The sequence below is a fragment of the Brucella pecoris genome (genome assembly GCF_006376675.1).
Classification (GTDB): Bacteria; Pseudomonadota; Alphaproteobacteria; order Rhizobiales; family Rhizobiaceae; genus Brucella; species Brucella pecoris.
On record NZ_VEWK01000006.1, the window covers coordinates 114,778 to 171,855 of the forward strand.

Genomic DNA, 57,078 nt, shown 5'->3' on the forward strand with positions numbered 1-57,078 from the left:
TCGCCGCGAAGCGGGCTTTCGTGATTGAACAGGATACCGTTGGAGGCATGGAAACCATAGGCGTCCCGGTAATTCACCGTCGTCCAGTATGCATAGAGCTTTGCCGTCGCGTAAGGACTGCGCGGAGCGAACGGCGTCTGTTCGTTCTGCGCTTGGGGTGAGCTGTTGCCAAAGAGTTCCGATGTGGAAGCCTGGTAGAAACGGCATGTCTTGCCGAGCCCCAGAATACGCATGGATTCGAGCAGCCGCAGCGTGCCGAGCGCGTCGGCGTTGGCTGTATATTCCGGCGTTTCGAAACTCACCTGCACATGGCTTTGGGCGCCGAGATTGTAAATCTCGTCGGGCCGCACTTCCTGAATGACACGACACAGATTGGTTGCATCCGTCAGGTCGCCGAAATGCAGGCGAAAACGAATGTCCTCCTCATGGGGGTCCTGATAGAGGTGATCGATGCGAGCCGTGTTGAACGAGGAAGACCGCCGTTTCAGACCATGCACGCGATAGCCTTTATTGAGCAGAAGCTCGCTTAGATAAGCGCCGTCCTGTCCGGTTACGCCGACGATGAGAGCCGTTTTCTCCTGCAAGGGTTTGCCTCCAACCAGAGTTCTGATGAAACCATGTTAGCGATTTCCTGCGCAGGCAGAACGGCTCCAAAACGGCAATCGCGGGCCGCAGCACCCCTCTTCGGATGAGGCTTGGAGTGCGTGCGGTATGGCCGGTTTCACCCAAAGAGGTAGGCGGTTCGCCCGCTGTCGGTGCAAGCCATGCCTTTGTGTTCCTTGCGCTATCTGTCGCGCAGTTGCGATGCTCGTTTCAACGGGATCAAGCAATAGGAAGCGAAATCATGCGTGTGGTGCTTGCCAATCGTTACTTCTACCCGGACCAGTCGGCCACCAGTCGGATGGTGACGAGCCTTGCCCATACGCTTGCGCGCGAGGGCATCGAAACGACAGTGCTCGCAAGCCGCAGCTATCACGACAAGCGAAAGGACGTCTTGCCTGCACGCGAGACTATCGACGGCATCGACGTGCATCGCATATGGACCTCGGGCTTCGGTCGCGGCAAGCTTGTTGGGCGCGCGGTCGACTATGCGACCTTCCATCTGTCGGCCGCGGCCTGGTTTGCTTCCAATGCCCGCAAGGATGATGTCTGTGTGGTCTGTACCGATCCACCGCTTCTGTCTGTTTCGGCGGCGCTGCCGATCCGCCTGCGCGGGGCGAAGCTGGTCAACTGGGTGATGGACCTTTTCCCTGAAACGGCGATTGAACTTGGACTCATCAAGTCCGACACCGTTTCCGGCAAGCTCGCCATGATCCTGCGCAACTGGTCGATGCGCCAGTCCGCGCTGACCATTTGTCCGATAGAACGCATGGCCCATTATCTTTCGACAAGGGACATACCGGCGGAAAGCATGAGCGTGGTTCACCACTGGGCTGACCGCAACGAAATCGTTCCGGTGGAACCGGGGCAAAATCCTCTGCGCCGTGCCTGGGGGCTCGGTCGGAAATTCGTCATCGGTTATTCGGGCAATTTCGGGCGTGCACATGAGTTCAAGACGGTTCTCGATGCTGCCGAACGGCTACGGCATATGAAAAGCATCGTCTTTCTGATGATAGGCGAGGGGCAGCAGCGGGGCTTCGTCGAAAGCGAAGTTAAACGACGGCGACTGACCAATGTGATGATGAAACCGTTCCAGCCCGTGGAAAAGCTTTCCGAAAGTCTTGGTGCGGCCAACGTTCACCTGGTTTCCCTGAAGCCGGAGCTGGAACATTGCATCGTGCCCAGCAAGTTCTATGGCGTGCTTGCCGCAGCCCGGCCGACCATCTTCATTGGCGATACACAGGGTGAAATCGGCACGATTGTCCGCGATTTTCAATGTGGCGTGGCGCTGAGGCCGGGCGATGTCGACGCGCTGGTCAATGCGATCCTTCATCTGCGTCATTCACCCGTGGGGCGCATGTCGATGGGCAATAATGCGCGCTACCTGATGGAAACGGCCTATTCGCGCGAATATGGTGCAGCCGTGTGGCAATCCGCCGTTTCGCGGCTTGAGGAAAAGGCCGCACCCGCAGCCATGCCGGTTCTCGATCGGCAATTCCAGCCGAGGGAACTGTGATGGACGGGTCGGTTGTCGTCAGCCAGTTGGGTGCGCGGCGGCACTATGCAGTCCCGCGTATTTTTGCGAGCAATCAAAAACTGGCGCATTTCTATACGGATATATGCGCTTTTCAGGGATGGCCGCGTTTTCTCAGCAATTTGCCTCCTACGGCACTGCCATCTTCTGTGCGGAGACTGGTTGGACGCAAGCCCCAGGGCATCCCGCTGGAACAGATGACGAGTTTCCCAGGGTTCGGATTGCATTCAGCAGTGCGCAGGCTAGCCAACCAGACCGGCCCGAAATCCACCGCCAATGCAATATGGGCGGGGGAGACATTTGGGCGGTTGGTGGCCGGAGGCGGATTTCATGGGGCAGGCGGGGTATATGCTTTCAGTGGTGAGGCTATGGAAGTGCTGTCGGCGGCACGAAAAATGGGTCTCTGGACGGCCGTCGATCAGGTGATTGCGCCGCGCACTATCGTCGAACAGCTTGGGTATGAAGAGGAATTGTTGAATCCGGGCTGGCAGTTGCCGGCGGAGAACGACGGGTATGCAGAGGCTTTTGCCGAGCGTGAACGATCCGAATGGCAGTTGGCCGATGTGGTCGTGTGCCCTTCGCCCTTTGTTGCCCATCACGTGATTGAAGAAGGTTGTGCACTGGAAAAGGTCGTCATGGTTCCGACGGGGGTCGACACGCGCTTTCAAATCGAGCGGAAAGCACGGGCTCCGGGTAAATTACGCGTGCTGACCGTGGGGGCAGTCGGATTGCGCAAAGGCTCGCCATATGTCGGCGAGGTTTCCCGCCAGTTGGCCGGGAAGGTAGAGTTCCGGATGGTCGGCCCGCTGGACTTGTTGCCAGAAGCACGGGCCAGACTTGCGGCGTCCGTCGAATTGACAGGCCCCATTCCGCGCAGTGAGATGCGCCAGCAATTTGAATGGGCCGATGTTTTTCTGCTGCCATCTTTGTGCGAGGGGTCGGCGATCTCCGTTTATGAAGCGCTGGCCGCAGGGCTACCGGTCATTTGCACCGAAAATACAGGCAGTGTCGTTCGCAACGGTGTCGATGGCTACATCGTGCCCATCCGTGATGTCAGGGAGACAACCGAAATCCTGCAGGAACTGGCAGGCAACCCGTTGATGTTGGAACGGATGGGGGAAAATGCGCGCGAACGCGCGGCTGACTTTACTTTAGCGCGTTATGGCGAACGGCTGGTATCAGCAATCTTTCAGGAAAAGCCGGTATGAACATCATCCACGTCATCGGTTCTTATGATCCGGCCAAAGGCGGCCCGCAGGCCGTGGTTGTGCGGTTGGCGGCGGCGCAGGCCTCGCTTGGTCATGACGTGACGATCGTCAGTTACAGCAATGACGAAATCAATCGGCGAGCCATAACCGCGACGGCGTCAATTCCCGGTTTCGAGATGGTGCGGACACTGCTTCTGCCCATGCCCGATACGGCTGAGATGCTGCTCGGCTATCGTGCTGCGCAGGCGATGCCCGGTCTGATCCGTAATGCGGATTTTGTGCATCTGCATGGCGTATGGGAGACGAACCTCCTGCGTGCATCCGTGTTATGCCGTAGCTATAGCGTGCCTTACTGCATATGCTGTTGCGGCATGCTCGATGTCTGGAGCATGCAGCAGAGCGCCTGGAAGAAAAAGTTTGCCCTGAAGCTCGGTTTCCGACGAATGCTTGACGGCGCGGTCTTTATTCATGCGCTGAACGGAGACGAGATCGACTTGATGCGGCCTCTTGGTCTGAAGCCGCCGTCGATGATTATCCCGAACGGTATTTTTCTCAGTGAAGTCGAGGGTGACGGGAAGATCGTCGTTCACGGTTTGCCGAAGCGGCGATATGTGCTGTTTCTGTCGCGGCTTCATTACAAGAAAGGGCTCGACATCCTTGCCGATGCCTTTCGTCGGGTTGCACCTTTGTTTCCGGACGTGGATCTGGTGGTCGCGGGCCCCGACGGTGGGGCCGAGGAAGAATTCCGCCAGCGTATTCGTCAATACGGACTTGATGCGCGGGTGCACATGACAGGCGGGCTCTACGGTCCGGCCAAGATCGCCGCTCTGAAGCAATCGGCATGCTTCTGCCTGCCGAGCCGTCAGGAAGGCTTCAGCGTTGCCATAACCGAGGCACTCGCCTGTGGTGTGCCGGTGGCTATTACCGATGCATGCCATTTCCCGGAAGTTGCCGAAGCCGGTGCGGGTGTGGTCTGTTCGCTCGATCCGATGGCCGTGGCTTCAGCGCTTGAACGGATTCTCGAAGACCCGGATCGTGCGAAACGAATGGGTATGGCCGGTGCCAAACTCGTACGGGATAATTATACCTGGCAGCGTATCGCACTTCAGACGATTGCAGCCTATCAGAGCTTTCAGCCACAAGAAACCGGCGCCGTTGCGAGCCGCAAGGCGCTCCGGTCCGTTCCCACTTCCTGATTGTTAGGGCTTTCGTCTTGGCCGCACCGGCTTTGCCGGATTGCCGGCATAGACCATCCATGGGTCCATATCGCGAAAACTGACCCCGCGGGCGCCGAGAACGGCGCCTTCGCCAATGCTTACTCCCGGTCCCACGAAGGCTTCAGCCGCAACCCAGCCATATGGCCCGATGTGAATAGGAGCCGCGGTAAGCGGAAAATCGGCCTGATCGATATTGTGCCCCGCTGTGCAAAGATGCGCGCGCTGCGAGACAATGGCGAAGGGCGCAAGCGTCACATGGGCAACGTTGTAGCAAAGCGCGCCCGGTCCGAGTGACGAATGCGCACCCATGGTCAGATTGCCCGGCCACCAGATGCGTGCGCTGCCGCGCACGATAGCTGTTCTGTGAACATTCGCGCCGAAGATGCGCAGCACCGCGCCGCGCCAGCGCCATAGGAAGGATGGCGTCCACGCCGCCAGCACGAGCCAGCTCGCCTGCCAGCACAGACGCTGGATGCGGTGTCCCAATGTGAAGGTCGCGCCGCCCTCAAGGGGGCGTGACGCGCTCATTCTGCCGGCAATGCCTTCTTGTTGGCAAGAATGGCCATTTTCTCTGGCGAGCGGCATCTCGCTGTCCGACGTCACGGTCATGATGGCCATCCTTTCTGAAGACTGGGGCCCCGGATCATCATGGAACCACTTTGTGACGGCGGAAGCGGGAGCTGGATTGATCGATTGCGGATGACGCAGAACGACAGAATGGGAATGAGGAATAATGACATGTGAATCCAGACCGGCACCACCCAATCCGTGTGGTGTGAAATGGAATGCATGGCCGGAACGATGGACAGCATGTAGACCAGTTGTCCCAGCATCTCGCCCGCCATCGCGGTTTCCCAAAGCCTGCGCATGGCCCAGGCAAGCAGCAGAAATTTCAGGGCGCCGAAATACCAGAATGACGAGAATGCATCGACCAGTCCCGTTTCTGTCGTGCCCGTCAGCGGATTATAATCCCGGCCGGGTTCGGGGACATCGAGATAGAGCGCTTCCTTGATATCACCACCCACGAGTTGCGCGGGAATAAATGTGAAGATGATACGGTTCCAGTGATACTTGCCGTAGTCGAACTCCAGCCGACGATCAATTTCATCAATACGTTGCACGGCATTGCGCATTTCCGGGCCGCCGCGCTCCAGGGTGCTGCGAAAATTGGCTGCATAGTCGATCTCCAGAATCTCATCGAGAACGAAGCTCGCATCCGTGCGCGTTACCTGACGATAATCTCCCATGCTGGTCATCAGAAAAGTGCCAGCCAGAATGCCGATTGCCATGACTGTCCGAGGTATGACAATGCGTCGGTAGAACCAGAGGGGCAGAAGGAACATGAGGACAAGCTGGATGGCCTCTGCGCGCTTTCCGGTAACGAGAATACGGTCGAAATAGAAGACCAGGTCGAACAGGATGACTGCCAGCGCAAACCATGAGGGCCGACGCACAAAGCAAAGCACTGCAATGGCCAGACCATAGGGCATGAGCTGCGCGAAGAAGAGATAGACGACTGGCATACCGGTCATCTGCATGCCGATGGAAACATCACCGGGCAGGCGGCTCAAGAGAAAATAGAACACGGCACCGAAAGCCGACAGGCCGGCTGCGGCCCATATCAGCCTGCGCTCGCTGAAGCTCACGCTGAGAAATCCGATCGGCCTTTTCGCCATGCGCCAACCGAGCGCCAGCATTGCAAACGACAGAATGCCCATGATCATCGTCTTGGCATAGGCGCCGGAAGGCAGAAACTGATCGTATACGAGGGCGGGCAATTGCGGCAGCAGGAAACCGAAGGTCATCACGCCAGCAAGGAACGGAAACTGATACATTCGTTCTGGACGAAAGAAGAGGCCGCCAGCCAGAAAGCAGAGGACGAAGCCTGTGAAAATCCAGGTGAGCGAAAGATTCATTGGGTAATTCCCGCTGCGGCGCATACATCTGAAAGATCGGGCGCCGGTTCGCTCGTGGATAGATCGTGCGGGAAGATGCGGCCTGAAAGCAGATACCAGCCGAGCTTTACATATTCTTTGGCGACCAGCTCCATATCTGCCTGTGTCGCCGGAAAACCGGGACGACCGTCATCGCCGCCGATGGGAGACGAGATGAAGCGCATCTGCGGGCAGGCGGCGCGGAAGCTCGCTATGGCGCGGCGCGAATGATACCAGTTGGTCACAATCAGGGCGCTTCTGGCCTTTATTTCGCGCAGGACGGGTGCTGAAAATCGGGCATTCTGCCATGTGCTGCCTGACTGACACTCCACGAAAATCGCCGACGGCTTCACGCCTTTACGTATCATGATCCGCTTGTTGAAGAGGCAATCACCGTCGCCGGTGACGAGGATCACGGGCGAGCGGCCTTCCTTCCAGAGGCGGGCAGCTTGTGCGGCGCGGGGTGGGCCGTCCCCACCGGGGACGACGATCACATCCGCTCTGCCGCCATCATCCTGCAAGGTCAAAACCGGCTCCGAGAAGAACATAGCGGCAATCCCGAACAGAACGGCACACGGCAGAATGATGAACATCATCATGTCAAACGCCGTTCTGGTGCTTCGGCTTCCAGAGAACGCCTGGCGGACGGGGAGTTTCCGTGGAGCGCGGACTGACGCTGGCGTTGTTCTTCCGTCTTGACGATAATCATAAATTCGTAAGCCGAAAGCAGACGGCAATAGAGATAACCCGGCTTGCCGTCGAGAAAGCCGCCGCGCAGCAGATACATATAGAGGAAGCGCAAGCCCGGCCTGAACGGCATGTGATAGGAGAGCGATTTCAATGCGCGCCGCCGCCGTTCCGGAACCGTCGAGAGAATGCCGCCCCAGTCGATCTTGCGTTCGAGCAGGCGCGAGGCGGATAGGTCAGCCTCTGCGGAAGAATAGCGGTTGTGCTTGTCGTACCAGGCCTCGAGGCCCTTGTTGAAGCTGTAATGGATGAAATGGGCCTGCAAGGCGCCTTCCGGCCCGCCGCTGGCGCGTGAATGCACGGAGCGTTCAAACCGTACCCGGTCGGGTCTTACCAGTCGGGTAATCCAGGTTGGGTAGAGGCTTGCATGGCGGATCCACCGCCCCATGAACATGTTCTTGTAACGCGCCTTGAAGAAGACTTCAGGCCGTTTGGGGTCGGAGGCGATTGCCAGCATCTCATCGCGCAGGTCCGGCGGTGTGATCTCGTCGGCATCCGGGGTGTAAACCCAGTCATGCTTGAACTTGATTTCCGTGATGCCATACATGCGCTGACGGTCTTCTGTGTCGTAGGCACGCTGGAAAACGCGAGCGCCTGCCGCCTTTGCGATTTCGACCGTGCGGTCGCTGCTGTAGGAATCGAGGATGACGATATCGTCGCACCAATCCAGCGAAGCCAGGCAGGCAGGCAGGTTGACCTCTTCGTTCAGCGTCATGATGAGTACGGAAACGTTCATGAAGTTGCCCCGGGATAAGTGATGTTCGGTTTGGTGTTCGAATTGCCCTCAGCCATCGAAGCCGCAACGGCCTGACGCGGACCTCTGGTCATGCGCAGTACGAAAAACGTGTGCATTGCGGCCGGGATCGCCAGCGCGAGAAGCATCGGCCAGACCGGTATGTCGAGCCGGATGGCGATATAGGCGATGGCCCCGGCCATGAGGTTGAGCGCCATAATCGCTACGGCTGTTTGTCCGCAGGAAAGTCCCGCATCCATAAGCAGATGATGCAGATGCTGTCTGTCCGGTGAAAACGGGCTTCTGCGTACAGACATACGACGCACGATCAGGCTCAGCGTATCGATGACGGGAACGATGACGATCCAGATCAGGATGGGGAAGGCGACAGCGGCGTGTCCGCTCGCAAGAATGAGGATAAAACCCGCAAGGGCCGCACCGAGAAATGTGCTGCCGCCGTCACCAAGGAAGAGGCTTGCCTTTGCACGCCATCGATGCCGCATGTTGAAGACGAGAAAGCCGAGACATGCGGCTGCAAGGGCAAGCGCCTGCAACCCGATGCGATGCTCGCCAACACCGAAACCGATGACGGCCAGCCAGAAGAAGGCGGCAGCACTTGCCGAGCCCGCCAGTCCATCAACGCCGTCACTCATATTGACCGCGTTGACGAGGCCGACAATGAAGGCAAGCGCGATAATCAGGAAAAGCGGCCCGGTCAGAACCTGCATCAACATTTCCGGGGCGGGCATCACAGACGGCTCGATGCCTTCGGGTGCAAGTCCGAGATAAATCTGCCGGACGCCAGCAATGCCTATTATCAGGAGGGCTGCAAGCAACTGGATTGCGAGGCGCGGTGCGACGGGCAGGTTGAAACGGTCGTCGAGAACGCCGGTGACGAGGATAAGCACAAGGCCCGGTACGAGGGTCATGGCATTCGCATGGCCTGAAATGCCGAGCGTTAGAAACGCGGCTACGGAAAACGAGAGAAAAATGGCGATGCCGCCGCAAAGGGGCACGTTTCCATCGTGTCTCTTGCGGGCATCCGGGATGTCGATGAGATACCATTCGCGTGCCAGCCCGCGAAAACCGAGGCAGAAAGCAACGGAAAGAGCGAAGGCCAGAAGCGTTATCCAGGAAAGACTCGTCATGTCTCCTCCAAGGCGCGTTCACAAAGATCAAACTCTGGAAATTTTTACGCACTGACGCTGCTGTCCACGACTTGGCTTTAGAGCGTGCCGCATACTCCTTTCAGGTCAGGTGCTAACACCAAGGGCGACATTTCGTGCCGGTGACAAAGGACTATTCTGTACGCGGTCTGGAAAATTGCGCCTGCGGACGCTTTTGCCCGTGCTGCTGTAATTGGGGGACGAAATGGTGATGCGGAAGACGCTGACCGTGCCAGAGAATACGCGTTGGAGCGGATCATGAATGGCAGTCGCAGAGGGTTTCTCATGGCGGCGCTTGAGCAGTATGCAGGACTGCTCTTCAACTTTGTGACTGTCGCTGCTGTATCTCGTATTCTGGGGCCAGCCGAAACCGGAATGGGCGTAATCGGCTTGAGCCTTACGGCAATAGTGTTCTCGCTGCGCGAATTCGCCAGTCCCGAGTTCCTGATAAAGATCGACAAGGTGCGCGATCAGGACGTCCAGACTTCCCTTACGTTTCTGATGGGTGTGACGGTTCTGCTATCGTTGATCCTCTATTGTACACTGGGGTATTTCGCCGAGTCTTATAATGATCCGAAACTGAAGCTGTTTCTTAGCATCACGATTGTCGCAGCATTGGTCGAAAGCCTCTCCTTGCCGGTGGTCGCGTTGCTGCGGCGTGAAATGGCCTTTGGAACATTGGCGCGCATCCGCACTGCAGGATCCGGTTTGGGTGCACTGGTAACCATTGCCATGGCCTTCTTTGGTTTCGGGCATATGTGTTTTGCCTTCGGGCTGCTGGCAAGCGCGCTGATGACAACGGGGCTGGCTGTCGCGATCCATCCTTTAGGAAGTCTGTTGCGTCCATCACTGGCCAGTTTCGACACGGCCTGGAGGTTCGGGATTTATCTTGGCGGCAATGCCGGGCTGAACAAGATCTGCATGACGCTTCCGCAACTGCTGCTCGGGCGCTTCATGCCCATATCGGCAGTCGGAATCTACAACCGGGCCGATACGCTGAGCGGTTTGCCCGATCGCATCATCCTCTCTGCTGTTTTTACTGTCGCATTCCCGATGCTGTCGGCGCAGGTTCGCTCCGGCGCGGACATCAGCCAGTCCTATATCCGCGCTTTGTCCTATATTACAGTCGCTTACTGGCCAGCACAGGCACTGCTCGCGCTGCTTGCATATCCGGCGGTGCACATCATTCTTGGTCCGGGCTGGTCCGAAGCGGCACCGATCGTAGCGATCCTGAGCCTTGCTTGTCTTTTCTGGTTCCCGGCAATCCTGACCTATCCCTTGCTGATGGCATTGGGTGCCAACCGTGAGGCTTTCCTGTCCAATTTGATCTCGCGATTGATTGCGCTCACCGTTATCAGTACCGCTGCATTTTATGGTCTGCTTGCCGTTGCACTTGGTCAGTTCATCAGCCTGCCGATACAGATGGTCATAGCCATCGTATTCGTGCGCAGGCATGTAGCCTTCTCCTACGCCGTGCTTGGACGGGCGTTGCTGAAGAGCGGACTGGTTACCCTGTTTACGCTGGCCATACCGCTGGCAATGGTTGCGGTTAATGGTTTCTCGCTGGAAATTCCTTGGACCACGGGCGTTTCGATGGGCTTCATCGCGGCGTTCAGTTGGCTGGGCGCGGTGTTCCTGGTGCGGCATCCCTTCGCCGCTGAGCTCACACCGGTGCTGGGCTGGATTTTCGGAAAGCTCTGGGTGCGGCGTGTGCACTCGTCGGCCTCGACCCCCGCAGAATAGGATGGCTTGTCATGGACAAATGCAAACTGGAACAGCCGACCATCGACGTTGTCATTCCCAATTTCAATTACGGTCGCTATCTTTCCGCCTGTACCAACAGCGTATTGCTGCAATCGGGTGTCAATATCCGTCTACTCATCATCGACAATGCCTCTACCGACAACAGTGTTGAGGTAGCAAAGGGGCTTGCGGCCAGCGATAGCCGTGTCGAGTTGCTGCTCCGTCCGAAAAATCTGGGGCCACATGCTTCGTTCAACGAGGGCATAGACTGGGCTGCATCCGAATATTTCCTGATCCTGTGTTCGGATGATTTATTGGCGCACGGTGCTTTGGAGAGGGCAACAGGCGTGCTGTCGCAATATGCGGACGTTCATCTCGCGCATGGTGCGACGGGCCGGATAAAAGCCGAAGACAGCGAGCCAAGCCCAAACCTGACCGCTGCCGCGCCCGCATCGGGCGATTGGAGGAGATGGTCTGGGGAGGAGTTCATAGAATTTGCCTGCCGACATGCGTTCAACCCCATTACGGGCCCGACAGCAGTCGTAAGAACCGCGATCCAGAAAGAGGTGGGTTATTACCGCACGTCGCTTTCTCATACGGACGATCTGGAAATGTGGCTGCGCATTGCCACGCGCGGTTCTATTGCCTCAACCAGCCAGACCCAGGCTTTTGCGCGTTCGCACTCCCAGAACCAATCGGCGACGGTGAATGGTATTCTGTCCTGGAATCGGGAATTCGAAGCTGGCTTTCGGTCTTTTTTCGATCATGAGGGCGCTTGCCTGCCGCAGCAGCATCGGTTGTTTGCAATGGTTCAGGACTGCCTGACGAAGCGCGCCTATTGGTCTGCGATCTCCAATCTGGCACGGCGGCCGAAGGTGGCCGGTTCGCTGATGGCGTTCGCGCTGAAGCGGGAGCCATTGCTGGCAGTCATGCCGCCCTTCGATTATCTGTTGAAACGATCCGTCTGGCGAACCGCACGCGGTGGCTGAATTGCGGGTTCAGCCGCTCTCCGGCCAGTTTCGAGAAAAGTGGCGAGGAGAATTTCTTCCTGCCTCGCCAGCCGGTTGTGATAACGTTCCACTCCGGCCTCCACTTTTCCGATCAATGTTGCGCGTTGCTCGAAAGCAAGGTCGACCTGGGAGAGGATGGTTGCGGGATCGAAGCTTTCGATCTGGTGGCAGAATGCTTCAAGCCCGGTATCGAGCAACAATGCATCGTTCTTGCTTGCATAAGCCAACGAGATTGTTGGGCGTTTCATAGCCAGAGCGCAGACGACGTTATGGTAGCGACTGGCGATAACGACATCCGTCCTGGCGATCTGCTGCATGAGCTCATGCAGGGATGCGATCGGTTCAAACACGACATTATCCGCTTCCGCCGGGGAAAGCCGCTCCAGTATATCGCGTGCCGCCTCTATATCGCCCTTACCACCGATCAGCAGACGGACTTGGCGGCCATCAGCCGACAGTCTTTTTACCAGCGTCGTCATCTTGGCGCGGTATTCACCGTAGATGGCATCACCGTCCTTCTCATCCTTTCTCCATCCGCGATAGATCATCACGCCGATACCCACGCATTGATCCGAGCTGACCCGGTGTTCATCCGGAACCGTTGGTAGAGCAAAGGCGATGTCTGCGCTGACGAAATCCTGAGCAGGGTTTACGTCCAGATGTTTCATAAAATCATGGGAAACCTGATCTCGATAGGAACGGAAAGCCGCCAGCACGGAAGCCCAACGAATGAAGACCCGGCTCAATGGATGTGCGACTGGTCCGGCACCGATCGACACAAAAATCAGACGCGTGCTGGCAATTTTTGCCGCCAGGGACCATCGTAACATTGCGAAGGGCCAGCCGAATGGGTTCTCGTTGAAATCATCCAGTATACCGGTGCCCGGCACAACAATGAGATCCAGTTGAGACGCAAGCAGAAGCGCACAGAAAAAGCCGACTATTCGGCGGGGAAAATGCAACAGCGCCTTGTTGATTATCCTGAGTAGCCAGTTTGACGGATCAGGCTGGGCGACGGGCTGGGCCGGAACATCGAAGGTCTGTGTGACGACGTCTGGCTTGGAGCAGATGCAAACGAGTTCAGCATCGGGACATCTGCGCTGCAAGAGTTGCAGCATAGCTTCCAGCGAACCGTCATTACCGGTGTTGCCGGAACCAAACTGCCCGAGAAGACCTATTCTCATATACGTTCCTCCCATTAGAGCGACAGGCTAATGCCCGACGCCTCGTCAGGAAAACTGGCAGAAGGGTGAACACCATCCTCTATTGTAGGAGGGGGTGTACCCCTCATAGCCGAAATGCGCGTCATCGCAATTTCGATACACTGGCCAGCGGTATATCCATTGCCCCCCGATATACCGGAGTAAGGCTTCGAGGGAGTTGTTCCCTCGAAGTCTTGTCTCCCTTGAAACGTCCCTGTGGTAACAAGGTTCTGGCGATGAAATGTGCTTACTTTGTCCGTCCCCACATCGGCGGGACTTATTCGGTTTTCACACGCCTGCGCTCTTCGCTCGGCCAGTCGGGTATAGAGCTTCGCTGGCTTGCCGCGGGCGCAGCCGGCGATACCATCAGCGTGCCGACGGGGCAGGGGCTCGAGGATGCGCTTCGCAAGGGCGATGCCATCGACCGCATGGGCGTGTTGGATGAAGAAACGCGCGCCAGGCATATGATCAGCTTTCTGCGGGAAAACCGTTTCGATGCCGTTTTTGTCAACGTACTCTCGAACCGTTTTGAAACCAATCTGGTACGCTATCTGCCAGCCGATATTCTACGCGTCATGATCGTGCATAACATCACGCCCGGCACCTATGCGGCGGCAAGAGCGATCCGCGATCATGTGCATGCGACCGTCGGTGTTTCGAAACGCTGCCGCGACGATCTGGTGCGTCAGCACGGTTTCGATGCGGCGCGCACGCTGGTCATTCCGCATGGGCTGAACCGGGACATTCATCTGTCGCGCAATGTTGCACGGCAGGATGAGCGCAGCCCGCTAAGGCTGCTTTACCTGGGACGGATGGAAGATAATTCGAAGGGCATTTTCTGGTTGCCGAACATCCTGCACGGGCTCGATTGCAATTATCACCTGACCGTTGCCGGAAATGGTCCCGATCTGGAAGCGTTGCGCCATCGCCTTGCGCCCTTCGGCGACAAAGTCAGTTTTACCGGCTGGGTAGCTCCTTCCGATGTGCCCTGGCTGGTGAGCCAGCATGACGTCATGGTCATGCCGTCGCGCTTTGAAGGGTTCGGCCTGACGCTCATCGAGGCGATGAGCCAGGGGTGCCCGGCCGTTGTGTCGAAGATCGCCGGTGTGACTGATACTATCGTCACCGATGGCGAAGATGGGCTTCTGTTCCCCGTGGGTGATTTCCGTCAGGCGGCCCGCCACATCAACAGGCTTGCCCATGACCGCGAACTGCTGGCGGGCATGGCAGGCGCCGCTCAGCGGAAAGTTGAAACGGCTTTTGATAATGATATTGCCGGGCGCGCTTATGCGGGCCTTCTCGAACATCTGGCCGAGGATCGCCCCGTCATTGCAGCGCCGCTGGCGCTTTCGCAATGGGCGATGCCGAACGCACTTCATTCCAGTCTGCGCAGCCGCCTGCCGAAGCCGGTGAAGAACTGGCTGCGCCAAGTGCGCGAGCGTCTGCATACAAAATGGTCGGCAGCATGAACCGTGAATAACAAAGGAGAAGGGGCATGAACCTTTTCACATCGCAGTTCCGCAATTCTCAATTGCTTGCCAGCAAGGCACACGCGCTTATTCCGGGCGGCTGTCACACCTATGCCAAGGGCGACGACCAGTATCCGGTTCTGGCGCCAGGTTTCATCCAGCGCGGTTCCGGCTCGCATGTCTTCGACGTCGATGGCCATGAATATATCGAATACGGTATGGGCAATCGTGCCGTCGGACTTGGCCACGCCTATCCGCCCGTTGTGCGTGCCGTGCGCGACGCCTTGCAGGACGGATGCAATTTCACGCGGCCGAGCGCCATCGAAGTCGAATGCGCGGAAAGCTTTCTGGAGCTGATCGACGGCGCGGAAATGGTGAAATTCTGCAAGGACGGATCCGATGCGACCTCTGGTGCGGTACGGGTCGCACGCGCCTATACGGGACGCGACATGGTTGCCTGCTGCGCCGATCACCCGTTCTTTTCCACCGATGACTGGTTCATCGGAACGACGAAGATGAATGCGGGCATTCCGGCATCGGTTTCGGCTCTGACGGCGACGTTCCGCTATAACGATATTGCGAGCGTGCAAGCCTTGTTCGAGGATTATCCGGGGCGCATCGCGGCCATCATCCTCGAACCGGCACGTGCTGATGAACCGCAGAATAATTTCTTGCAGGAAGCAAAGCGCATCGCCCATGAAAACGGCGCGTTGTTCATTCTGGACGAGATGATTACCGGCTTTCGATGGCACATGCGCGGGGCGCAGAAGCTTTATGATGTCGAGCCTGATCTTTCCTGCTTCGGCAAGGCGCTGGGTAACGGTTTTGCGGTTTCCGCACTGGCAGGCAAGGCGGAATATATGCAGCTTGGTGGTCTGACCCAGACTGACCATCCACGCGTATTCCTGCTTTCGACCACACACGGCGCGGAAACCCATGCCTTAGCTGCGGCGATTGCCACCATGACGATCTATCGCGACGAACCTGTGATCGAAAGGCTCCATGAGCAAGGCTCCAAGCTGGCAGAGAGTGTGAATGCGGCGATTGCCAGTCATGGGCTGCAAAACCATGTCCGGCTCTTCGGACGTCCATGTTGTCTCGCCTATGGAACGCTTGATGAGAAAGGCCAGCCGTCGCAGGCATTTCGTACATTGTTCCTGCAGGAAACGATCCGGCGCGGCGTGCTCATGCCGTCGCTGGTCGTGAGCTATACCCACAGCGATACCGATATTGCGCGCACGGTGGATGCGATCGACGGCGCGCTCGGCATTTATGTCCGGGCATTGAACGACGGCGTGAATTCCTATCTGACAGGCCGTCCTTCGCAGGTGGTCTATCGCCGCTTCAACGAAGCGCCGACCTACCCGCCAACGATGCGATGAAGCCCTTCGCAGCGGTCCTGATCGCCGCAACCCTGCTGTCGTCGGCAGCGAAGCCGACATATGCCGCCGATCTGTTTCCAATCACGGTTGGTCAGGAACGGCGCATATTCGAGGATGCAACGGGCAGGCCGCTTCTGTTGCAGGGTGATACTGCATGGTCGCTGATTGCGGAATTGAAGCGTGAAGATGTCGAAACCTATCTGCAAGATCGCAGGAAACGCGGCTTCAACGCCATTCTGGTCAGTCTGGTTGAACACTACTTCTCCAGTCACCCACCCGCCAATGCCTATGGCGAAAAGCCGTTCAAGAACGATGCCTTCGGTGAAGTCAATCCGAAATATTTCGATCACGCCGCCTGGGTGATCGGGAGGGCGGAAGAACTCGGCTTCGTCGTTTTTCTTGCGCCCGCCTACCTTGGGGTGAACGGCGGCAACCAGGGTTGGTTCTCCAAGGCGCAAGCTGCCGGTCCGGAGAAAATGCGCGTCTATGGCCAGACGATAGCTCAGCGATTTGCGGAATTTCAGAATGTTGTCTGGGTCTTGGGCGGGGATTTTGATGATCCTGATAGACGGCTGGTTTCCAATCTGGCTGAGGGAATCTCAAGTATTGTTCCCGGCGCTCTTCTGACGGTACATTCGGGTCGCAATAGCAATACGGCTGAACTCTGGGGCGACCGGCCCTGGTTGAGTTTCGATACGGTTTATACATATGACGATGTTCATGCAGCGGTTTTTCAACGGCGAAAAGCGGCTGAAATGCCTGTCATTTTGCTGGAAGCGGGCTATGAGTTCGAGCGGGGGACGACTGCGCGAATGATCCGCCGTAATGCCTATGGCGCGCTGTTGGCGGGTGCTGCCGGACAGTTCTTTGGTAACAACCCGATTTGGCATTTCACCGGGCCGGGGATATCCACCGCTGATCGAAGCTGGCAGGAAGCCCTCGACAGTGCCGGCGCGCGGTCAATGACGGTATTAAAGAAACTCTTCGACAAACTGCCATGGTCGCAGCTCCGACCTGATAGCGAAGGAGCCATTTCGGCAGGCGCGGAAAACTATGCCGCATCACTACCTGACGGCACCTTGTCGGTTATCTATGGCGATGCCGGTGGTTTTGCGGTGCAGAAAGCTGTTGTCAAACAAGGCTGGCAGGCTGTCTGGTACGACCCGGTTTCCGGCACGTTCGCGGATGCGGGCCAGCCAAAGCTTGAGGGACCGGTTGCGACCTACACGCCCAAGCAGGCGCAAAATGCCGGTGGCGGTACTGACCGGCTTCTGCTGATCGGCAGCGCGACACGCCTGAAGGACATCCAAAAGAGGTAGGCGATACGCCGTTTCACGCTTTTTTATAAACGGTTGTCCTAACCGGACATGCCTTCGGTCAAGTCGTCGCTCCTGCCCCCTCTGGCTAACATGCATTTATGGAAGCTTGAGGAGTCGGACATGAAAGTACTTGTTACAGGCAATCAGGGCTATATCGGGTCGGTCATGGTGCCGGTCCTCATGAATGCGGGACATGAAGTGTCCGGCTATGACATTGGCCTTTACGAACATTGTCTATTTGAAGAAGGCGGCGCCGTCATGAACGTGCCGACCATCCGAAAGGACGTGCGCGATGTGTCGCCACGCGATCTGGAGGGGTTTGATGCGGTTATTCATCTTGCCGCACTCTCCAATGATCCGCTGGGCAATCTCAACGAGGAACTGACCTACGACATCAATCATCGGGCGAGCGTCGCGATGGCGAAGGCCGCGAAGCGGGCCGGTGTCGGGCGTTTTCTGTTTGCTTCATCCTGCAGCAATTACGGTATCAGCGATGCCGATCTGATCGATGAGACCGGCGAACTGAAACCGGTGACGGCCTATGGCCGGTCCAAGGTGCGGGCGGAGCAGGAAATTCGGGAATTGGCGGATGCAGGCTTCTGTCCGGTCTATCTGCGTCCAGCAACGGCTTACGGTGTTTCACCCTTCCTGCGCTTCGATATCGTACTCAACAATCTCGTGGCATGGGCGGTGACGAAAGGGCTGATTTATCTCAAGTCCGACGGTACGCCCTGGCGACCCATCGTGCACATCCGCGATATTTCCCGTGCCTTCATGGCTGCCATGGAAGCGCCGCGCGAAAAAGTCTGGAACGAAGCCTTCAATGTCGGATCGACGGCGCACAATTACCGCATTCGGGACATTGCGGGCATTGTTGCCGACAATGTTCCCGATTGCCGCATCGAATATGCAGACGATGCTGGACCGGATACGCGCTCCTACCGCGTCAGCTTCGAGAAGCTGGCGCGGGTGCTGCCGGAGGCAAAGCCGGAATGGGATGCCGTTGCCGGCACGCGCGAACTGCTTGCCGCCTATAGCCGCTCGACGCTGACACTTGAGGAATTCGAAGGGCCGCGCTTCCAGCGTATCGCTCATATCCGCAGGTTGATAGCCGAAGGCGTGCTGGATGCCGATCTGCGGCGTGCCGACGAGGAACCGCAACCGCTTCGGGCAACGGCGTGATGGATACGGGGGCAGGCCGCAAAGGCGTTGAAACGGCCATTCCGCCGTCATCGAACGGGATGGCCATCTACGATCTTGCTGCCCGCCTTTATCCGGTCTGCCGCAGTCTCGCCGGTGATGGCGTGCGCGAAACGCTTGTCATCATCGGGGAACACCTGCCGCTCACCATTCATCGGGTTCCGACGGGTACGCCGCTTTATGACTGGAAAGCGCCCCAGGAGTGGATCATCCGCGAAGCCTATATTGCGGATATGAACGGCAATCGTGTCGTCGATTTTGCCCGGCACAATCTGCATGTGGTGAATTTCAGCGTGCCGGTGCGGGAACGAATGCCGCTCAGTGCGCTGAGGGAGCATATTCATACGCTGCCCGATCAGCCGGACCTCATTCCCTATCGCACCTGCTATCACGCGGAAGCGTGGGGCTTCTGCATGACGCATAACGAGTTTCAGTCGATGCAGGACGGTGATTATGACGTCGTGATCGATGCGGAGCGCCGCGACGGTTTTCTGACCTTCGGCGAGTTTATTCACGAGGGGGAAACCGACGAGACATTCATCCTGTCGGCACATCTCTGCCATCCGTCGCTGGCCAACGACAATTGCTCGGGGCTGGCGCTGCTGACCCGTCTTGGCGAAGTACTGCACTCGCGGCGCACACGCCTCACCTATCGCCTGCTTTTCGGCCCGGCGACTTTCGGCGCTCTCGCGTGGCTGCAACAGAACGAGGCGCATCTGGGGCTGGTCCGGTATGGGCTGGTCCTTTCCTGCGTCGGTGATGCGGGCGGGTCGAACTACAAGCGCAGCCGTCGCGGCGATGCGGAGATCGATCGTATCATGGGACACGTGCTCGCCGGGACCGCCAATGCGACGATGCACGATTTCTGGCCCTATGGCTATGATGAGCGCCAGTTTTGTTCACCGGGATTCAATCTGCCGGTCGGCATGTTCCAGCGCAGCCTTTATGGCACGTTTCCAGAGTATCACACATCGGCTGACAATCTCGATTTCGTCAAACCGGACTATCTCGAACAGTCTTTCAACATGGTCTTGCAGGCTATTGAAATTGCTGAACGAAACTGGCGTCCGCTGAATACCTCACCCAAGGGAGAGCCGCAGCTTGGGCGGCGCGGGCTCTATGGAAGCATGGGCGGCGACAGCCGTGCTGCGCAGAACGCCATGGCACTGCTATGGGTGCTTAATTTGGCGGATGGCGAGCATTCCATTCTCGATATGGCCGAGCGGGCGAAACTGCCGTTCGCAGCCCTTGCCGATGCCGCAGACCGGCTCCGCGATGCGGGATTGTTGGTACAGGGCTAAAGTAGCGGCCAGGCCAGATCCTTGTCGGAAATGGCGCTGGGCCTGTTCGGCCACGGTATGCCGAGTGATGGGTCGTCATAGCGCAAACCCGTTGCATAATCAGGCGCGTAGGGCTTCGAGATCATGTAGCGCACGAGCACATCAGGCGTCAGGGTCTGAAAGCCGTGCGCGCATCCTTCGGGGATATAGAGATGGACGCCGTTTTCTTCGGAAAGCTCCACGCCGGTCCAGCGCCGATAGCTTGGTGAATGCGGGCGAAGATCGACAAGAACGTCCCAGATCACGCCTTGCAGGCAGGTGACGAGCTTGGTCTCCGAATGCGGCTCGTTCTGGTAATGAAGGCCGCGCAAAGTTCCTTCCTCGCGCGAGAAAGACAGGCTGTGCTGCGGAAAATGCGTTTCCATCTGCCGCTCGGCGAAGGCCGCCTCGCAATAGACCCGCGCGAACCAGCCGCGCTCGTCATCAAGCCTTTCCGGCTCGATCGACCAGGCGCCATCGATATTGAGCGAAGTAAACCGCATGTTTTTGCCCCGATTGCCGTACATGCGCATTCTGACAGCAGGGCGCCCCGGCGAAAGAACCTTCTTCGATGCAGCCGAAGAGCCATCCGGATGAGGCCAACCTGTCCGAATGAGGTAGGTCTCTACGCCCCCGCCGCCATAGGGTGAAGATTGGGTATCTACTCCTCATAGTCCGTCCGGTGAATGTCGCGCCCGATCGTATGTACGGCTCGCCCCTGATGACAGTCTCGGCAATTTTTAGGCCACTTAGTAGTTTGGGTCATCCGACGCGGATCGGAATTCAACCCCATCAAGGACCGGCCATATAGGTTCAAAGGCGAGGAATGACATATGACCATCCAGACGCCGGATATTTCGCGGAGCACGAGCATGGCGCAAGAGCAGACCGGCTGTCGCCTGTGCGGTAAACTACTCAAACATACCTTCGTTGATCTTGGGATGTCACCGCCTTGCGAGAGTTTCATCACGGCGGATCGCCTCGACCGCATGGAGCCTTATTATCCGCTTTATGCGCTCGTCTGCGATCATTGTTATCTGGTGCAATTGAAGGAGTATTTCTCACCTGCCGAGATTTTCACTGAATATGCCTATTTCTCGTCCTTCGCCACGAGCTGGGTCAGCCACGCGAAGACCTATTGTGACGAGATCACCGAGAGGCTGGAGCTGAATGAAAACAGCTTCGTGGTCGAAATCGCCAGCAATGACGGTTATCTGCTGCAGCATTTTCTACCGAAGGGCATTCCGATTCTCGGCATCGAACCGGCCGCCAATGTGGCGGAGGCGGCAATTGCCAAGGGTGTGCCGACACGCGTGGATTTCTTTGGTTCGACGCTTGCAGCCGAACTGATCGGCGCGGGGCGAAAGGCCGACCTCCTGATCGGTAACAACGTTCTGGCGCAAGTCCCTGATCTCAATGACTTTGTGCGTGGCCTGCAACTGCTGTTGAAGCCGGAAGGCGTGATCACGCTCGAGTTTCCGCATCTCGCCAATCTGATCGAGCAGAACCAGTTCGACACGATCTATCACGAGCATTTCTCGTATTTCTCGTTGCTGACGATCCGGTACATGGCGCACCGCCATCACCTGAAGATCATCGATGTGGAGGAATTGCCAACCCATGGCGGGTCACTGCGTGTGTATCTTGCGCATAACAGCAGCAAGCGGAAGGCGGGGCCGCGTGTCGCTGCACTTCTGAAGCGCGAAGAGAGTTTCGGCCTCAACGAGATTTCGACCTACGAGCAGTTCGCCGAAAAGACCCGGCGGACCAAGCGCGATCTTCTGTCCTTCCTCATCGCGGCCAAGAATGCCGGCAAACGTATCTGCGGTTACGGCGCGCCGGGCAAGGGCAATACGCTTCTGAACTATTGCGGCATCGGCACAGATTTCCTGGACTTCACGGTCGACCGCAATCCCTACAAGCACGGGCGTTTCACGCCGGGTATGCACATTCCGATCTACGATGTGTCGGCAATCGACAAATACCGGCCCGATTACATCCTCATTCTGCCGTGGAACTTCAAGGACGAGATCATCCGGCAGATGCAGCATGTGGTCGAATGGGGCGCGAAGTTCATCATTCCCATCCCGCACGTCACGTTGATTGACCCGGCACTACTCACAGAGGAGCGGTAAATCATGAAAGTCGTTTTGTTCTGCGGCGGTCTTGGAACCAGAATCCGCGAATATTCGGAGAATATACCGAAACCGATGATCCCGCTCGGCCACCAGCCGATCCTGCATCACGTCATGGAATATTACAGCGATTATGGGCACAACGACTTTGTTCTGTGCCTTGGCTACAAGGCCAATGTCGTGAAGGATTTTTTCCTGACGATCCGCCCGCAGACCTTCGCGGACTGTGTGGTTTCGGATGGCGGGCGCAATGTGCAACTGCTTGAGGAAGTGGATCGCGACTGGAGCGTTACGCTGCTTGACACGGGGATCTGGCGCAATATTGGCGAGAGGCTCTGGAGTGCACGATCGCACGTGGCGAATGAGGATATTTTCCTCGCCAATTACAGCGACGGCCTCAGCGATGTCGATCTCGACGACATGACCGAACGTTTCCGAGCCAGCGGCAAGATTGCCTGCTTTCTCGCGGTCCGCCCGCCGCTGACCTATCACCTTGCCGACATTGCCGAAGGCGGTGATGTGCGCGCATTCCGGACGTCGAACACATCGGACATCTGGATCAATGGCGGCTATTTCCTCTTCCGCAAGGAAATCTTCGACTATATGCGCGAAGGCGAAGAACTGGTGCTGGAACCCTTCGGTCGCCTGATCGCCGAGAACCAGTTGATGGCCTATAAATATGAGGGATTCTGGCGGTCCATGGATACGCTGCGCGACTGGCAGACGCTTGAGGATATGGTCGAAAAAGGCGATATGCCCTGGAAGAGACATAAGGCCGAGGAGGCCGAACGCCGGGCCACCAATGTTGCGATAGCGCTATGATCGATCTGCGTTCGCTCGCAAATCACAGCCGTTCGCTTCAGGTGCTTTGTCTGGGCGCGCATTCCGACGATATCGAGATCGGTTGCGGCGGCACGCTTCTGAGCCTGATCGAGAGTGGTACGCCACTGCATGTCGAGTGGTGCGTCCTGTCTGGAAATGAGGAAAGGCGTGTGGAGGCGGAGGCTTCCGCGCGCGATTTTCTACGTGGGGTGGACAGTTTCAATATTCATCTTGCCTCTTTCGAGGATAGCTATTTTCCGGCACAGGGCCGCGAAATCAAGCAATGGCTGATCGAACAACGCGGGCGAGGGCTGCCGGACATGGTCTTTACTCATCGTCATGGCGATGCCCATCAGGACCATCGCACAATCAACGAACTGACATGGAACCTGTTTCGCGATCAGGTGATCCTTGAATATGAAATTCCGAAATGGGATGGCGATCTGGGTCAGCCGAACGCCTATTCAGCTCTGCCCGCTCTAATCATGGATCGCAAGATCGATCTGTTGATGAAACACTTCGGCACGCAACGCTCGAAGGACTGGTTCGACCCGGAAACCTTTCGCGGTCTTGCCCGATTACGCGGCATGGAATGCCGCGCGCCGGAGACTTACGCCGAGGCTTTCCATGCCCGCAAGCTGCGGCTTTTCTAATTTTTAATCGGTTCCGCATTGGTGTCGACACGGACGACGACCGACATGCCGGGCGCCAGACGTGCCGCATCCGGCTGATCCTCATCGATGGCGATGCGAACGGAAAGACGTTGCGTGATCTTGGTGAAGTTGCCGGTCGCATTGTCGGACTTGATGACGCTGAATTCGGAGCCCGCAGCCGGTGCGAAGGCTTCTATGCGGCCTGTTAGCTGTGCATGACGCAGCGCATCAACGGTGAAAGTGACCGGCTGGCCGACCTTCATGCCGTAGAGCTGTGTTTCCTTGAAATTCGCCATTACCCATTTGGTCTTCGGTACGACGGAAACGAGCTGCGTTCCTGCCGTCACATATTGGCCGAGCCGCACGCCCACTTCGCCGAGCGTACCGTCGCGTGGGGCAACGATGTGGGTGTTCTGCAGGTCGATCCGCGCCAGTTCGACGGCCGCCTCCGCATTGGCGATGTCGGCATTGAGGCTGTCCCGATTGACGATGATGGATTGCAGGTCCTGTTGGGCAACGGCTAGCGCGGCTTGGGCTTCGTCAACAGAAGCTTGTGCCTGAAGCAGGGTGCCGTGTGCTGTATCGGCAGAGCTTTGCGTCGTCACGCCGCGTGGCAGCAAGGCTTCGACGCGCTTCGCATTGGCCTCGGCCACTTCGAGCGCCGCCTTGGCGCCGGAAATCTGAGCCTGCCGCGACTGGATCGTCGCTTCAGCCGAGCGCTGGCTCTGTTCAGAATTGGCAAGCGCTGCCTTCTTGCTGTTGAGAGCGGCCAACGCCTGATCCAGCTTCTGCTGATAGCTGCGGTTGTCGATCTCGAACAGGAGGTCGCCCTGCTTCACCGTTTGATAGTCGATAACATTGACCTTGGTGACATAGCCAGCGACCTGCGGACTGATAACCGTCACCTGGCCACGGACATAGGCGTTATCGGTGGTCTCGACGCTGTGTTTGAAAGGTGGAAGCTGCCACGCCCACAGCACCATCAGAACGCCTGCAAGGCCGATGATGAGGGCAAGACCGCCGCGAATATACTGTTTTCCAACTGACATTTTCAAAGACTCGTCGATTTAACCAGCCATCGTCGCACTATGGCGGCGGGCGTACATGTTTTCATAGAGGCGATAGGCGATCAGGCAGGCGAGTGAGAGCACCGCAATGACGGAGATCGCGAGAAAAGCATCGTTATAGGACAGCACCGTCGCTTCCTTGGTTACCTGTTGCCCGAGAAGCGCCAGCCCTTCGGCCTTCGTCAGTCCCTGATCAGCCAGAACCTTCGCATAGGTGCCGGATAGTGCCTGAACGCGCTGGGCGACCACGGGATTGGACATGACCAGTTGTTCCACCAGATAGGCGGAATGGTACTTTTCGCGGATCGCGATGAATGTGCTGAACACGGCAGAGCCGATAAGACCGCCAATGTTCTGCGTGAACAGGAAGATGACGATGAAACTCGTCATATAGGTCGGCCCCTGTTTCAATGCCTTGGTGATGCCCGCCAACATGGCCGGGGGCAGGAACAGAGCGCCGCCGAAGGCGATCAGAGCCTGGCTGAGATAGGCGTCATGCGGACGGGTCAGGTTCGTTGCGTGGCTGTCCAGAAAGGCCCCGACCGCGATGAAGACCAGTGCCAGCCCGAAAATGATCGATACACGTTCCAGCTTCATCCACATGCCGCAGGCAATGCCGCCCGCCAGCGACGCGGCGAGGATGACGAGATAGAGGCCACGACTTTGACCATCCTGCAGACCGAATGCCTGAAAGAGGCCAACCGCGCCCGTCGTCTGTTCGGCAAGCACGATGCGGAAGACGAACAGGATCAGCGTGAAGCGCAGAATTTCCGGCGAGAACAACCAGTGCAGATTCATCAGCGGCTGTTCGCGATTGAGTTCGATTGCGGCGGCGCAGGCGAGGGCGGCGATTGAAATTGCAAGGCACACGCCGATCCACGGGGCTTCGAACCACCAGTAATTTTTTCCCTGAACCAGAATAACCGCAAGAAGGCCGAAACCGATGGCAATCAGTCCGTAAGCGACGAAATCCAGCCAGTGCAGCACTTTTGCGCGGGGCGCCTGCGTCATCGGCAGAATATAGACCACGGCGAAGGCTGCGAGCGACAGGCCGATCTCGACCATATAGAGCTGTTGCCATTGCCCAATGTCGAACAGCATCGGTGAGATGACGCGGGCGAGCGGGCCTGCTGCAGCCGAACAGGTCAGCGCGAGGCTGAGGCCCCATGTCATCTTCCTGGCGGGCGGGAAGGCTTCAAGCATATACAGGAAGCCGATGGTCGATACCGGAGCTGCGGCGGCACCCGCTATGAAGCGGATCGGGATCGCCGACCAGATGTCATAGACAAGCAGATGCAGCAGAGAGGAAATCAGGAAGACGGCGATCGCGATTTCCGCAAAGCGGCGTAGACCGAACTGCGTGCGGATCTTGACGAGAAGGATCGTCAGGCTGGCATAAGGGGCCATGTAGGCTGCGATCAGCCACGAGGTTTCCGTCAACGTTGCGCCAAGCGATCCCTGTATCTGCTGGGTATTGGCCGAGATGAAATACATGCTGAGACCGCGCGTCGACCACATGAGGACAGACGCGGCGATATAGATGGCCGACATGTAAACCGGCATATGCGGAACCGAAGGCGTTGCAGCCTGCGTCGGCGCAGCCTCTTGTCCCTGCCGATCTTTGCCTTCTTCCGACATGGTTCTAGCGGTCTTTGTCCGCGAGGGTCGCTTCTACTGTCTGGCTGACTTCCTGAAGCACCGATAGCGCCGTTTCCAGCGACTGTCTGTCTACGCGCTGCAGCAGTTCGGATCGCATGTGGCGGGTGATTTCCTGCAGCTCGCGCACTTGCGCCTGTGCTTCATCCGTCAGTTCAATGCGTTTCGCACGGCGGTCGCTTTCAACCGCGCTGCGATAGATCAATCCCTGCTTTTCAAGGCCATCCAGAAGACGCACCACCGAAGGATGCTCGATCTCCAGTGCATCTGCCAGCTCGCGCTGGTTCCAGTCACGCTGCTGGGTGAGAAGCACGAGTACACGGGCGCGTGCCAGCGTCAGCCCGCGCTCACGGACGCGGGAATCGAACAGGTTGCGCATTTTGCGCGCGGCTGTGGAAAGTTCCATCGTGAAGGCCGCTTCGAGATCGTGTTTTGACTGGGACATTGTATAGCTATCTATTATATGTGTAGCTATACATATAATGCTTAGGGCCTGCTAATCAATGGTCACGACGGTCGTCAGAAGCAGGAATTGAAAAATAATTACGGAGTGGGGAATAAATCGCGGCCTCCGATTGTCTTATCTCCATATCGCATGTCGCGATTGGAACCCCGTGAGGCAGATCATGAAAACGTTTGGTTTTATGTCCGTACTGGCAATCGCAACAGTGGCGGCGTCAGCCGTTCTGGCAGCGCCATCCGTCAAGACGATGGAAAGCTCGAAAGGGCAGGTTCTGGCGGGCACCAAGGATATGACGCTCTATACTTTCGACAAGGATAGCAAGGACGAATCCAACTGCTATGATACTTGCGCCAAGAACTGGCCGCCCTTCATGGCGATGAAAGGCGCGAAAGCTTCTGGCGCATATACGCTGGTCAAGCGCAAGGATGGCAGCGAGCAATGGGCAAAAGACGGAATGCCGCTCTATTACTGGGCGAAGGACAAGAAGCCCGGCGATGTGACCGGAGATGGCGTTAATGGAGTCTGGCACGCCGCAAAGCCATGAGGCTGATGTGAGCCATCCCGCTCCTGAAAGTTTCGAGGGCCAGCTTCTGGCCCTCCTGCCGGTCATGCGGCGTTACTCGCGCAGCCTTGCAAAGTCCGACGCCGAAGGCGAGGACCTCCTGCAGGACTGTGTGGCGAAGGCATTGGCACGGCGTGGCCAGTGGCGTGGGCTCAATCTGCGTGGGTGGATACTCACGATGATGACCAACCTTTATCGCAATGGCTATAAAAGTCGGGCTCGTAGCCGGCATGAAACGCTCGACGCTGCTGAAAATGTCAGTGTCGCGGCGACGGAAACCGATCCGTTTCAACTGCAACAGCTAGAAGCGGCGATCAATACGCTGCCGGAAGATAACCGCGCAGTACTGATGCTCATCGTCGTCGAAGGCTACAGCTATGGCGAAGCGGCAGACATGCTGGGCATACCTGTGGGGACGGTCATGTCGAGACTGTCGCGGGCAAGACACCGCCTCGCCGAATATATGAGCGGTTCGAATATCGTAACGCTTCGGAGAAACCGATGACTGAACACAATTCTCCACTAACCGAAGCGGAACTGCACGCCTATGTCGATGGGCAGTTGTCCGAAGAAGAGCATGCGCGCATCGTCGGGCTTCTTGAGAGCGATCCCGAACAGGCGGCGCTGGCCGAAGAATGGCGCAGGCAGAATGAGGGTATCAGGCAACTCTTTTCCGGTTACGCGCAGGCAAAGAGCGACGATCCTGGAATGATCTGGTCAGCGGAAGGATACCGAACGAAAAGGTATCGGGGAGCCGTTGCAGCAGCGGTTCTCGCGGCCTTGGTGATTGGCGGGGCGGGTGGCTTTGCAGGTTCGCGCCTGCTTGCGGAAGCCGAGCCGCAAATGGCGATTGCGCAAACCCTGCCACAGCAGGCTCAGGCAGCTTATCTCATCTATGCCAGCGAAGTACGGCATCCGGTCGAGGTCTTCTCCAACGAGGAGGCCCATCTGGCGACATGGCTTGGCAAGCGGCTTGATATACCCGATCTCCGCGTTCCCGATCTCCGCTCGCTTGGCTTCCAGCTCGTCGGCGGTCGCCTGTTGCCAGTTGACGGCAAGGCGGGTGCTTTCTTCATGTATGAGGACGAATCAGGAAAGCGACTTTCGGTGATCGTGGGGCGCAATCCGGATAATCGTGACACGAGCTTCCGGTTTGCCTCAAGCGACGGTGTCGAAACCTTCTACTGGATCGACAACGATCTTGGTTATGCAGTGAGCGGTGAGATATCGCGCGAGCGGCTGCGGCAGGTGGCGGAAGAATGCTATCGCCAATTTCCGAGCTGAGCCGACTTATCGATAGTCGCTGAAAGCGCGGACTGTCGCATCCCTAGGGCTCCCGCTGGCAATCAGTGCGGCAAGCAGGATGCGAGCCTGACCGGGACGAAGCGTATGCGCGTGAACGGCTCCGGCCTCGCCAAGATCATGTCCACCGCCGCCGCCGCCATAACCAGGCGTCAGCAGGCCTTCCGGTACGCGGCTTGAAACGACAACAGGAATATTGCGGCGTGAGCATTCGCGGACAGCTTCGACAACGCACGGCGTGGTGTTGCCCGAACCGAGCGCTGCGAGGACAATGCCGCTGGCACCGGCTGCAATGCTCGCTTTGATATGAACTGCGTCGCAACCCGGATAAATGGCAATCGTGTCGATGCGGTGATCGCCGACCGGCGTCGGGAGTGCCGGGCTTTGGGTCTGGATTGGCCGTGCGGAACGGAACGCATCAGCACTGTCGCTGCTGAACTTATAGGCACCCCAGGCAGGAACAATCCGTCCGCCGAAGGCAATAAGGACGCCTTTGTCGGCATTGGTCGGATCGCAGGCAAGCCGAATGGCGGTAGCGAGGTTTTCCGGTCCGTCCGCTTGTGGGTGGTCGGCGGTAAATTGCGCGCCGGTGAAAAGCACCGGCTTGCCGATGCGGTGTTGCAGATGCACCAGCAACGCCGTTTCTTCCATCGCATCTGTTCCGTGCAGGACGACGATGCCGTCCACTTCGCCATCCTTCAGGCCGGAGCCAACCGCATCGCTGATGCGCTGCATGTCGCAGAGGGTGAGGCTCGCGGAATCCTTCGCCATCAGGTCGAGTGGACGAAGCTCCGCTTCAAGACCCGGTACAAATTCCAGCAGTTCCTCACCGGTCAGGACCGGTGTGCTTGCTCCGTCTTCCCCACGCTTGCTGGCGATGGTGCCGCCAGTGGCGATCAGCACTATGGAAGGCTTTGCAAGCGACATATTTCCGAATCCTCTCACTTACCAGAAATGCTGGCGTCTACAGCACGTTCGGCAGCAAGTCGATGGATGCGTTCGCGCATCAGATACCAGCCGAGGATGAGGGCAGGGCCGATAATCGCCAGTGAAGCAATCGTCCAGGTGCCAACCGGATAGTCGAGTGCCATCAGAACAAGCACGCCAAGCAGGAATGCGAGTGTGAGGATACCGGTATAGGGTGCACCGAACATGCGGAAATCTGGACGCACGATTTCGCCGCGACGTGCAAGATGCCACAGTTTCAACTGGCAAAGGACGATGACGCCCCATGCCGTGATGATGCCGAGTGCGGAGAGATTGAGCGCAATTTCGAACGCTGCCGCTGGCACGACGGCATTGAGGATGACGCCAATAACGGTGACGACGGCGGTCACCGCGATGCCCATATAGGGAACGCCGTTCTTGTTCATCTTGGCCAGAGATGCAGGGGCAGAACCGGATACAGCCATGGAATGCAGGATGCGCCCGGTGGAATAAAGCCCGGCATTCAGCGAAGACAGAACGGCTGTCAGAACAACGAGGTTCATGATGATATCCGCCCCCTCGACGCCGATTTTGCCGAAGAAGGTTACAAAGGGGCTCTCGCCTGCGGAATAGGCCGTGTAGGGGAGAAGCAGAGAGAGCAGCAGGACCGAACCCACATAAAAGACAAGCAAGCGGAAGACCACCGTGCGGATTGCGCGGGGCATGACCTTGTGCGGATCTTCGGTCTCTCCAGCCGTAGTGCCCAGCAACTCGATGGATGCATAGGCGAAAACCACACCCTGTATGATGATGAAGGCAGGCAATATGCCGTTCGGAAACAAGCCACCACTATCTGTAATGATGCTGAATCCCGCCGGGTGACCGTCAATCGGCGTGCCTGAAACGACAAAGTAAATGCCGACGACCAGAAACGTGACGAGCGCGATGACCTTGACGAGGCTGAACCAGAATTCCAGTTCGCCGAACACTTTCACCGACATGAGGTTCATCGCCAGCACGATGACAAGCGCGGTCAGGGCAAACACCCATTGGTCGATGCCCTGCAGCCACGGCACATAGTGCTTGAAGAAATTCATATAGAGCGCAACTGCTGTCACGTCGGCTACCGACGTCATGGCCCAGTTGAGCCAGTACATCCAGCCTGCCGCGAAAGCCAGCTTTTCGCCGTAGAACTCGCGGGCATAGGAGACGAAGGAGCCGGAGCTGGGGCGATGCATGATCAGCTCGCCCAAGGCGCGCAGAACCAGAAACGCAAAGAAGCCGCACAAGGCATAGACAAAAACCAGAGCCGGACCCGCCAAAGCCAGACGTCCGCCAGCGCCGAGGAATAGCCCGGTTCCGATCGCCCCACCGATTGCGATCATCTGGATCTGCCTCGGTTTCAGCGCTTTGTGATAGCCGCGATCTTCTTCAATGAACACTTCGCGTTCGGCCGGGGTGGCCTTCATGGTTTCGATCGGCATTACTCCTCCCTGAGAGCGCGGTTTCTACAAACAACCATTCGGCGTGAAAGGCCAATTAGGGCGCGCCGCTGGCCATTCAATGAGGGTATGGAATTCATCCCTACTTGATGGGTATTCTGTAAGGCTGTATGACAGATTTCGGAGGCGGTTTTAACGCATATCGAAGAACGTGCGTCAAGTATTCGGCTTCAAATGAGAAGCTTGGCATGTGTTTCAGGGATATGGTTGCAGGAAAAAAATCAGCAGTAAGAAAGCGTTACCGGCTTGTGCTTATCTGATATGAAAATGCCGCGCCAAGTCGAAATGGCATGTATAGCCTGCCCGAATCCTGCTGGGGAGGCACAGGAAGCAGCAGCCTGGTGTCAGACCTCATCCTTGCCGATGATCGTCGCCACGGCTGTCTTGACCTTGCTCAGATGTGCTTCCATTGCCGCGCGGGCTTCGGCTTCCGACCCCGTCTGAATGGCTTCGACGATGCGGCGATGTTCGACATTCGACGCTTCGCGACGACCGGACATCAGATTGACGAGTTCAGATTGCTGGATCAGTGCCTCGCGGGCATCAGCCACGATCTTGGTAAAGACCGTATTTCCAGAGGCCTCGGCAATGGCGCAGTGAAATTCTGAATCGAGCAGTTCCCATTTCTCGGGATCCATCTGCCGGTCCATCTTGTCGCAAAGTTCGATCATATGGGCGAGTTGCCCGTTGCTGCGACGAAGGGCAGCCCAGCCTGCTGCCGGTACTTCGATGAAGGGACGCGCCTCGATGAGATCGCGCGCCGAGTAGCCGCCATAACTCAATTCGCTCGCAGGGGAAACATTCAGGACATACGTGCCGCTGCCTGTACGGGTCTGGGTGAGCCCCAGCGTCTGTAGCGACCGCAGCGCCTCGCGCACGACCGGACGGCTGACGCCGAACCTGCCAGCGAGTTGAGCTTCCGACGGCAGCCGGGTGCCAACTGCAAGGCGACCGGATGTGATGGCCGAGCGAATATCGTCGAATACGACTTCCGCCGCATTCTTTCGTGTGATCGGATGTGTGTCCGATAGCCAATCGGCCAATTCGCTCATGTCCGAACCTCCGTCAATTGCCTCGCCCCTGTCAAGCAGCTAAAGCACATCCCGAAAATTGCGAAGCGGTTTTCGGACAAGATGCGCATCAAAACAGAGGGTTAGAGCGCTGATCTGATTTAATCTGATCAAGACGCGCTCTAGGCAATTTTCAGGGGGATATCAATCCCCAAACCGGCTCTTGGCGGGTGAATTGATAGATGCAAAACGCTCTCCGGTCCGGCTCGACAGCCGGGCTGCTCCCAATGATGCTGCGAAAGCAATGGCGAGCATGACGAAGGTGAATTCGGCAACCGCTGACCATCCATCAGCAACCCAGAAATAGCCGCCCGCCGCACCGGCAACGCTGGAACCCAGATAGTAGGCGAGCAGATAGAGCGACGATGCATGTCCCTTGCTGTGGAGCGCCAGTCGTCCGACCAGAGCGCTGGCGACCGAATGGCTGACGAAGAAGCCGACAGTCACGAGGATGATACCCAGGACGATGACAGGCAGTGGCGCAAACAGGGTCAGAAGACAGCCCGCAGCCTGTATGGCAAGGCCGATGGGAAGGACGGTGAAATAGCCGAGCCTGTCGCCCATCCTTCCAGCGAGCCAGGAAGCGGCGATGCCGAACAGGTAAACCGTGAAAATGGCTCCGAGTGCCGTTTGGCTGAGGCTATAAGGCGCCGCTATGAGGCGGAAACCGATATAGTTATAGATGGTGACGAACGAACCCATCACGAGAAAGCCAATGGCAAAGAGCAGTGGCAGGGCCGGATTGCGGATGTGGCCGATCCATGCGCCGAGGTGAAACCGTGCATTGAATCCGGGGCGCGGGACGAAATTCTGCGAGGCGGGCAGCAGAAAAAGGAAACCGATGGATGCCGCCAGCCCAAGCAGGCCCATGCCGGCGAGGCCGACGCGCCAGGAGAAATATTCTGCGAGTGTTCCGGCAATGACACGACCTGCCATGCCCCCGAAGGCGTTGCCTGCAATGTAAAGCCCCATCGATGCGCCAAGGCCGCGCGGGTCGATTTCTTCCGCCAGATAGGTCATGGCGACTGCCGGAACTCCGCCCAGCAACAAACCTTGCAAGGCGCGAATGGCGAGTAGCATATGCCAGTCAGGCACCAATGCGCTGGCTATTGTGCACAGTGCAGAGCCGAGAAGCGAAACGAACATCAATGTCCGGCGTCCAAAACGCTCCGATACGGCGGCGGCGCAGAAGATTGCAAAGGCAAGAAAACCAGTTGAAACGGAGAGCGACAGGGAACTGGCCGCAGGCGTTATGTTAAAATCATGGGCAAAAAGCGGCATCAGCGGCTGGACGCAGTAAAGCAGCGAGAAGGTCGCGAAGCCGGACAGGAACAGTGCAATGCTCGCATTGCGAAATGCTGATGTGCCCTTGACGAGATAGTGTTGTTGTTCGGGTGCCGTGGGAGCTGAAACGAGCTTGAGCTGGCTTTCCGGTGTTCTGACGCTGTCGAGACTGCGTTCCGCGAGGCGTGACATGACTTTGCCTTTTCAAATCCTCCCGCTTTTTGATCTAGTCAAAGGCGCTCCATTTGTCCAATATATGGAAGTGACGATTGCAATAGCTTTTGGGTATAGCGATGGAACTGCGTCATCTGCGTTATTTTCTGGCGGTAGCCGAAGAGGGCAATTTTACCCGCGCGGCTGCGAAGCTCGGGATCGGCCAGCCGCCGCTCAGCCAGCAGATACGCGATCTCGAAAACGAGATTGGTGTAGCGCTGTTTCATCGCGTGCCGCATGGCGCAGAGCTGACCACAGCAGGCACGGCTTTTCTTGGTGAGGCGAAGGCTTCGCTTGCTGCCGCTGAGAAGGCGAGGCTGGCGGCGCAAGGCGCCGCGCGGGGAGAAACCGGCAGGCTCGCTCTGGGTTTTACCGCATCGTCTGCATTCAATCCCACCGTTAGCGGTACGATCCGTAAGTTTCGGGCCAAATGGCCCGATGTCCGGCTGACCCTGACTGAGATGAACAGTCATCTTCTCATGGAAAAGCTGGTCAGGGGAGAAGTGGATGCTGCCTTTATTCGGCCCGGTCTGGAGAATCCCAAGGATGTGCGCATGAAGCGGCTGGCTGATGAGCCGATGCTGATCGCCCTGCCGAGCCATCATCCGCTTGCGGTTCACCCGAAGCTGCCGATTGCGGCCTTGGCAAACGAGGCATTTGTGCTTTTCCCGCGCATTGTGGGGCTCAGCCTTTATGACGATGTGGTTGAGGCTTGCCGGAATGCGGGCTTTGAAATGATCGTGGCGCAGGAAGCACCGCAGATGCCGTTCGTCGTCAATCTTGTGGCCGCTGATCTGGGGGTCTCGATTGTTCCCGCTGCAATTGCGCAGATCAAACTGGCCGGAGTGACTTACCGTCCTATCGAAGGCGAACCTCTCCTGGCGCGACTGGGGCTGGTTTCGATGAAAAGCAATCGGTCCCCGCTTATCGATAACCTGATAAGCTTGTTGCCGGATCCGTAATCGTAGTCGCGAAAAGTGTGGCGTCGGCGAGCACAGCCGCCCTTGTCCAGAAGGATGTGTAAAAGAAGACACTCACCATCAAGAATATTGCGGATAGGGACACGTCATACGTTGCAGTTCTTTTGGATGTAACTATGGTGACGGCAGAACCTATATGAGTACACTGACCGTTTCATGGTAGAATACCCGCGATGCGGGGCGGGTTTCTCGTCCCTTAAGATCAGCCGTCGGAAGGCCCTGGGCCTTCTGGCGGCTTTGGCTTTCACCCAAAGGGCCCGTGCCAATCCGGCGCTGCGCATAGCAGCCATCGACTGGGCGATGCTCGAAACGGCGATGGCGCTTGGCGTCACGCCGATTGCCGCAACGGAACTGATCCAGTTTCGCAAAGATGCTGTCGAACCCGCCATCCCGGAATCTGTCACTGATTTAGGTCTTCGAGGCTCGCCGAATTTCGAACTCCTCTATCTTTTGAAGCCCGATCTCATTTTGAGTTCGCCGTTCTACACCCGGCATGAGCCCGCGCTGACGGCCATCGCGCCGGTTTTGTCCCTGCCGTTTTATGTGCAGGGAGAACCGCCTTACCAGAAGGCGCTTGCGGCGGTATCGGAACTGGGCCGCAAACTGGGGCTTGAAGCGAAAGCCGAAGCCGTTTTGCGCGAGCAGGAGTTCTTTCTCGCCCAAACCGCGGATGCATTAATGCCTTTTGCCGATCGTCCGACATATCTGGTCAATATCGGCGATGCGCGCCATTTTCGTGCCTTCGGCGATGACAGCATGTTCGGCGATATTGTGTCGAGGCTAGGACTTCCCAATGCGTGGACGGACCATTCGCGCTTTACGTTTGCAGCTCCGGTGCCGCTGGAAACGCTTGCAGAAAAGCCGGAGGCGCGGATCGTCATTATTTCCGATATTCCGGTCGAAGCGCGCAACAGCCTTCGCAATAGCCTGATCTGGCGCTCGCTCCAGCCCGTCCGTGACGGGCGCGTTCATCTGTTGGGTAACGTCAATCCTTATGGCGGCATCACTGCCGGGTTGCGCTTCGCACGCCTTTTGAAAAATGCCCTGCTGGAACAGCCGGAGGGTAGCCGGTGACGCAAAGGAAATTTGCCGTTGCGGCTGTGATAGGAATCGTGGTCGCATTTGCGCTCTGTCTCTGGAATGCAAGCGCTTTTCTGCCATTCGCACAATGGCCGTCGGTTCCGTTCAATCCAGATGGCATGAATACGCAGCAGGTTATTTTTGCCTATGCAGTGCTGCCGCGTGCCGCTGTCGCAATCTTTGCCGGTGCTGCCCTGGGGCTCGCCGGTGCGCTTCTGCAGAGACTCTTGAGCAATCCGATTGCCGATCCATCGACGCTTGGCGTTTCGTCCGGCGCGCAGCTTGCCATCGTCACGGCGACATTGTTTTTCCCGGCGATGCTCGATGAGTTTCGCTGGGCTGTGGCGCTTGCGGGGGCCGGGCTGGCGACCGCTATCGTCTTTCTGCTCGGATGGCGAAGCCGTCTCGAGCCGGTGACGATAGTAATCTCTGGCCTGCTTGTCGGCGTAACTTGCAGTGCTGTTTCCGCCGCCTTGACGCTCTCGCAAGGCGAGTATCTGATGTCGCTGGTGACATGGAATGGCGGTTCGCTCAGCCAGCAGGATTGGTCCGCAGCAAAAGTGCTGGCGGTGCAGTTTTTGTTAGGTCTGGTTGCGGCGATCATGTTGAGCCGCCCGCTAACGCTGGTGGGGCTTGGTGATAGCAGCGCGCGGGCGCTCGGCGTGCCGCTGGCATGGCTACGTGTTGCGGTCGTGGTGGTTGTTGTGGCGTTGACCGCAGGTGTTGCTGCGAATGTCGGGCTTGTCAGTTTCATCGGCCTTGCCGCACCCGCAATCGTGCGGGGGCTTGGCGTTCGCAAGCCCGGTACGGTGTTGGTTGCGGCACCCCTCGCTGGCGCAATTCTGCTCTGGCTATGCGACGGCGGTGTGCAATTGCTCGGTTCCAGTCTCGGTGAGACATTCCCGACCGGTGCGGTGACGGCTTTGATCGGTGGACCGCTCCTTTTGTGGCTGATCCCCCGTGTTCGCTCTTCCGCGTCGGCTGGAGGCAGCTCAGCCATATTCGCGCGTGCTTCGGTCACCAAAGCAATACTGTTGCCGGCATTGCTCGCGGTTGCAGCTTTCCTAACGCTTTCTCTCGTGCAGACTCCCGATGGCTGGTCATTGTTGACGGGCCCGGATTTTGCCGAACTTCTGCCTCTGCGCTGGCCGCGTCTGCTGGCAGCAGCGGCTGCCGGAAGTCTGCTGGCTATGGCAGGGGCCATTCTCCAGCGCCTGACCGGCAATCCGCTGGCAAGCCCGGAAGTCGTCGGCGTCAGCGGTGGCGCGGGTATCGGTTTCGCGATTGCTCTGACAATCTTTGCCGCACCGAACAATTTTCAATTATTGCTGTGTGCTGCGATCGGCGCATTTACGGCGATGGTCGTCGTCCTCAGTTTTGCAAGCCAGAGGCATCTTTCGCCCAATCGTCTTCTGCTGGTGGGCATTTCCGTTAGCTCATTCGCGTCTGCCGTACTGAGTGTTTTTCTCGCCATTGGCGATCAACGCTCATGGCAAATTCTCGCTTGGCTCGGTGGTTCGTCGGCGTCCGCAACGCCTGATACGGCCATTTTTCTAGCAGTTTTGAGTGTCTGTATTACGCTCGTGGCACTGCTCTTGTCGCGCTGGCTGACGATTCTGCCACTTGGTCAGACGATCCCGGTGGCGTTGGGGCTTCCGGTTGGCGTGGCCCGTGTGTCGACCATCGTGGTCGCATGTATTGCAAGCGCTGCCGCCTCGCTGCTCGTCGGCCCGTTGAGTTTCGTTGGCCTGATGGCGCCACATATGACGCGGCGCATGGGGTTCGACCGTGCAGCAAGCCACGTGCTGGCATCAGCAGTCCTCGGTGCGTTGTTGATGACCATAGCTGACCTTGGCGCGCGCAATGCGACATTCCCCTATGAACTGCCTCTTGGTCTTTTCGCGGCGCTTGTGGGGGCGCCGTATCTCGCCTGGGCCTTGGGGCGCAAAGGATAGGCTGAGCGTCGTGCCAGCGTTGACCGTCACCTTCGGACATGTATGATGCCTGTTGCGGCGACATACCTGGGAGGGGACGCTGCTTTCCATCCATAGGATAACCGTTGACAAGGGCTGACGCCTGCAAGCTGAACGGTCGAATTTTGCCCTATCCCGTCCGAATGGAGATTTTTCGTGAAACGACTTCTGATTACCGGTGCTGCGGGTGGACTGGGGCGCGTGATGCGCGAAAAACTGGTCGGGCAGGCCGAGCTACTGCGCCTTTCCGACGTTGCCGATCTGGGCAAAGCCAAACCCAATGAAGAGCTTGTTCAATGCGACCTCGGCGATCTGGACGCGGTCATGGGTCTCGTCGAGGGCTGTGACGGTATTCTGCATCTCGGCGGCATTTCAACCGAGGCGTCTTTCAGCAAGATACTCAACGCGAATATCGTCGGGATGTATAATCTCTACGAGGCTGCGCGAGCGCACGGCCATCCGCGCATTATTTTCGCCAGCTCAAATCACACGATCGGCTTTTATCGGCAGGACGAGCATATCGACGCAACGGTGCCCACGCGACCCGACGGTCTTTACGGCGTTTCTAAATGCTTCGGTGAGTCCATCGCCAGCCTGTATCACGACAAGTTCGGGCAGGAGACGGCAATCGTCCGCATAGGCTCCTGTTTCGAAGAGCCGCGCAATCATCGCATGCTCTCGACCTGGATGTCGTATGACGATTTTGCCAGCCTAATTGAGTGTGTTTTCCGGGCGCCGATGCTGGGATGCCCGGTGATCTGGGGTGTTTCGAACAATGATTCGATGTGGTGGGACAACAGTTCGGCCCGTTTTCTCGGCTGGCATCCAAAGGACAATGCCGAGCGTTTCCGGGCCGGGCTCGAGAAGACAACACCGCGACCAGCGCCGGATTCCGCACTCGCTGTTTATCAGGGCGGAACATTTGTCGATGAACCGATCCATTAGGACGATTGATCGAGAGCTGCCTGTCAATAGAGGGAAGCCTTGCATGAACGGGGCTTCTCCGGTTTGATGATGGGATAGAATGCATATTTTGCTTTACGTACCTCAAAACGAAAGCTAAGCTTTTATTGTGACGCTTTGGGAGGAGTTCACGTGCAGCCAGAACTATCGGTGACAGCATCGGGAAAGAGCACATTTAAGAAACGCCAGACGCGGCAGTTCGCTGTTGGCGGTTGCCTATGAGTGCGCCCGAAAAAGATGACAGGCCTGCACTGCTGGAGGCTGTGTCGCTTTCCAAATCATTCGGTCCCGTCCAGGTTCTGAAGAATATTGATCTGCGCATTTTCGGCGGCGAAGTTCATGCGATCATCGGCGAGAACGGCGCTGGAAAATCGACGCTGATGAAGCTGCTCGCAGGCAATGAGCGCCCTACGAGTGGGGAAATCCGCATCGACGGCAGGCCTGTGTCCTTCTCGGGACCGGTGGAGGCCGAAGCGCAGGGCATCGTGCTGGTGCATCAGGAAATTCTCCTCGCACCCGATCTGACTGTCGCACAGAATATTTATCTCGGTCGCGAGCTCAACCGTGGACTGGTCGTCGACGACAAGTCGATGCGCGAAGGTGCACGCAAGGCTATACGCGATCTCGGTGCCGATATCGACCCCGATGCGGTCGTAGGCACCCTGTCGATTGCGCAGCGCCAACTGGTCCAGATTGCCCGCGTGCTGCTGGTGCCGCATCGTGTGGTGATTTTCGACGAGCCGACCGCTTCGCTGACACCGTTCGAGACGGAAGCGCTGCTGAAAGTCATTCGCGATATTCGCGCGAAGGGTGTCGCTGTTCTCTACATCTCGCACCGCCTGCCGGAAGTGAAGGAAATATCCGATCGTGTGACTGTGCTTCGCGACGGCAAGCTTGTTTCAGCGCATCTGTCTTCGGAATTGCAGCCTTCCGACATGGCCCGCCTGATGGTCGGTCGCGATGTTGCAAAGCTTTATCCTGACCGCGCAAGCAGGCATGACAACGCTGCCATTCTTGAAATCGATAACTTCAGCGTCCCCGGCTATGTGCAGAATGCGAGCTTCCATCTGAACCGGGGCGAGATACTCGGCTTTGCCGGTCTGGTCGGCGCGGGACGCACGGAACTGATGGAAGGCATTGTCGGGCTGCGCCCCGGCAAGGGGAACGCGCGCCACAATGGCAGGCCGGTTCATTTCCGCAATGCGCATGAAAGCCAGAAGGCGGGGATTGTTTATCTCAGCGAAGACCGGAAGGGCAAAGGGCTGCTTCTGTCCAAGGATCTGGGCGTCAATCTGACGCTCGCTTCGCTGAAGAAATTCGTCAGTGGCCTGCAGATCGACCGTAACCGGGAGCGCACCGCGCTCGATGATGCAATTCGCGAGTTCGATATCCGCACCGGTCGCAAGGATATTCTGGCGGGCCAGCTTTCGGGAGGCAACCAGCAAAAGCTTCTGCTTGCCAAGATGATGATGCTCGATCCGTCCATCGTCATCATCGATGAACCGACACGTGGCATCGATGTCGGCACGAAGGAGCAAATCTACCAGTTCATCGCCAATCTGGCGGATGAGGGAAAGTCGATCATTGTCGTTTCGTCGGAAATGCCGGAGCTGATCGGTATCTGCGACCGCATCGTCGTGATGCGGGAAGGGCGGGTTGCCGGTGAGGTAATAGGCGACCGTATGACCGAACATGACATCGTCGTGCTTGCAACCGGCGTTGAAGCCGAAAATGCCGCATAAAAACAATAAAGTGGGAAGTAGATGACACAGGTTGCGACCGATAAAAGCTCAGTGGCGAGGACGTCCAAGGATTGGGATCTGCGGGCAGTTGCCCCGTTCATAGCGCTCGCCTTGCTGCTTGTTCTGGGCACGATTGCCAACCCGAACTTCATAAGCATCGATAACCTTCTCAACGTCGCAACGCGGAGCGCTTTCATCGCCATTATCGCGCTCGGTGCTACCTATGTGATCTCGTCCGGCGGGCTGGACCTGTCCGTGGGTGCAATGGTGGCATTCGTCGCCAGTATCATGATCCTCTTCATGAATAGCGGGGTGATTGCCGATCCGGTGATGATGCTGATTGCCGCCGTGATGCTGGCGCTGATCGTCGGAGCGGCCTGCGGCCTGTTGAACGGCTTGATAACGACGGTTGGCGGCATTGAGCCTTTTATCGCTACGCTCGGCACGATGGGCATCTATCGTGGTCTCACTACGTGGCTGTCACAGGGTGGTGCGATCACCTTGCGCAACCCGGACATTCAGACGCTTTATCGCCCGGCTTATTTCGGTTCCATTCTTGGCGTGCCGGTGCCGGTTATCGTGATCTTTGTGACGGCGGCACTTGCGGCGTTCGTCCTCTATCGGACACGCTATGGCCGCCATGTCATCGCGGTGGGATCGAACGAAGACGTGGCGCGCTATTCCGGTATTTCGGTCAAGAAGGTGCGCACTATCGCCTTCATCATTCAGGGCCTTTGCGTCGCCGTTGCCGTGCTTCTCTATGTGCCCCGGCTCGGTTCGACCTCGGCCACGACCGGCCTGATGTGGGAACTGCAAGCGATTACCGCCGTCGTTGTTGGCGGAACAGCTTTACGCGGCGGGGTGGGCCGTATCTGGGGCACAATCTGCGGCGCGTTCATTCTGGAGATCATCGGAAACATCATGATCCTGTCAAACTTCGTCAGCGAGTATCTGCTCGGAGCTATTCAGGGCGCGATCATCATTATCGCCATGCTGGTGCAGCGTTCGCTGTCGCGGCGATAGAGCATGTCTCCCAAAAGCAGGAACGGGCTTTTGAAGACATGCTTGATACAAGGAAAAAACGGAGTGATCAGCGCTCCGGTTTTGCGAGGTTGGCGGGATTGGTGGGGCGATTCCAGCCAGAGAGGAATGAGAGCCCCGCGTTTACTGGGAGGAAGACTATGCGAGGGAATTTGATGAAGCTTGCTTTCGCCGCTTTGACGGCGGGTGCGCTTGCCTTTGGCAGCGCAGCAAGCGCACAGGACAAGAAAGTAACGATCGGCGTGTCGATCCCGGCTGCCGATCATGGCTGGACGGCAGGCGTCGTTTATCACGCCGAACGCGTGGCGAAGCTTCTGATGGCAGAGCATCCGGGCCTCAACGTCATCGTCAAGACGTCGCCCGATGCGGCATCGCAGGCCAATGCGTTGCAGGATCTGGCCGTACAGGGCCTCGACGGGCTGGTCGTTCTGCCGACTGATCCCGATCCACTCGTCAACGCCATCAAGGAAATCAAGGACAAGGGAACCTTTGTCGCTCTGGTCGACCGTGCGCCGAGCAGCAACGACAATTCCATCCGCGATCTCTATGTGGCCGGTAACAACCCGGCGCTCGGACAGGTGGCTGGCGAATATATCAAGAAGACCACGCCCGATGCGCAGGTCGTCATTATTCGTGGTCTGCCGATCCCGATCGATCAGCAGCGTCAGGACGGTTTCGACAAGGGCATTGAAGGTTCCAACGTGAAGGTTCTGGATCGCCAGTACGGCAACTGGAACCGCGATGATGCTTTCCGCGTCATGCAGGACTTCCTGACCAAATATCCGAAGATCGATGTGGTCTGGGCACAGGATGATGACATGCTTGTCGGCGTTCTCGAAGCCATCAAGCAGGCAAACCGCAGCGACATTCAGTATGTCGTGGGCGGCGCAGGCTCCAAGGACATGATCAAGAAGGTGATGGATGGCGACAAGCTTGTGCCGGTTGATGTGCTCTATCCGCCAGCAATGGTTTCGACGGCTATGGAACTCGCCGCCGGTCATTTCTATGACCAGATTCCAGTGAGCGGCAGTTACATCCTCGACGCAACGCTCGTCACCAAGGACAATGCGAAGGATTTCTATTTCCCGGATTCGCCGTTCTAAGGTGCTTGAATACCGTGCGCCTGCGTGAGCCGGCGCACGGCTTTTCTTTTCATTCCCGATATGCAGCGCCAAGCGCGCTCTCAAATTGCTCGATGCCGGTTGATGGCGGGGTCCGAGCATATTCAGGAGAAATTTGATGAAGACGATCAAGGGGCCCGGGATTTTTCTTGGGCAGTTCGCAGGCGATGAAGCGCCGTTCAACACATGGGATGGCATCACCAAATGGGCTGCCGAAAAAGGCTATGCCGGGGTGCAGGTTCCGACATGGGCGAGCCAACTGATCGATCTGAAAAAGGCTTCTGAATCGAAGGATTATTGCGACGAATTCGCCGGCGTAGCACGCCAGAACGGTGTCGAAGTCACGGAGCTCTCGACCCACTTGCAGGGCCAGCTCGTTGCGGTGCATCCCGCCTATGACGAAGCTTTCGACGGTTTCGCGGTGCCGGAAGTGCGTGGCAATCCCAAGGCGCGCCAGCAATGGGCCGTCGAGCAGGTAAAGATGGCGATCCGCGCGTCGCGTAATCTCGGTATCGGCGCGCATGCGACCTTCTCAGGTGCGCTGGCCTGGCCGTTTGTCTACCCGTGGCCGCAGCGTCCTGCCGGTCTGGTGGAAACGGCGTTCGAGGAACTTGCCCGACGCTGGAAGCCGATCCTTGATCATGCCGACGAACACGGCGTCGATATCTGCTATGAAATCCATCCGGGCGAAGATCTGCACGATGGCGTGACCTTCGAGATGTTTCTGGAGCAGGTCGAAAATCACCCGCGGGCCAACATGCTTTACGACCCGTCGCATTATGTCCTGCAGTGCCTCGATTATCTCGACAATATCGACATCTACAAGGACCGCATCAAGATGTTCCACGTCAAGGATGCGGAATTCAATCCGACGGGACGGCAAGGCGTTTATGGCGGCTATCAGGGCTGGGTCAACCGTGCAGGCCGCTTCCGCTCGCTCGGTGACGGGCAGGTGGATTTCGGCGCAGTATTCTCCAAGATGGCCGCGAACGACTTTGACGGCTGGGCTGTGGTCGAATGGGAATGCGCCCTGAAGCATCCTGAAGATGGAGCGCGCGAAGGTGCCGAATTCGTCAAGGCGCATATCATCCGCGTCACCGACAAGGCATTTGACGATTTCGCAGCCGGCGGCACCGATGACGCCGCCAATCGCCGTATGCTCGGCCTGTAAGGTATAGGGATCGATATGACCATCGAAGCTAAAACCACGGAAACAGCAGCTCCCCGTATCCGCCTCGGCATGGTGGGCGGTGGCGCAGGTGCGTTTATCGGTGGCGTTCACCGTATGGCGGCGCGGCTCGACAACCGGTTTGAACTGGTGGCAGGCGCTTTGTCGTCATCTGCGGAAAAGGCGCAGGCCTCGGGGCGTGAACTGGGGCTGGCCGAAGATCGCATCTATTCCAGCTACAAGGACATGGCCATTCGTGAGGCGCGGTTGAAAAACGGTATCGAAGCCGTTTCCATTGTGACGCCGAACCACGTTCATTGTGAAGCCGCCAAGGAGTTTCTGCGACGCGGCATCCACGTCATCTGCGACAAGCCGCTGACCTCGACACTTGCCGATGCGAAGAAGTTGAAAAAGGTCGCCGATGAAAGCGGTGCCTTGTTTGTTCTGACGCATAATTACACCGGCTATCCGATGGTGCGGCAGGCGCGCGAGATGATCGCTAATGGCGATCTTGGCGATCTTCGTGTCGTACAGGTGGAATATGCGCAGGACTGGCTGACCGAGGCGGTGGAAGCGACAGGTGCCAAGGGCGCTGTCTGGCGCACTGATCCGGCGCAATCGGGACTAGGCGGCGCGACTGGCGATATTGGCACGCACGCGTTCAATCTCGCCTCGTTCGTGACCGGCCTGATGCTCGACAGCCTTGCGGCTGATCTCGACAGTTTTGTCGAGGGACGTCGCTTGGACGACAACGCCCATGTGATGCTGCGTTTTGCGGGTGGCGCGAAGGGCATGCTCTGGTGCAGTCAGGTTGCGCCCGGTAATGAAAATGCGCTGCGCCTGCGCATCTATGGCACCAAGGGCGGCATTGAATGGGCGCAGGAAGACCCGAACTATCTCTGGTTCACGCCTTTTGGCGAGCAAAAGCGGCTCATCACGCGGGGCGGAGCCGGTACTAGCTCTGCGAGCGCCCGCGTGACCCGCGTACCGGCGGGACACCCGGAAGGTTATCTGGAAGCTTTTGCCACGATTTATTCGGAAGCAGCCAATGCGATCGAAGCCCACCGCAACGGCAAAAAGCCGGATAGTGCCGTGATCTATCCGACCGTCGATGACGGGCTGAAGGGCGTTGCTTTCATCGATGCCTGCGTGCGCTCTTCACAGAAGAATGGCGGCTGGATCAAGCTTTAGAAATTGACATGGATTAAAAGAAAGGGCGCCAGTGGCGCCCTTTTTTCTCGCCGCTTTGCCGGGTCAAACGTAACGATTGACGATGTTTTCGAGATATTCCTGACGGCCGGATTTCGGCTGCGGATTGATGTCCTTCGCTTCGACTTCAGCGGTAATCTGATCCAGCGAAAGACCGGTCAAAAGCTTCTTGCCGAAATCGCCATTCCAGCCCGCATAACGCTCGTCAAGCGGCTTGGACAATGCGCCGTCTTCGAGCATTCCGGCGGCTGCTTTCAGCCCACGCGCGCAGCAATCCATGCCGCCGATATGGCCGATCAGCAGATCCTGCGGATCGAGCGATTGACGGCGCAGCTTGGCGTCGAAGTTCGTGCCGCCGGTCGTGAAGCCGCCTGCAAGCAGAACCTGATAATAGGCGAGCGCCATTTCCGGCACATTGTTCGGGAACTGGTCCGTATCCCAGCCTGACTGATAGTCATTGCGGTTCATGTCGATGGAACCGAAAATGCCGAGTGCACGGGCAAGCGCCAGTTCATGTTCAAACGAGTGACCGGCCAGAATGGCGTGACCCTGCTCGATATTGAGCTTTACCTCGTTTTCGAGGCCATAGCGCTTCAAGAAGCCATAGACCGTCGCGACGTCGTAATCATATTGGTGCTTGGTTGGCTCCTGCGGCTTCGGTTCGATCAGGATCGTGCCCTTGAAGCCGATCTTGTGCTTGTATTCCACCACCAGATTGAGGAATCGCCCCATTTGGTCGAGTTCGCGCCCAAGATCGGTATTGAGCAGCGTTTCATAGCCTTCGCGACCGCCCCAGAGCACGTAATTCTCACCACCGAGCCGTTTCGTCGCGTCGATGCAGCTTTTCACGGTCGCTGCCGCAAAGGCGAAAACATCTGGATCGGGATTGGTTGCGGCTCCGCCCATATAGCGGCGGTTGGAGAACAGGTTTGCTGTGCCCCAGAGAAGCTTTACGCCGGTTTCGGCCTGTTTCTTCTCGAAAATATCGACGATTTCGTTGAGATAGCGCGTGTTTTCCGCAAAGTTGCGTCCCTCGGGCCGCACATCGGCATCGTGGAAGCAATAATAGGGCGCGCCAAGCAGGGAGAAGAACTCGAAAGCCACATCGGCCTTGAGCTTTGCCGCATCCAGCTCGTTGGAATACCACGGACGGTCGAAGGTGCGTCCGCCGAACGGGTCGCCACCCTCCCAGGCAAAACTGTGCCAGTAGGCGACAGCAAAGCGCAAGTGGTCTTCCATGCGCTTGCCCAGTACGATTTCATCCGGTTTATAGTGGCGGAAAGCCAGCGGGTTGTCGCTGTCCGGCCCCTCATACTTAACCTTTTGAATATCGCCGAAAAATCCGGTGCTCATTGTGTCCTCCCGTTCGAATGTCGTCATGTCTGATTGTTTGCGGCAAAATCACTAACCGGCGAGGGCGTGAAGTGCCGGATAAAGGGCGTGATAGCGTTGATAGGCTTCTTCATAGGCCGGGAGCAGGGCGGTTTCCGGCTCTATCGTTCGTTCCGTGCGCGGCGGTGTGCAGACGGCAAATGGATCGGCGCCCGTAGCGGCGATGAGGCCCAGTCGGGCGGCACCAAAAGCGCCACCGAAGTCGCCTTCCTCCGGCAAAGCAACAGGCACATTCAAAGCGGTTGCGATTGCCTTCAGCCAATAGGTGGAGCGTGAACCGCCGCCGACGGCGGTCAGCGACTTGATATCGGTGCCAGCCGATTGCAGCGCGGCGAGGTTATCGCGGATCGCGAAGGCGACGCCTTCGAGCACGGCTTGCGTCAATGCCGGCTGATCCGATTCATGCTCAAGACCCGAAAACACACCACGTATCTTCGCATCATTATACGGGGTGCGTTCGCCCGACAGATAGGGCAGGAACGTCGCGCTGCCCGGTGCATTCAGCGTGTCGCCGAGTGCCTTATCGAGCTCGTGTGCCGTTTTGCCAACAAGCCGTGCATACCAGTCAAGCGCACTTGCTGCGGACAGGATGACACCCATCTGGTGCCATGTGTCGGGCAGGGCGTGGCAGAAGGCATGAACAGCACTTTCAGGCTTCGGCTGATAGGAGCCGTTCGCCGCGAAGAGTACGCCCGAGGTGCCAAGCGAAACGAAGGCGTGGCCCGGTTTGACTGTACCCATGCCGCAGGCCGAAGCCGCATTGTCGCCAGCGCCGCCCGCCACGACCGGCTGACCGGCAATGCCCCATTCGGCGGCAAGTTCGGTCCGTAGCTGCCCGGTTGCGTCTGTGCCTTCAGCGAGACGCGGCATCTGGCTTTCATCGAGGCCGGTCTTGTCCAGAAGTTCGCGCGACCAGCGGCGTGCGCCGGTGTCGAGCCAGCTTGTGCCCGCCGAATCCGACATATCGGAGACATATTCGCCAGTCAGCCAGAGGCGCAGGTAGTCCTTCGGCAGCAGTACCTTGCGCATACGCGCAAAATTATCGGGTTCGTTATTGGCAACCCATACGAGTTTGGGTGCGGTAAAGCCGGGGAAGACGATATTGCCGGTTATGGCACGAAATGCCGGATCAGCATCGAGCTGGGCGGCCTCGCGATAGCTGCGGGTGTCGTTCCAGAGAATACAAGGGCGAAGCACTCGGTCCTGCTCATCCAGCAGGGTAGCCCCATGCATCTGGCCGGAGAGGCCGATACCGACAATCGCCGAAAACTCGTTTGGGTGGGCAGAGCGCAGGCCATCAATTGCCGTGCGGCAGGCCTTGATCCACTGGGCAGGATCCTGTTCGCTCCAGCCCGGATGGGGGCGCGAAACGTCCAGTTCGCCATGGGCTGAGCCGATGACCGTCTGCCTGTCATCGATCAACAGCGCCTTGACACCGGATGTTCCTAGATCGAGCCCGAGATACATATTTGCTCCTGTTGGAAAGGCGTTGTCACCCGCGCGTCAGTCGAAGTGCGGCAGGTTGTCTTTGAGAAAAATTTCGATGCGGATGTGTTCCTGTCCCGGAACGATCGCCAGACGATCCGCAGACGCTTTCAGAACCCGGATGGCGCTGCGGATTTCATGGCCCGCATCCTGCGCCAGCACCGCATGGATGATGCCATCTGTCAGCGCTTTCGAGGTCACGCTGTCGCGTTCATGCGCGATGACGAGCGGTCGATTGTCGCCGTGCTTTGCGAGCGCCTTCACTAGGCCGCTATTGCCCGCGCCAAGGCTGTAAATTCCGGCGATGTCATTTCGCTCGTCAAGTAGCTTGCCGACAAGCTTTTCCACACGCGGGCCTTCATCGAAGCCTTCCAGCACGGGCAATATCTCGCGTCCGGGAAAGTCTGCTTTCATGGCCGTTGCAAAGCCGTCGAAACGCTCCTGATGATCGCGGACTTTCAACGAACCGGCGACGACCGCAAGCGCGCCGTCCGTTCCGTTGGCAAAGAGCCCCAGAAGTCGCGCTGCCGTGCGCCCGGCTGCACCGTTATCCACGCCGATATAATGCGTCCGTGTGGAATGTCCGAGATCGGATACAAGCGTGACGGCGTGAATGCCGTTCTCGCCCAGCCGCGCACAGGCTTCACGCACGGGATCGGTATCGACCGCCACGAAGGCTACGCCGTCTGGCTTGCGCATGGCGCACTCATCCAGCGCTGCGACAAGTGCTGCTTCATCGAAGGCGGGGACAAGAACGACATTGACCAGAATACGCTCGGCCAAGGCCCGTTCAGTCGCGGATTGCAGTTCCGCGCGCAGGCTCAGCATGAAGGTATTTTCATTGTCCGGCAAAATAAAATCGAACTGATAAAGCCTGCCACGTGCAAGGTTGGCGGCACCCACATCGCGCACATAGCCGAGCGTGTTCATCGCGGCCATAACCCGGTCGCGCGTCTTCGCTCTGACACCGGGACGTTCGTTCAGCACACGGTCAACCGTGGCAAGACTGACGCCCGCTGTTCTGGCTATATCATGGACTGTGGGTTTCATTTTCGCTCCTCGACGCGGACCATAGGATCAAAAATGAGGTACGTAAATCAAAAAATGCTTGCTATTCATTTTTCTTCACGTATCAATGGTTCCCGAGGATGGGGCGGTGTGTCTTTTGCATACTGTCCCGATGGAGTGATCTTGGCGCAAAACGCCTTTGGGAGGATCAGCCATTCAAGGAATAAATAGCTCCAAAGTGGGCTGTTTTGTCGTGCCGAACTCCGGGGGCGGAATACGTTCGGGGGCGCGGTTTGGTATCAACCGGTAGCGAGCCGGTGTTGTTTGGAGGAGATTTGCATGAAACGTCGTAATTTTCTAACCGGCGCGCTGGTTGCCGCGGCTTTGGGCATTGGCGCCATGGCGTCCACGCCGGTCTATGCTTCGCCGGAAAATCCGGTGATCGGCTTTTCCATCGACGATCTTCGCGTCGAGCGCTGGGCGCGTGACCGCGACTATTTCATTGAAGCGGCAGAGAAACTGGGCGCCAAGGTCAATGTGCAGTCGGCTGACGGTAACGAGGAAAAGCAGGTCAAGCAGGTTGAAAACCTGATTGCGCAGGGCGTTGACGCCATCGTCATCGTGCCGATGAACTCCAAGGTTTTCGATGCGGTCGTCGCCGATGCCAAGGCATCCGGCATCAAGGTTCTTTCCTATGATCGGCTGATCCTCAATGCCGATATCGATGCGTATATCTCGTTCGACAATGAGCGCGTCGGCTTCATGCAGGCGGAAGCCGTCCTGAAGGCTAAGCCGGAAGGCAATTATTATCTCCTCGGCGGTTCACCGACGGATAATAACGCCAAGCTTCTCCGCGCCGGTCAGGAAAAGGCTCTGAAGGAAGCTATCGATTCCGGCAAGGTGAAGGTTATTGGCTCGCAGTGGGTGAAGGAGTGGAGCCCGACGGAAGCGCTTTCCATCATGGAAAATGCCTTGACGGCTGCGCAGAACAAGATCGATGCGGTTGTGGCTTCGAATGACGGTACCGCCGGTGGCGCCATTCAGGCACTTGCGGCACAGGGGCTGGCCGGAAAGACCGCTGTTTCCGGACAGGATAGCGACCTTGCTGCCGTCAAGCGTCTGATCGACGGTACGCAGACCGTAACGGTCTACAAGCCGCTGAAGCTCATCGCGTCGGAAGCCGCAAAGCTCACCGTTCAGATGGTCAAGGGCGAAACGCCTGAGTTCAATTCCAAGCTGGACAATGGTGGCAAGCAGGTTGACACGCTTCTGCTGACGCCGACTGCCGTGACTAAGGACAATATCGACATCTACGTTCAGGATGGCTTCTACACCAAGGAGCAGATCTACGGAAAGTAAGCCTTTCCGATGGATATCGCCGGAGCTGGTTCCGGCGATTTAGCCTCGTGTGAATAGTGGGGCCGGAAGTCTGGACATCATGATCCAGCTTCTGGCCTCACCGACTTGTCGATGCTGTCTGTGACAGCGTTGTCCGGAACATTTCCGCCAGAAGATGGTGTGTGGTTTGAAACCGGACGGCTCATTCTGCTGCGTTACTGCAAGGTCATATGCGATGTCCGAATATCTTCTAGAGATGCGCAATATCGGTAAGGACTTCAATGGCGTGAAAGCGCTTGACGGTATTTACCTGAAGGTGCGCGCGGGCGAGTGTGTTGGTCTGTGCGGCGAGAACGGCGCGGGCAAATCCACCCTGATGAAAGTGCTTTCTGGCGTCTATCCGCATGGCACCTGGACTGGCGAGATTTTGTGGGAAGGACAAGAGCTAAAGGCGGCGGGTATTCGCGACACGGAAGCAGCGGGTATCGTCATCATCCATCAGGAACTCATGATGGTGCCGCATCTGTCGGTTGCGGAAAACATCTTTCTGGGATCGGAGCCGACAAGCGGCGGCTTCATCGATTATGACCAGATGAATGCGCGCGCGACGGAACTTCTGGCGCGTCTCAAAATCCACGACATCAATGTCGCGCTTCCGGTCTATCATTATCCGGGCGGCAAGCAGCAGCTTATCGAGATTGCAAAGGCAATCAACAAGAATGCGAAGCTGCTCATTCTGGATGAGCCGACATCAGCGCTGACGGCGTCCGAAACGCGTGTCCTTCTCGACCTCATCAAGGATTTCAAGGCGCAAGGCATGGCCTGCGTCTACATCTCCCACAAGCTGGATGAAGTGGCCGAAATCTCCGATACGGTGACGGTCATTCGCGACGGGACGCATATCGCGACGAAGCGGATGGCGGAGCTTACCACGCCAGCCATTATCACCATGATGGTGGGGCGCGAGATGAAAAACCTGTTTCCGCGCGAGCCGCACGATATTGGCGAGATTATTTTCGAGGCGCGCAATATCAATTGCTGGGATGTGACCAACCCTGATCGCAAGGTGGTCGACAATGTCTCGTTTGCGCTTCGGCGCGGGGAAATCCTCGGCATTGCCGGGCTTGTGGGCGCGGGGCGGACGGAACTGGTGTCCAGCCTGTTCGGTGTCTGGCCCGGAGCACATGAGGGGCAGGTCTTTCTGGAAGGTAAAGAACTGAAAATCCGCACACCGCGCGATGCGGTTCGACAAGGCATCTGCATGGTGCCGGAAGACCGCAAAAAGGATGGCATCCTGCCCATCATGCCGGTTGGGTACAATATGACGGTCTCGGTGCTGGACCGGTTTTCCTTGCGCGGACTGCTGAACAAGGAAGCGGAGCTGGCCACGATCCAGCGTGAAATTCTGCGCCTCAAGGTCAAGACGGCAGACCCAATGCTGGAAATCGCTTCCCTGTCGGGCGGTAATCAGCAGAAGGCAGTGCTTTCGAAGATGATGCTGCCAGACCCCAAGGTGCTCATTCTGGATGAGCCGACACGTGGTGTCGACGTTGGCGCAAAATATGAAATCTACAAATTGATCTTCGCGCTCGCAAAACAGGGCGTTGCTGTGCTGATGGTCTCTTCCGAAATGCCGGAAGTTCTCGGCATCAGCGACCGTGTGCTCGTGATCGGCGAGGGCAGGCTGCGCGGCGATTTCCCCAATGAAAATCTTACGCAGGAGAAGGTGCTTGCTGCCGCAATCGGCAAGCCGATAACCAATGCGGCCTGATCCTCGATTAACTGTTTGTTTTCACGCATTTTCCGAACGCAAAACCGTTTCACGCCTTTGCTGGAAATGCTCTCATTTGGCCGGTGCATGATATGACATTGACGGGTAAAAGCCTTCGAAAATTTCTGGCGGATTATAAGATCGTCGCGCTGCTGATTGTGGTTGCGCTCATCTGGGCATTTTTCGCGATCCTCACCTACGATCCCGAGATGGGGCGCTCGCAGTTCCTGACCGCGCGCAACTTCTCCAATCTCCTGCGCCAGATGGCCATTACGGGAATGCTCGCATCGGCGATGGTGTTCGTCATTGTTGCCGGTGAAATCGACCTTTCGGTCGGCGCGTTGTTAGGGCTTTTGGGCGGCGTCGCCGCTGTTCTCGACGTGATCTACGGATGGCCCTTATGGGCGACGATCAGCACGGTTCTGGTTCTGGGGGTGGCGCTTGGTGCCTTTAACGGATGGCTGACCGCCTATCTCGGGATACCGTCCTTCATCGTCACGCTCGGCGGCCAACTCGTTTTTCGCGGAATCGTGTTGGGCATTATGGGTGGCGTCACCATCGCGCCGATATCGCCGGGGTTTAAATATATCGGGCAGGGTTATCTGCCGGGCTGGCTTGGTAATCTCTGTGCCATTGCGTTGTTCGGTGTGCTTATCCTGATGACGCTGCGCACGCGGGCCAGCAAGCGCAAGCACAATCTCCAGACGCTTTCTTCTGGGATGGAAGTCGCAAGGCTTCTCGGTATCGGTGTCCTGATCCTTGGCTTCATCCTAATCCTCAACAGCTATCAGGGTGTGCCTGTTCCGGTCCTGATCCTGCTGGTGATCCTCGGTGTGTTCACCGTGATCGCAAAACAAACCGTATTTGGTCGCCACATCTATGCAGTCGGCTCGAATACCGAAGCAACCCGCTTTTCCGGCGTGAATGTCAACTTCGTGAAGATGGCGGTCTTCGCGCTTATGGGGCTGATGGCGGCGGTGGCTGGCCTGACGACAACCTCTCGCCTCGCGGCAGGTACGCCATCGGCAGGCATGGGCGGCGAACTCGACGCCATTGCCTCCTGCTTCATCGGCGGCACTTCCATGCGTGGCGGCGTCGGCTCGGTGCTCGGTGCACTGGTTGGCGCGCTCATTATGTCGAGCCTCGACAATGGTATGTCCATGCTGGGCGTCGATACGTTCTGGCAGCAGATCATCAAGGGCAGCATTCTTGTTTTGGCCGTCTATCTCGACATTGTTTCATCCGGTGCGCGGCGGGGATGAGTGAATGCGCATTCATTAGACAAATAAAATATATTGAGCCCTACCAATCAAGATGGCTAAACTGCGGCTATGACGATGCTCAAGGATATTGGCGGTCTGATCGCTCTGACAGCCCGTCTTCTGGCTCGGTTCTGGCCCCAGTTGCTGCTTATCGGCGCACTGGGCTATATCGCCCGCGACCTGCTGCTCGATGCTGCGGTGAGCGCGGGCGGATATTTTCCGCTCGCCGGAATGGTCGTTCTTTCGCTGGTCGTGCTGGTCAAACTTCTTGTTGTTGTGACGATGTTCGCCGTTTTGCGGCCTGGCCTGCCTGCGCTTGCCGCCTTGCGCCAGTCTGCTGCGGGAGGCGCGGCATCCTCGCCCGACAATCGCAAGGCCGATCGTATGCTGATGGCGACCGCAGCCGTCATCCTGCCGTTCTTTGCCTATTACGCTGCATGGGGCTTTCTTGGCGATACGGTCCGTGAATATTCGCGGCTTGCATTCGAGCGCACTGCCTTTGGCGAGAGGATGCATATATTCGACCTTGTGCGCTCCGGTAGTCTGATTGCGGCAATTTTTGTCTGCTGGTTAATCCGCTGGGTTGCCAAGCGCGCTAATGAAAAAGTTCAATCGCCATGGCTGCGGCTGCTCATTGTTGCTGCGGATGCAAGCTGGATATTCATCGGCCTGTTCGCACTAGATAAGTGGAAAGACGATCTGATCCGCTGGATCGGCGCTGGGTCTCTGCTCGACAGTTTCGATGTCAGTGCCACATGGTTTTCGATAAGTGCTTATGCAGCCGAAAATTTTGTACCCGTGGAGTTCCAGCAACCGAGCCTTTGGGTGCAGGCGCAAAATCTGTTCTTCTATGCGCTGTTGCCGATGGTTTGGCTGGTGATGGCTGCAATCATCTACGGCTATGATCTGTCGGCGAAGAAAGCGTCTGTTCCCCTGGCCCCATCACGCCGAACGACCTTCAAGAAATGGTTGAGCGATTTCGTAGCACATTATCTGGGCGGTTATCGCAGTCGCTATCGTCCTGTCTGGACTTGCCTGAAACTGGTCGCCGGAGCAGGACTAGGAACCCTGCTGTCGTTTATCGTTCTCTACCGTGCGATAAGCTGGATTGGTGCGTGGATCTGGTACACTACGACCCATTATCTTGGACCATACGATATCGAAATCTGGCAGCGTATTGCCAATGTTCTGGTTATTTTTATCGGCAGCCCCACGGAGCTTGATGGCGGCATTCTGCTTGATGCAATACGTATTGCACTTCTGGCAGCGGTCCTCGAATATGCGTTGGTGAGCCAGAAGAACAAAGCTATTTCAGAACCAGATGCTCCGGTTGTTTCCCAAGCATAGTGAGCAATAGAGAAAGCTCTCCAGCATTTGCCGGAATAAGGAAGCTCTCGACAAGGCGCACGGGGCCGCTGCCGTTCTCATTGGCGAGATCGTAACATTTCGGCTTGTCGGCGGCTTCCGGTTTCAGTTTTTGGATAGTTTTCTTGGATACATATAATGTCGACCAGCGGCGGCCCTCAGTATCCGTCGCGGTCATGAAGCAGGGGATCGACTGTTTCAATTGATCGGCGTCCTGAATAGTCACTTCCACTTCCGCAAGGACAATGTTTGTCTCCGGCAATGTGCCTGGAAACCTGTCCAGCGCGACCAGTTTCCAATTGCCGCCCCCATAAGCCTGCACGTTGCCGCGCGGCACGACCATCGGCTCTTGCAGCTTCTGCTCGATCCATCGCAACAGACCGCCATCGGAACCGACAAAAGCGGCAAGGGGCAGGGTGATAATCAGGAGAGCAAGGCATATCCAGAAGGATTTCCGCTCGCCAGAAGAGGTCGCTTCACTCATTGGCTGACCTCCAATTGCCATGGCATGATGGCCCCCATGCGTTTGATCGCGATCGACCGGCTGACATTGTCCTGTGCCGTCGAGATCATGCTGATCTGCGCCTGTTCTGAAAGAGGAGTCAGTGAAGATTCGGAAATCAGCAGCTTTCCGCCCGCAATTTGGTCGGGTGGCAACTCGAACACGATCAGCACAGGGCGCGGAATGCCAGGCTCCAGCCGTTCGGAACCGATCATACCCGATGCATTGGTCAGGCGTTTGCTCATGGCGTAACGGATACCGTTCGGCCCGAGCCATTCGACAGACATGAGATTGAGGCTTTCAAGCTTTGCTTTCGCTGCGGCCTCAATGACAAGCCATTCGCCGTCCGTGTTGTAGGTGCGGGTACTTGCGATGCCCGGTGTCGTCAGTTGTCGGGTCCGATGTACATTCGCGACGCCGACAGCAAAACGGCTTGTCTCGGTAGGCTTTCCCTGCTGTCCCTTGATCGACACGGGAGACAAAATTTCGCTGTAATAGGGGGTGGAATGCTGCATGCCATAAAGAGCGGCAATGGCCAGACACAGCATGACTGCGCTTCTGAGCCAACCCATTATCCGTCACCCTCGGTGGATGGCATCTGAACAGGCAATTGGATGACGGCGACAGGATCCCGATCGAGCCATGACGAGGCCCCATAGAGATTATCCCGCTTCTTATAGATTTCACTACCGATGAGGAGACGTACTTCCTGCGGTGGGGGCGTGCCTTGCGGCCATTCCCACGCTACGGTCAACTTTTCCGGCATGCCCGGATTGATGGGACTCGCAATCCATTTGTCCCGGACGATATAGAAGGTCGGATCTGTCAGAGCCGGATTTGGAGGATCGACGGTCAGGAGATTGCGTGACGCATAGGCCGAGGATGCCGAACGATTGTCCAGACTGAGATCAACCATGAGGTATTTTTTGGGTTCATAGGGCTTTACGCCGGTTGGTGGAACAGAGCCGAAGCGCGCGCCGGTCACAGCCACATGCCAGCGTCCGGTGTCGACCGTTTCGCCTGCGCTCACTTCCCGCATGGGTTCGGGATTGGCCGCTTCATAGATTGCAGTTGCGTAGGAGAATACGCTTGCGGCGGCCGTGCCGATACCCGCAATGACGATGGCAGCCAGCCGCTGCCGAAAGCTTCGACGCTGTTCGTCCGCCATGACACCTCCCTCTGTGCTGGCGATTCAAACGACAATCCAAGCCCCCGGTTCCTATAGCACGTCAATGTCCCAACGTCATCTTTCGGCTTAACCTAGATTAATTCTCCTCAACGAACACCTCGTCGCGCTTCTTGCGCACCGATGGAAGCAGCACGACCACGAGAACGGCTGCCGCCAGGGCAAGCAGAGTGGCGCTGATCGGCCGGGTGACGAACGTCGCCGGATCACCGCGAGACAGGATCATGGCGCGACGCAGATGTTCTTCCAGCAATGGACCGAGAACGAAACCCAGCAGCAAGGGAGCGGGTTCGCAACGCAGTTTGGCCAGCAGATAGCCGATGAAGCCGAAGAAGGCGACCGCGAAGAGATCGTAGACATTGGAGTTGACGCTATAAACACCGATTGAACAGAAGGTCATGATAATCGGGAACAACACATAGTAAGGCACGGTAAGGAGCTTCACCCATAGGCCGATCAGCGGCAGATTCAGGATGATAAGCATGAGATTGCCGATCCACATCGACGCGATCACACCCCAGAATAATGCAGGCTGTTCTGTTGCGACATTCGGGCCGGGCACGATACCCTGAATGATCATGGCGCCGATCATCAATGCCATGACCGGATTGGCAGGAATGCCAAGCGTCAGCATGGGAATGAAGGATGTCTGTGCTCCCGCATTATTGGCGGATTCCGGCCCTGCAACACCTGCAATTGCACCCTTGCCGAATTCCTCGGGTGTTTTGGAAATGCGCTTTTCCACCGTGTAGGACGCGAAGGATGCAAGGATGGCCCCGCCGCCGGGCAGAATACCCAGGGCCGAGCCGATGGCGGTTCCACGCAGGATTGGCGCCGTCATACGTTTGAAATCATCTCGCGTCGGCATCAGTCCCGTGACCTTCGCCATCAGCACCTCGCGCGAATGCTCGCTTTCAAGGTTGCGCAGAATTTCGGCGATGCCGAACACACCGACTGCAACAGCGACGAAATTGAGGCCGTCGGCATATTCCGTAATGCCGAGCGTGAAACGTGGTGTGCCGGTATAGATATCGGTGCCGACGAGTCCAAGCA

General features: G+C 57.5%; 51 protein-coding genes (2 of these 51 cut by a window edge). 29 read left to right on the forward strand and 22 right to left on the reverse strand.

The genetic code is table 11. The annotated features are described in order from the left end of the window. Positions 1–584, reverse strand: partial view of a GDP-mannose 4,6-dehydratase gene (gmd, locus tag FIB18_RS12995; protein ID WP_140021119.1) — the 5' portion only. Its footprint begins 487 nt before the window's first position; the window shows 584 of its 1,071 coding nt (coding positions 1–584); the start codon lies at positions 582–584; its stop codon lies off the left edge, out of view. 260 nt (positions 585–844) lie between these two features. Between gmd and FIB18_RS13005 the strand changes: the two genes are divergently transcribed. The 3 genes from FIB18_RS13005 to FIB18_RS13015 are packed head-to-tail and all read left to right on the forward strand — an operon-like array spanning position 845 to position 4,538. Next, positions 845–2,116, forward strand: coding sequence for a glycosyltransferase family 4 protein (locus tag FIB18_RS13005; protein ID WP_140021120.1), 1,272 nt, complete (start codon positions 845–847; stop codon positions 2,114–2,116). Next, entirely contained in the window at positions 2,116–3,342 is a 1,227-nt protein-coding gene (locus FIB18_RS13010; protein WP_140021121.1) for a glycosyltransferase family 4 protein, read from the forward strand. The genes FIB18_RS13005 and FIB18_RS13010 overlap by 1 nt, the downstream gene beginning before the upstream one ends. Beyond that, positions 3,339–4,538 carry a glycosyltransferase gene (locus FIB18_RS13015; RefSeq protein ID WP_140021122.1) on the forward strand — a complete coding sequence of 400 codons (1,200 nt, stop codon included), beginning with the start codon at positions 3,339–3,341 and terminating at the stop codon, positions 4,536–4,538. The genes FIB18_RS13010 and FIB18_RS13015 overlap by 4 nt, the downstream gene beginning before the upstream one ends. A 3-nt stretch (positions 4,539–4,541) precedes the next feature. Here the strand turns inward: FIB18_RS13015 and FIB18_RS13020 are convergent, their stop codons facing one another. Genes FIB18_RS13020 through FIB18_RS13040 form a run of 5 tightly spaced genes read right to left on the reverse strand, consistent with a single transcriptional unit; the run spans position 4,542 to position 9,121 of the window. Then, entirely contained in the window at positions 4,542–5,144 is a 603-nt protein-coding gene (locus tag FIB18_RS13020; protein ID WP_140021240.1) for a putative colanic acid biosynthesis acetyltransferase, read from the reverse strand. A 20-nt stretch (positions 5,145–5,164) separates the two neighbouring features. Further along, complete coding sequence (locus FIB18_RS13025; RefSeq protein ID WP_140021123.1) at positions 5,165–6,475, reverse strand: hypothetical protein; 1,311 nt, start codon at positions 6,473–6,475, stop codon at positions 5,165–5,167. Next, a complete protein-coding gene (locus tag FIB18_RS13030; RefSeq protein WP_407921859.1) occupies positions 6,472–7,089 on the reverse strand; it encodes a YdcF family protein in 618 nt (205 codons plus the stop codon). Before FIB18_RS13030 ends, FIB18_RS13025 begins: the two co-directional genes overlap by 4 nt. After that, positions 7,089–7,976, reverse strand: coding sequence for a glycosyltransferase family 2 protein (locus FIB18_RS13035; RefSeq protein WP_140021125.1), 888 nt, complete (start codon positions 7,974–7,976; stop codon positions 7,089–7,091). The genes FIB18_RS13030 and FIB18_RS13035 overlap by 1 nt, the downstream gene beginning before the upstream one ends. Further along, positions 7,973–9,121, reverse strand: coding sequence for an MraY family glycosyltransferase (locus FIB18_RS13040; protein WP_140021126.1), 1,149 nt, complete (start codon positions 9,119–9,121; stop codon positions 7,973–7,975). Before FIB18_RS13040 ends, FIB18_RS13035 begins: the two co-directional genes overlap by 4 nt. A gap of 276 nt (positions 9,122–9,397) precedes the next feature. Here FIB18_RS13040 and FIB18_RS13045 point away from each other — a divergent pair, with 276 nt between their 5' ends. After that, the gene (locus FIB18_RS13045; protein WP_140021127.1) at positions 9,398–10,882 is read left to right on the forward strand and encodes an oligosaccharide flippase family protein; all 1,485 of its coding nucleotides are present in this window, start codon (positions 9,398–9,400) and stop codon (positions 10,880–10,882) included. A gap of 11 nt (positions 10,883–10,893) precedes the next feature. Continuing rightward, a complete protein-coding gene (locus FIB18_RS13050; protein ID WP_140021128.1) occupies positions 10,894–11,871 on the forward strand; it encodes a glycosyltransferase family 2 protein in 978 nt (325 codons plus the stop codon). Here the strand turns inward: FIB18_RS13050 and FIB18_RS13055 are convergent. Beyond that, entirely contained in the window at positions 11,826–13,076 is a 1,251-nt protein-coding gene (locus tag FIB18_RS13055) for a polysaccharide pyruvyl transferase family protein (RefSeq protein WP_140021129.1), read from the reverse strand. The genes FIB18_RS13050 and FIB18_RS13055 overlap by 46 nt on opposite strands. A 254-nt stretch (positions 13,077–13,330) precedes the next feature. On the opposite strand from FIB18_RS13055, the gene FIB18_RS13060 reads away from it, so the two are divergent. From FIB18_RS13060 to FIB18_RS13080, 5 genes are all read left to right on the forward strand, one after another. Next, on the forward strand, positions 13,331–14,563 hold the full coding sequence (locus tag FIB18_RS13060) for a glycosyltransferase family 4 protein (protein ID WP_140021241.1): 1,233 nt from the start codon (positions 13,331–13,333) through the stop codon (positions 14,561–14,563). A gap of 26 nt (positions 14,564–14,589) precedes the next feature. Further along, positions 14,590–15,945 carry a glutamate-1-semialdehyde 2,1-aminomutase gene (locus tag FIB18_RS13065; RefSeq protein WP_140021130.1) on the forward strand — a complete coding sequence of 452 codons (1,356 nt, stop codon included), beginning with the start codon at positions 14,590–14,592 and terminating at the stop codon, positions 15,943–15,945. Further along, the gene (locus tag FIB18_RS13070; protein WP_140021131.1) at positions 15,942–17,264 is read left to right on the forward strand and encodes an apiosidase-like domain-containing protein; all 1,323 of its coding nucleotides are present in this window, start codon (positions 15,942–15,944) and stop codon (positions 17,262–17,264) included. Before FIB18_RS13065 ends, FIB18_RS13070 begins: the two co-directional genes overlap by 4 nt. A gap of 120 nt (positions 17,265–17,384) precedes the next feature. Further along, positions 17,385–18,446: an NAD-dependent epimerase/dehydratase family protein gene (locus FIB18_RS13075; RefSeq protein WP_140021132.1), complete on the forward strand. Its 1,062-nt coding sequence runs from the start codon at positions 17,385–17,387 to the stop codon at positions 18,444–18,446. Then, positions 18,446–19,765, forward strand: coding sequence for a DUF4910 domain-containing protein (locus FIB18_RS13080; RefSeq protein ID WP_140021242.1), 1,320 nt, complete (start codon positions 18,446–18,448; stop codon positions 19,763–19,765). Before FIB18_RS13075 ends, FIB18_RS13080 begins: the two co-directional genes overlap by 1 nt. Here the strand turns inward: FIB18_RS13080 and rfbC are convergent. Continuing rightward, complete coding sequence (gene rfbC / locus FIB18_RS13085; protein ID WP_140021133.1) at positions 19,762–20,286, reverse strand: dTDP-4-dehydrorhamnose 3,5-epimerase; 525 nt, start codon at positions 20,284–20,286, stop codon at positions 19,762–19,764. The genes FIB18_RS13080 and rfbC overlap by 4 nt on opposite strands. 330 nt (positions 20,287–20,616) lie before the next feature. On the opposite strand from rfbC, the gene FIB18_RS13090 reads away from it, so the two are divergent. The 3 genes from FIB18_RS13090 to FIB18_RS13100 are packed head-to-tail and all read left to right on the forward strand — an operon-like array spanning position 20,617 to position 23,393. Beyond that, positions 20,617–21,918 carry a class I SAM-dependent methyltransferase gene (locus FIB18_RS13090; RefSeq protein ID WP_140021134.1) on the forward strand — a complete coding sequence of 434 codons (1,302 nt, stop codon included), beginning with the start codon at positions 20,617–20,619 and terminating at the stop codon, positions 21,916–21,918. Between the two features lie 3 nt (positions 21,919–21,921). Beyond that, positions 21,922–22,740, forward strand: a complete 819-nt coding sequence (locus tag FIB18_RS13095) for a sugar phosphate nucleotidyltransferase (RefSeq protein ID WP_140021135.1) — start codon at positions 21,922–21,924, stop codon at positions 22,738–22,740. Continuing rightward, positions 22,737–23,393, forward strand: a complete 657-nt coding sequence (locus tag FIB18_RS13100) for a PIG-L deacetylase family protein (RefSeq protein WP_140021136.1) — start codon at positions 22,737–22,739, stop codon at positions 23,391–23,393. The genes FIB18_RS13095 and FIB18_RS13100 overlap by 4 nt, the downstream gene beginning before the upstream one ends. Here FIB18_RS13100 and FIB18_RS13105 read toward each other — a convergent pair. Genes FIB18_RS13105 through FIB18_RS13115 form a run of 3 tightly spaced genes read right to left on the reverse strand, consistent with a single transcriptional unit; the run spans position 23,390 to position 26,561 of the window. Next, the gene (locus tag FIB18_RS13105; RefSeq protein ID WP_140021137.1) at positions 23,390–24,442 is read right to left on the reverse strand and encodes an HlyD family secretion protein; all 1,053 of its coding nucleotides are present in this window, start codon (positions 24,440–24,442) and stop codon (positions 23,390–23,392) included. The two genes, FIB18_RS13100 and FIB18_RS13105, sit on opposite strands and share 4 nt — an antisense overlap. Before the next feature lie 18 nt (positions 24,443–24,460). Further along, the gene (locus tag FIB18_RS13110) at positions 24,461–26,098 is read right to left on the reverse strand and encodes an MFS transporter (protein WP_140021138.1); all 1,638 of its coding nucleotides are present in this window, start codon (positions 26,096–26,098) and stop codon (positions 24,461–24,463) included. 4 nt (positions 26,099–26,102) lie between these two features. After that, entirely contained in the window at positions 26,103–26,561 is a 459-nt protein-coding gene (locus FIB18_RS13115) for a MarR family winged helix-turn-helix transcriptional regulator (protein WP_140021139.1), read from the reverse strand. Positions 26,562–26,742: 181 nt separating this feature from the next. Between FIB18_RS13115 and FIB18_RS13120 the strand changes: the two genes are divergently transcribed. Genes FIB18_RS13120 through FIB18_RS13130 form a run of 3 tightly spaced genes read left to right on the forward strand, consistent with a single transcriptional unit; the run spans position 26,743 to position 28,425 of the window. Next, positions 26,743–27,123 (forward strand): COG4315 family predicted lipoprotein, encoded by a 381-nt coding sequence (locus FIB18_RS13120; protein ID WP_140021140.1) that lies wholly within the window; start codon positions 26,743–26,745, stop codon positions 27,121–27,123. Then, complete coding sequence (locus FIB18_RS13125; protein ID WP_140021141.1) at positions 27,095–27,646, forward strand: RNA polymerase sigma factor; 552 nt, start codon at positions 27,095–27,097, stop codon at positions 27,644–27,646. The genes FIB18_RS13120 and FIB18_RS13125 overlap by 29 nt, the downstream gene beginning before the upstream one ends. Beyond that, complete coding sequence (locus FIB18_RS13130; protein ID WP_140021142.1) at positions 27,643–28,425, forward strand: anti-sigma factor family protein; 783 nt, start codon at positions 27,643–27,645, stop codon at positions 28,423–28,425. Before FIB18_RS13125 ends, FIB18_RS13130 begins: the two co-directional genes overlap by 4 nt. A 6-nt stretch (positions 28,426–28,431) precedes the next feature. Here the strand turns inward: FIB18_RS13130 and FIB18_RS13135 are convergent, their stop codons facing one another. The 4 genes from FIB18_RS13135 to FIB18_RS13150 all read right to left on the reverse strand — a co-directional run bounded on the left by FIB18_RS13135 (position 28,432) and on the right by FIB18_RS13150 (position 33,418). Further along, positions 28,432–29,370 carry an asparaginase gene (locus FIB18_RS13135; RefSeq protein ID WP_140021143.1) on the reverse strand — a complete coding sequence of 313 codons (939 nt, stop codon included), beginning with the start codon at positions 29,368–29,370 and terminating at the stop codon, positions 28,432–28,434. Between the two features lie 14 nt (positions 29,371–29,384). After that, on the reverse strand, positions 29,385–30,854 hold the full coding sequence (locus tag FIB18_RS13140) for an amino acid permease (RefSeq protein ID WP_140021144.1): 1,470 nt from the start codon (positions 30,852–30,854) through the stop codon (positions 29,385–29,387). 362 nt (positions 30,855–31,216) lie between these two features. Beyond that, complete coding sequence (locus tag FIB18_RS13145) at positions 31,217–31,924, reverse strand: FadR/GntR family transcriptional regulator (protein WP_140021145.1); 708 nt, start codon at positions 31,922–31,924, stop codon at positions 31,217–31,219. Positions 31,925–32,086: 162 nt separating this feature from the next. Beyond that, positions 32,087–33,418 carry an MFS transporter gene (locus FIB18_RS13150; RefSeq protein ID WP_140021146.1) on the reverse strand — a complete coding sequence of 444 codons (1,332 nt, stop codon included), beginning with the start codon at positions 33,416–33,418 and terminating at the stop codon, positions 32,087–32,089. A gap of 101 nt (positions 33,419–33,519) precedes the next feature. Here FIB18_RS13150 and FIB18_RS13155 point away from each other — a divergent pair, with 101 nt between their 5' ends. The 9 genes from FIB18_RS13155 (at position 33,520) to FIB18_RS13195 (ending at position 44,698) form a co-directional block, all read left to right on the forward strand. Continuing rightward, positions 33,520–34,401, forward strand: a complete 882-nt coding sequence (locus FIB18_RS13155) for a LysR family transcriptional regulator (RefSeq protein ID WP_140021147.1) — start codon at positions 33,520–33,522, stop codon at positions 34,399–34,401. Between the two features lie 174 nt (positions 34,402–34,575). Continuing rightward, entirely contained in the window at positions 34,576–35,493 is a 918-nt protein-coding gene (locus FIB18_RS13160; RefSeq protein WP_140021148.1) for an iron-siderophore ABC transporter substrate-binding protein, read from the forward strand. After that, positions 35,490–37,454, forward strand: a complete 1,965-nt coding sequence (gene fhuB / locus FIB18_RS13165; RefSeq protein WP_140021149.1) for a Fe(3+)-hydroxamate ABC transporter permease FhuB — start codon at positions 35,490–35,492, stop codon at positions 37,452–37,454. The genes FIB18_RS13160 and fhuB overlap by 4 nt, the downstream gene beginning before the upstream one ends. 174 nt (positions 37,455–37,628) lie before the next feature. Beyond that, positions 37,629–38,417: an NAD-dependent epimerase/dehydratase family protein gene (locus FIB18_RS13170; RefSeq protein ID WP_140021150.1), complete on the forward strand. Its 789-nt coding sequence runs from the start codon at positions 37,629–37,631 to the stop codon at positions 38,415–38,417. Between the two features lie 236 nt (positions 38,418–38,653). Beyond that, positions 38,654–40,177, forward strand: a complete 1,524-nt coding sequence (locus FIB18_RS13175; protein ID WP_140021151.1) for a sugar ABC transporter ATP-binding protein — start codon at positions 38,654–38,656, stop codon at positions 40,175–40,177. A 21-nt stretch (positions 40,178–40,198) separates the two neighbouring features. Beyond that, positions 40,199–41,200 carry an ABC transporter permease gene (locus tag FIB18_RS13180; protein WP_140021152.1) on the forward strand — a complete coding sequence of 334 codons (1,002 nt, stop codon included), beginning with the start codon at positions 40,199–40,201 and terminating at the stop codon, positions 41,198–41,200. Between the two features lie 158 nt (positions 41,201–41,358). Next, the gene (locus FIB18_RS13185; RefSeq protein ID WP_140021153.1) at positions 41,359–42,321 is read left to right on the forward strand and encodes a substrate-binding domain-containing protein; all 963 of its coding nucleotides are present in this window, start codon (positions 41,359–41,361) and stop codon (positions 42,319–42,321) included. Between the two features lie 136 nt (positions 42,322–42,457). Then, positions 42,458–43,510, forward strand: a complete 1,053-nt coding sequence (locus FIB18_RS13190) for a sugar phosphate isomerase/epimerase family protein (RefSeq protein WP_140021154.1) — start codon at positions 42,458–42,460, stop codon at positions 43,508–43,510. Positions 43,511–43,525: 15 nt separating this feature from the next. Next, positions 43,526–44,698 carry a Gfo/Idh/MocA family protein gene (locus FIB18_RS13195; protein ID WP_140021155.1) on the forward strand — a complete coding sequence of 391 codons (1,173 nt, stop codon included), beginning with the start codon at positions 43,526–43,528 and terminating at the stop codon, positions 44,696–44,698. Positions 44,699–44,761: 63 nt separating this feature from the next. On the opposite strand, the gene xylA is transcribed toward FIB18_RS13195, so the two are convergent. From xylA to FIB18_RS13210, 3 genes are read right to left on the reverse strand one after another with little or no spacing between them, the layout of a single operon-like run. Continuing rightward, complete coding sequence (gene xylA, locus FIB18_RS13200; RefSeq protein WP_140021156.1) at positions 44,762–46,069, reverse strand: xylose isomerase; 1,308 nt, start codon at positions 46,067–46,069, stop codon at positions 44,762–44,764. A 51-nt stretch (positions 46,070–46,120) separates the two neighbouring features. After that, on the reverse strand, positions 46,121–47,575 hold the full coding sequence (gene xylB / locus FIB18_RS13205; RefSeq protein WP_140021157.1) for a xylulokinase: 1,455 nt from the start codon (positions 47,573–47,575) through the stop codon (positions 46,121–46,123). 36 nt (positions 47,576–47,611) lie between these two features. Beyond that, a complete protein-coding gene (locus FIB18_RS13210) occupies positions 47,612–48,643 on the reverse strand; it encodes a LacI family DNA-binding transcriptional regulator (protein WP_140021158.1) in 1,032 nt (343 codons plus the stop codon). A gap of 297 nt (positions 48,644–48,940) precedes the next feature. Here FIB18_RS13210 and xylF point away from each other — a divergent pair, with 297 nt between their 5' ends. The 4 genes from xylF (at position 48,941) to FIB18_RS13230 (ending at position 54,319) form a co-directional block, all read left to right on the forward strand. Then, positions 48,941–49,960, forward strand: coding sequence for a D-xylose ABC transporter substrate-binding protein (gene xylF / locus FIB18_RS13215; RefSeq protein ID WP_021585501.1), 1,020 nt, complete (start codon positions 48,941–48,943; stop codon positions 49,958–49,960). 214 nt (positions 49,961–50,174) lie between these two features. Beyond that, positions 50,175–51,710, forward strand: a complete 1,536-nt coding sequence (locus tag FIB18_RS13220) for a xylose ABC transporter ATP-binding protein (RefSeq protein ID WP_140021159.1) — start codon at positions 50,175–50,177, stop codon at positions 51,708–51,710. Between the two features lie 92 nt (positions 51,711–51,802). Next, positions 51,803–52,972: a sugar ABC transporter permease gene (locus tag FIB18_RS13225; RefSeq protein ID WP_140021160.1), complete on the forward strand. Its 1,170-nt coding sequence runs from the start codon at positions 51,803–51,805 to the stop codon at positions 52,970–52,972. Between the two features lie 69 nt (positions 52,973–53,041). Next, complete coding sequence (locus FIB18_RS13230; protein ID WP_140021161.1) at positions 53,042–54,319, forward strand: hypothetical protein; 1,278 nt, start codon at positions 53,042–53,044, stop codon at positions 54,317–54,319. On the opposite strand, the gene FIB18_RS13235 is transcribed toward FIB18_RS13230, so the two are convergent. From FIB18_RS13235 to FIB18_RS13250, 4 genes are all read right to left on the reverse strand, one after another. Continuing rightward, a complete protein-coding gene (locus FIB18_RS13235; RefSeq protein ID WP_140021162.1) occupies positions 54,279–54,821 on the reverse strand; it encodes a hypothetical protein in 543 nt (180 codons plus the stop codon). The two genes, FIB18_RS13230 and FIB18_RS13235, sit on opposite strands and share 41 nt — an antisense overlap. Continuing rightward, positions 54,818–55,411, reverse strand: a complete 594-nt coding sequence (locus FIB18_RS13240) for a hypothetical protein (RefSeq protein ID WP_140021163.1) — start codon at positions 55,409–55,411, stop codon at positions 54,818–54,820. The genes FIB18_RS13235 and FIB18_RS13240 overlap by 4 nt, the downstream gene beginning before the upstream one ends. Next, the gene (locus FIB18_RS13245) at positions 55,411–56,007 is read right to left on the reverse strand and encodes a hypothetical protein (RefSeq protein WP_140021164.1); all 597 of its coding nucleotides are present in this window, start codon (positions 56,005–56,007) and stop codon (positions 55,411–55,413) included. Before FIB18_RS13245 ends, FIB18_RS13240 begins: the two co-directional genes overlap by 1 nt. A gap of 97 nt (positions 56,008–56,104) precedes the next feature. Further along, positions 56,105–57,078, reverse strand: partial view of a tripartite tricarboxylate transporter permease gene (locus FIB18_RS13250; RefSeq protein WP_140021165.1) — the 3' portion only. It continues 535 nt past the right edge of the window; 974 of the gene's 1,509 nt are visible here — the last part of the coding sequence; the start codon falls outside the window, past its right edge; it ends in the stop codon at positions 56,105–56,107.

What these genes read in the sequence shown, in the direction of transcription:
- FIB18_RS13005 (WP_140021120.1), top strand. Translation starts at nt 845, where the DNA reads ATGCGTGTGGTGCTTGCCAATCGTTACTTCTACCCGGACCAGTCGGCC.
- FIB18_RS13010 (WP_140021121.1), top strand. Translation starts at nt 2,116, where the DNA reads ATGGACGGGTCGGTTGTCGTCAGCCAGTTGGGTGCGCGGCGGCACTAT.
- FIB18_RS13015 (WP_140021122.1), top strand. Translation starts at nt 3,339, where the DNA reads ATGAACATCATCCACGTCATCGGTTCTTATGATCCGGCCAAAGGCGGC.
- FIB18_RS13020 (WP_140021240.1), bottom strand. Translation starts at nt 5,144, where the DNA reads ATGCCGCTCGCCAGAGAAAATGGCCATTCTTGCCAACAAGAAGGCATT.
- FIB18_RS13025 (WP_140021123.1), bottom strand. Translation starts at nt 6,475, where the DNA reads ATGAATCTTTCGCTCACCTGGATTTTCACAGGCTTCGTCCTCTGCTTT.
- FIB18_RS13030 (WP_407921859.1), bottom strand. Translation starts at nt 7,089, where the DNA reads ATGATGTTCATCATTCTGCCGTGTGCCGTTCTGTTCGGGATTGCCGCT.
- FIB18_RS13035 (WP_140021125.1), bottom strand. Translation starts at nt 7,976, where the DNA reads ATGAACGTTTCCGTACTCATCATGACGCTGAACGAAGAGGTCAACCTG.
- FIB18_RS13040 (WP_140021126.1), bottom strand. Translation starts at nt 9,121, where the DNA reads ATGACGAGTCTTTCCTGGATAACGCTTCTGGCCTTCGCTCTTTCCGTT.
- FIB18_RS13045 (WP_140021127.1), top strand. Translation starts at nt 9,398, where the DNA reads ATGAATGGCAGTCGCAGAGGGTTTCTCATGGCGGCGCTTGAGCAGTAT.
- FIB18_RS13050 (WP_140021128.1), top strand. Translation starts at nt 10,894, where the DNA reads ATGGACAAATGCAAACTGGAACAGCCGACCATCGACGTTGTCATTCCC.
- FIB18_RS13055 (WP_140021129.1), bottom strand. Translation starts at nt 13,076, where the DNA reads ATGAGAATAGGTCTTCTCGGGCAGTTTGGTTCCGGCAACACCGGTAAT.
- FIB18_RS13060 (WP_140021241.1), top strand. Translation starts at nt 13,331, where the DNA reads ATGAAATGTGCTTACTTTGTCCGTCCCCACATCGGCGGGACTTATTCG.
- FIB18_RS13065 (WP_140021130.1), top strand. Translation starts at nt 14,590, where the DNA reads ATGAACCTTTTCACATCGCAGTTCCGCAATTCTCAATTGCTTGCCAGC.
- FIB18_RS13070 (WP_140021131.1), top strand. Translation starts at nt 15,942, where the DNA reads ATGAAGCCCTTCGCAGCGGTCCTGATCGCCGCAACCCTGCTGTCGTCG.
- FIB18_RS13075 (WP_140021132.1), top strand. Translation starts at nt 17,385, where the DNA reads ATGAAAGTACTTGTTACAGGCAATCAGGGCTATATCGGGTCGGTCATG.
- FIB18_RS13080 (WP_140021242.1), top strand. Translation starts at nt 18,446, where the DNA reads ATGGATACGGGGGCAGGCCGCAAAGGCGTTGAAACGGCCATTCCGCCG.
- rfbC (WP_140021133.1), bottom strand. Translation starts at nt 20,286, where the DNA reads ATGCGGTTTACTTCGCTCAATATCGATGGCGCCTGGTCGATCGAGCCG.
- FIB18_RS13090 (WP_140021134.1), top strand. Translation starts at nt 20,617, where the DNA reads ATGACCATCCAGACGCCGGATATTTCGCGGAGCACGAGCATGGCGCAA.
- FIB18_RS13095 (WP_140021135.1), top strand. Translation starts at nt 21,922, where the DNA reads ATGAAAGTCGTTTTGTTCTGCGGCGGTCTTGGAACCAGAATCCGCGAA.
- FIB18_RS13100 (WP_140021136.1), top strand. Translation starts at nt 22,737, where the DNA reads ATGATCGATCTGCGTTCGCTCGCAAATCACAGCCGTTCGCTTCAGGTG.
- FIB18_RS13105 (WP_140021137.1), bottom strand. Translation starts at nt 24,442, where the DNA reads ATGTCAGTTGGAAAACAGTATATTCGCGGCGGTCTTGCCCTCATCATC.
- FIB18_RS13110 (WP_140021138.1), bottom strand. Translation starts at nt 26,098, where the DNA reads ATGTCGGAAGAAGGCAAAGATCGGCAGGGACAAGAGGCTGCGCCGACG.
- FIB18_RS13115 (WP_140021139.1), bottom strand. Translation starts at nt 26,561, where the DNA reads ATGTCCCAGTCAAAACACGATCTCGAAGCGGCCTTCACGATGGAACTT.
- FIB18_RS13120 (WP_140021140.1), top strand. Translation starts at nt 26,743, where the DNA reads ATGAAAACGTTTGGTTTTATGTCCGTACTGGCAATCGCAACAGTGGCG.
- FIB18_RS13125 (WP_140021141.1), top strand. Translation starts at nt 27,095, where the DNA reads ATGGAGTCTGGCACGCCGCAAAGCCATGAGGCTGATGTGAGCCATCCC.
- FIB18_RS13130 (WP_140021142.1), top strand. Translation starts at nt 27,643, where the DNA reads ATGACTGAACACAATTCTCCACTAACCGAAGCGGAACTGCACGCCTAT.
- FIB18_RS13135 (WP_140021143.1), bottom strand. Translation starts at nt 29,370, where the DNA reads ATGTCGCTTGCAAAGCCTTCCATAGTGCTGATCGCCACTGGCGGCACC.
- FIB18_RS13140 (WP_140021144.1), bottom strand. Translation starts at nt 30,854, where the DNA reads ATGCCGATCGAAACCATGAAGGCCACCCCGGCCGAACGCGAAGTGTTC.
- FIB18_RS13145 (WP_140021145.1), bottom strand. Translation starts at nt 31,924, where the DNA reads ATGAGCGAATTGGCCGATTGGCTATCGGACACACATCCGATCACACGA.
- FIB18_RS13150 (WP_140021146.1), bottom strand. Translation starts at nt 33,418, where the DNA reads ATGTCACGCCTCGCGGAACGCAGTCTCGACAGCGTCAGAACACCGGAA.
- FIB18_RS13155 (WP_140021147.1), top strand. Translation starts at nt 33,520, where the DNA reads ATGGAACTGCGTCATCTGCGTTATTTTCTGGCGGTAGCCGAAGAGGGC.
- FIB18_RS13160 (WP_140021148.1), top strand. Translation starts at nt 34,576, where the DNA reads ATGGTAGAATACCCGCGATGCGGGGCGGGTTTCTCGTCCCTTAAGATC.
- FIB18_RS13175 (WP_140021151.1), top strand. Translation starts at nt 38,654, where the DNA reads ATGAGTGCGCCCGAAAAAGATGACAGGCCTGCACTGCTGGAGGCTGTG.
- FIB18_RS13180 (WP_140021152.1), top strand. Translation starts at nt 40,199, where the DNA reads ATGACACAGGTTGCGACCGATAAAAGCTCAGTGGCGAGGACGTCCAAG.
- FIB18_RS13185 (WP_140021153.1), top strand. Translation starts at nt 41,359, where the DNA reads ATGCGAGGGAATTTGATGAAGCTTGCTTTCGCCGCTTTGACGGCGGGT.
- FIB18_RS13190 (WP_140021154.1), top strand. Translation starts at nt 42,458, where the DNA reads ATGAAGACGATCAAGGGGCCCGGGATTTTTCTTGGGCAGTTCGCAGGC.
- FIB18_RS13195 (WP_140021155.1), top strand. Translation starts at nt 43,526, where the DNA reads ATGACCATCGAAGCTAAAACCACGGAAACAGCAGCTCCCCGTATCCGC.
- xylA (WP_140021156.1), bottom strand. Translation starts at nt 46,069, where the DNA reads ATGAGCACCGGATTTTTCGGCGATATTCAAAAGGTTAAGTATGAGGGG.
- xylB (WP_140021157.1), bottom strand. Translation starts at nt 47,575, where the DNA reads ATGTATCTCGGGCTCGATCTAGGAACATCCGGTGTCAAGGCGCTGTTG.
- FIB18_RS13210 (WP_140021158.1), bottom strand. Translation starts at nt 48,643, where the DNA reads ATGAAACCCACAGTCCATGATATAGCCAGAACAGCGGGCGTCAGTCTT.
- xylF (WP_021585501.1), top strand. Translation starts at nt 48,941, where the DNA reads ATGAAACGTCGTAATTTTCTAACCGGCGCGCTGGTTGCCGCGGCTTTG.
- FIB18_RS13220 (WP_140021159.1), top strand. Translation starts at nt 50,175, where the DNA reads ATGTCCGAATATCTTCTAGAGATGCGCAATATCGGTAAGGACTTCAAT.
- FIB18_RS13225 (WP_140021160.1), top strand. Translation starts at nt 51,803, where the DNA reads ATGACATTGACGGGTAAAAGCCTTCGAAAATTTCTGGCGGATTATAAG.
- FIB18_RS13230 (WP_140021161.1), top strand. Translation starts at nt 53,042, where the DNA reads ATGACGATGCTCAAGGATATTGGCGGTCTGATCGCTCTGACAGCCCGT.
- FIB18_RS13235 (WP_140021162.1), bottom strand. Translation starts at nt 54,821, where the DNA reads ATGAGTGAAGCGACCTCTTCTGGCGAGCGGAAATCCTTCTGGATATGC.
- FIB18_RS13240 (WP_140021163.1), bottom strand. Translation starts at nt 55,411, where the DNA reads ATGGGTTGGCTCAGAAGCGCAGTCATGCTGTGTCTGGCCATTGCCGCT.
- FIB18_RS13245 (WP_140021164.1), bottom strand. Translation starts at nt 56,007, where the DNA reads ATGGCGGACGAACAGCGTCGAAGCTTTCGGCAGCGGCTGGCTGCCATC.